Genomic DNA, 57671 nt, shown 5'->3' with positions numbered 1-57671 from the left:
AAGATCGGCCGCGTGAACCACGCCGCCATCGCCATCGCGAACCCGGTGGACGGCGACCAGGTGCGCATGACCAATCACGACTGGACCTTCTCGATCGAAGCCACGCGCCGCGCGCTCGGTTTCGACACGCTGCTGGTCGTGAACGACTTCACCGCGCTCGCGATGGCCTTGCCGGGCCTGACCGACGCGCAGCGCACCCAGGTAGGCGGCGGCCAGCGCCGCCAGAACAGCGTGATCGGCCTGCTCGGACCGGGCACGGGCCTCGGCGTCTCGGGCCTGATTCCCGCCGACGACCGCTGGATCGCGCTCGGCAGCGAAGGCGGCCATGCCAGCTTCGCGCCGCAGGACGAGCGCGAAGATCTCGTGCTCCAGCACGTGCGCAAGAAGTGGCCGCACGTGTCGTTCGAGCGCGTCTGCGCGGGCCCCGGCATCGAGCTGATCTATGGGGCGCTTGCCGCACGCGACAAGAAGAAGGTGGGCGCGGACATCAACACGGCCGAGATCGTCAAGCGCGCGCACGACGGCGACGCGCTCGCGGCGGAAACCGTCGAATGCTTCTGCGGCATTCTTGGCAGCTTCGCGGGCAACATCGCGATGACGCTCGGCTCGCTCGGCGGCATCTATATCGGCGGCGGCGTGGTGCCGCGTCTGGGCGAGCTTTTCATGCGCTCGTCGTTTCGCCAGCGCTTCGAGGCCAAAGGCCGCTTCGACGCCTATCTCGCGAACGTCCCCACCTACGTCATCACCGCCGAATATCCGGCGTTTCTCGGCGTCTCGGCCATCCTCGCGGAGCAGCTTTCGAACCGCGCGGGCGGCGGATCGTCGGCGGTGTTCGAGCGCATCCGCCAGATGCGCGACGCGCTCACGCCCGCCGAGCGGCGCGTGGCCGACCTCGCGCTCAACCATCCGCGCTCGATCATCAACGACCCCATCGTCGATATCGCGCGCAAGGCCGATGTGAGCCAGCCCACGGTGATCCGCTTTTGCCGCTCGCTCGGCTGCCAGGGGCTCTCGGACTTCAAGCTCAAGCTCGCCACGGGCTTGACCGGCACGATTCCCGTGAGCCACAGCCAGGTGCATCTGGGCGACACCGCGACCGACTTTGGCGCGAAGGTGCTCGACAACACCGTCTCGGCCATCCTGCAACTGCGCGAGCATCTGAACTTCGAGCAGGTCGAGCAGGCCATCACGCTGCTCAACGGTGCGCGACGCATCGAGTTCTATGGCCTAGGCAACTCGCATATCGTCGCGCAGGACGCGCACTACAAGTTCTTTCGCTTCGGCATCCCGACTATTGCTTACGGCGACCTGTACATGCAGGCGGCGTCCGCCGCGCTGCTCGGCAAGGGCGACGTGATCGTGGCCGTGTCGAAGTCGGGCCGCGCGCCCGAACTCTTGCGCGTGCTCGACGTGGCGATGCAGGCCGGCGCGAAGGTGATCGCGATCACGTCGAGCAATACGCCGCTCGCCAAGCGCGCGACCGTGGCGCTCGAAACCGATCACATCGAGATGCGCGAGTCGCAGCTTTCGATGATCTCGCGCATCCTGCATCTGCTGATGATCGACGTCCTCGCGGTAGGCGTCGCGATCCGCCGCGCCTCGCCCGAAGGCGATCTGAGCAACGCCGTCGAAAAGGTCCGCGAGCAGGCCGACGACGACGCCTCCGCCGTGCTCGACTGGCTGAGCCACGGCGCGTCATCGTCGGCGCGCGCGAGTGATTGACGCAACTGCGTGAAGCAAACGCGTGAAGCAAACGTGCGATGAAATGAACAGCGGGACGCCAAGGCGTCCCGCTGTTCATTGTGCGTGAGCGCTGCGCTTACGCGTCCGATGCCGCCTGATTCACACCCGGCGCGGGGCGGCCATGCCACTTCACGACGATGCGGCGGCCGACCCAGGTGAGCGCGCCGCACGCGCCGATCGTGCAGCCCATGCCGACCGGCGAAACGCCCGGGAACCAGCCGACCACGACGCTCGCGAATGCGCCCAGCGCGAGCTGCGTCGCGCCGAACACGGCCGCCGCCGCGCCGGCGTTCTTCGGGTAGCGGTACATCAGATCGGTCGCACAGTTCGCGCCCAGCAGCCCCACCACGCCCACCACGAAGAACAGGCCCGCCACGATCGACCACAGGCCGCCCCACCCCGTCACGCACACGAGCGCGACGAAGAACGACGCGGCGATGCTCACCGTGGAAGCCATCGACACCATGCGCAGCGTGCCCATGCGCCCGATAAAGCGCGTGTTGAGAAAGTTGCCGAGCATGATGCCGAACACGTTCACGCCGAAGAACAGCCCGTAGTGCTGCGGCGACACATGAAAGTACTCGATATAGACGAACGGCGTGGCCGAGATATAGGTGAACATCGCGGCGAACGCCATGCCGCCGCACAGCATGTGACCCCAGACGAGCGGGTCGCGCAGCAGCCGCTCGTACGCCATGAACGAGCGCAGCACGGCGCCGCTCTCGCGCTTCTCGGCGGGCCAGGTCTCGGGCACGCGCAGCCAGGCGGCGGCGGCGCACGCGAGGCCGAACAGCGTGAGCGCGACGAACACCACGCGCCAGCCGCCGAGCAGCAGCAACTGCCCGCCGATGAGCGGCGCGAGCAGCGGACCAATCGACGTGACGATGGCGACCATCGAGAGCACCTTGGCGGCGTCGGACGGTTCGTGCGCGTCGCGCGCGATCGCCCGCGCGAGCACCGAGGCCGCGCCCGCGCCGAGCGCCTGCAAAAAGCGCACGACCGTGAGTTCGCCGATTGAATACGAGAACCAGCAGGCGATGCTCGCGAGCGTGAAGAGCGCGATGCCGCCCAGCAGCACGGGGCGGCGGCCGTAGGCATCGGAGAGCGGGCCGTAGAGCAGCATGCCGATCGAGAAGCCCGCCATGAAGCTCGTGAGCGTCCTCGCGGCCGCGGCCGCGCTCACGCCGAACGACTGGGCGATGGCGGGCAGGCTCGGCAAGTACATGTCGGTGGCGAGCGGGCCGCAGGCGGCGAGCGCACCGAGCAACAGAATCAGCCGGCCATCGGGCCGGCGTCGCGGGGAATGGGGCATGGGATCGACCAGGAGCGGACCGTCGCCGAAGGCGCGGTCCCGGTGTTCTGGGCCGCTTCAGCATGGACCGGCTGGGTCTCATTCGCGATGCAAGTACGACGCGAATGACGCGAAAAGCGGCTACATAGCCGAAGCATTGTACCCGACGCTTAAATTCCGCTTTATCCCACTTTGTGCCTGGTTCAAGGCCTGGTTCAAGGCCTGGTTCAAGGCCTGGCGAGGCGCCGCGCGCGCTTTACGCTAAGCTGCGCCCTTCCCCGTTCTTCAATGCGCCGCAAGGCGCGAGCTTCGTTCATGAGCGCTTACCTGCTGATCTGGAGCCCCAAGAAGTGGCCCTGGCCTGAGCTGTCCGATTTCGCGCGCCGCGTGCAGGAAGGCGCTGCCGTCGCCGACACCTGGGGCTGCGGCTTCGCGCGCGGCATCCTGCCCGGCGACCGTGTATTTCTGCATCGCGTCGCCTCCGAGCCGCGCGGCCTGTTCGGCTCCGGCTACGTGACGCGCGCGCCCTACGAGGTGCCCGATCCGGCGTACAAGCGTGGCTACCGGCTGTGCATCGACTTCGTCTATGACTGGCTCGTCGATGCCAACGACAATGTCGTCATCGCGCGCGACGCGTTGCGCATTCATCCGTTTTCGGTGCAGACATGGGACGCACAAAGCTCGGGCACCGTCATCAAGCCGATTGCCGAGGGCGCGCTGGAGAAGCGCTGGGCCGAGCTGACCGGCAAACGGCCCATGCCGGCCGCCGCGGTTGCGGCGGTTGCAGCGTTTGACCAGGCCACGCGCCGTCCGTAGCGGCCCTCGGCCCATTCGGCGCGAGTCCGGTACAATTTCGGCATTGCCGCCCCATCGCTGGCGCCCGGCCCGGCACCTCATCTGGCCGGCCCCAGGCCGCATGGGTCCGAGCGTCGGCGCGCCAAGGCCCCGCCTGCCGCGCGCCTGATCACGCCACTGCAGTCACCGCACAAACCACTCTCGCAGGTCCAGCACCCATGTCCAACACCTCGTCCACGAACCAGGCCCTCTTCGAACGCGCCCAGCGCACCATTCCGGGCGGCGTCAATTCGCCTGTGCGCGCGTTCCGCTCGGTCGGCGGCACGCCGCGCTTCATCGAGCGCGCGCAAGGTGCGTACTTCTGGGACGCCGAAGGCAAGCGCTACATCGACTACATCGGCTCGTGGGGCCCGATGATCGTCGGCCACGTCCACCCCGAGGTGCTCGAAGCCGTGCAGCGCGTGCTCGTCAACGGTTTCTCGTTCGGCGCGCCTACCGAAGCCGAAATCGAAATCGCCGAGGAAATCTGCAAGATCGTGCCGTCGATGGAGCAGGTGCGCATGGTGTCGAGCGGCACCGAAGCCACCATGAGCGCGCTGCGGCTCGCGCGCGGCTTCACGAAGCGCGACCGCATCGTGAAGTTCGAAGGCTGCTACCACGGCCACGCCGACAGCCTGCTCGTGAAGGCCGGCTCGGGCCTGCTCACGTTCGGCAACCCCACGTCGGCGGGCGTGCCGGTGGACATCGCCAAGCACACCACGGTGCTCGAGTACAACAACGTCGCGGCGCTCGAAGAAGCGTTCAAGGCGTTCGGCGACGAGATCGCCGCCGTGATCATCGAGCCGGTCGCCGGCAACATGAATCTCGTGAAGGCCACGCCCGAGTTTATCGGCACGCTGCGCAGCCTCACGGCGAAGCACGGCAGCGTGCTGATCTTCGACGAAGTGATGTGCGGCTTCCGCGTGGGCCTGCGCGGCGCGCAGGCGCTCTACGGCGTGCAGGCCGACCTCGTGTGTCTGGGCAAGGTAATCGGCGGCGGCATGCCGGCGGCGGCGTTCGGCGGCCGCCGCGAGATCATGGACCATCTCGCCCCCAACGGCGGCGTGTATCAGGCAGGCACGCTCTCGGGCAACCCGATCGCCGTGGCCGCGGGCCTGAAAACGCTGCAACTGATTCAGGCACCGGGCTTCTACGACCGGCTCACGGCGCAGACCGCGCGTCTCGCGCAAGGCCTCTCGCAGGCCGCGCGCGAAGCGAACGTGCCGTTCGTCGCGGATTCGGTGGGCGGCATGTTCGGCCTCTATTTCGCCGACAAGGTGCCGGGCAGTTTCGCCGAAGTCACCAAGAGCGACGTGACGCGCTTTAACCGCTTCTTCCATCAGATGCTGGACGCGGGCGTGTACTTCGCGCCGTCGGCCTACGAGGCAGGCTTCGTGTCGAGCGCGCACGACGACGCGCTCATCGACGAAACGATCGCCGCCGCGCGCCGCGCCTTCGCCGAACCCGCCGCGCAGTAAAGCACGCAATAAGGCGCACCCACCGTCAGCCGAATGCGGGGCACACGCCCCGCTGCCCACCCGAAACGCCCCGGAGCCCGCACGACATGTTTTCGCAAGCCGATTTCACCTACATGGAGCGCGCGCTCGCCCTCGCGGTGCGCGGCCTGTACACGACCGATCCGAATCCGCGCGTCGGCTGCGTGCTGGTGAAGGACGGCGTGGTGATCGGCGAAGGCTTTACCCAGCCCGCCGGCCACGACCACGCCGAAATCCAGGCGATGAAGGATGCGCGCGCGCGCGGCCACGAAGTGCGCGGCGCCACCGCCTATGTGACGCTCGAGCCGTGCAGCCATTTCGGCCGCACGCCGCCCTGCGCGAATGCGCTGATCGAAGCGAAGGTCGCGCGCGTGATCGCGGCGATGGAAGACCCGAACCCGCTCGTTTCGGGGCGCGGCCTTTCGATCCTGCGCGGCGCGGGCATCGAAGTGCGCTGCGGTCTGCTCGCCAACGAAGCACGCGAACTCAATATCGGCTTCGTCTCGCGCATGACCAGAAAGCGCCCGTGGGTGCGCATGAAAGTGGCGGCCACACTCGACGGCCGCACCGGCCTGCCCTCGGGCGAAAGCCAGTGGATCACGGGCGAAGCCGCGCGCGCCGACGGCCATGCCTGGCGCGCACGCGCCTCGGCCATCCTCACGGGCATCGGCACCGTGAAGGAAGACGACCCGCGCATGACCGTGCGCGCGATCGACACGCCGCGCCAGCCCAAACGCATTCTCATCGACAGCCGCCTCGACGCCTCGCCGCTCTCGCAGATCTTCGTGGGCGCGCCCACGCTGGTGTTCTGCGCCACACTCGACGACAGCAACGCCGAGCGCGCCGAGGCGCTGCGCGCGCGCGGCGCGGAAATCGTCGCGATCGGCAACGCCAGCGGCAAGGTGGACCTGCCCGCGATGCTCACGGAGCTGGCCAAGCGCGGCGTGAACGAACTGCACGTGGAAGCCGGCTACAAGCTCAATGGATCGCTGCTGCGCGAAGGCTGCGTGGACGAACTGCTCGTCTATCTCGCGCCCTCGCTGCTCGGCACGGACGCGCTCGGCATGTTCAATCTTGCCGCGCCCACAAAGCTCGATGCGCGCACGCGCCTCGTGTTCCACTCGGTCGAACGCCTCGCCGAGGATCTGCGCATCCTCGCGCGCCTCGTGCCCGATGACTCGAATGCGCCCCACAACGCGGACGCAGATGCGCACGCGCATGGAGACGCATCATGATTGTTTCTGACGAACTGAACGCACTGAACACAAAGGACAGCCAGATGTTTACCGGAATCGTCGCGGCCGTGGGCCGCATCGAATCGATCAAGCCGCTCGGCAGCGACGCCGACGCGGGCGTGCGACTCACCGTCAACGCAGGCGGCCTCGACCTCGAGGACGTGCAGCTCGGCGACAGCATCGCCATTCAGGGCGCGTGCATGACCGTCATCGAAAAGTCGGCAACCGGCTTCGACGTGGATGTCTCGCGCGAAAGCCTGAACCGCACCGTGGGCCTCGCCGACACCGGCGAAGTGAACCTCGAAAAGGCGCTGCGCGCGCACGACCGCCTCGGCGGCCATATCGTCTCGGGCCACGTGGACGGCCTCGGCACCGTCACGCGCTTCGCGCCCGTGGGCGAATCACACGAATTGCGCGTGCTCGCACCGGCGGAGATCGGCCGCTATCTGGCCTACAAGGGCTCGGTCACCGTCAACGGCGTGAGCCTGACCGTGAACTCGGTGGACGACCGCGCGGACGGCTGCGAATTCTCGATCAACCTGATTCCGCACACTGTTGAAGTGACCACGCTCAAGCACCTCGTGGCGGGCGCAAAGGTGAATCTCGAGATCGATTTGATTGCGCGGTATGTGGAGCGGATGCTCAGCGCGTCTCAGGACACCCATAAGTCGTTTAAATAATTCTGTTTTACTAAAATTCACTGTCTCCCCCGGCCTCGCTAAACGCTCGATTTGGCGGCTGCATTCCTGACGGTATACGGCTGTTTTCCGCGGTTCTTATACCGTCAGGCCTCCAAAATTCCGGCTTTTTGGCCCATTCAACGGTGTCGGAAATTTTCAGCTCAAACCGACCCTGATTCCAGGTCAGCCTCAGCTTCTCAACTCCAGTCCAACTATGCGATCCACAGGGTGCGCTGGAGAACACTGATTCCGCGCATTTAGGCATGAAATAGAGCCCTAATCCTGCAATATTGGGGGCATAAAGAATATGCGCAACGGGGACAGCAAGCCACATTTCATTGTGCTGGATGGGCTACGCGGTATCGCCGCTATCGCGGTGGTCTGCCTTCATGCCATTCAGCTACTCGCCGATGGACATCCCGCTATTCAGGCCCCGGCTTTGGCGGTCGATTTTTTCTTCTGTCTGAGCGGATTCGTCGTTGCCTATGTCTACGGAAGCCGACTCGATGCCGGCATGTCATTGGGCGAGTTTGTGGCCAAACGCGCACTTCGGCTCTGTCCAATGATCTTCCTGGGCGCCACGCTTGGAGCGGGCGTGCTCGTCATGGGCGCACTGCATCGAGGTGGCCTTGGCCTTGACGTTCTTGTCGAGGTGACGAGTGCCTTCCTGCTCATCCCGGCTGGGCTGTTCTTCGGACTGCAGGCTTACCCAGTAAGCAATCCTATGTGGTCCCTGTTCTTCGAATGCTTCGCCAACATCGTCTACGCAATGTTTCCGCGCCGCAGTCTCGCGTTTCTTTACGTCGTTCTGGCCATCTCGGCTTTGGCGCTCGTACAAGTCTCGTACACCTACAATGGCCTGGACGCGGTTGGCTTCAACGACTGGAACGCCTTCGTGTCCGGTTTCGTGCGAGTCTGCTACCCCTTCCTGGCAGGCACCTTGATCTGCCGACTTCAGGTCTATAAAAAACTGCCTTCGATCCCTGCTGCCGTGGTAATTGCAATGCTGATCGCAACACTGTCGATTGACATGCATCCCACCTGGGTCTACCAGGCAGCGTGCTCTCTCCTCGTCTTCCCGGTCATCGTTGCCATCGCAGCCAACTCGCAGCCCGTAGCGTTGCACGGCGTGTTGACGTGGCTTGGCAATATCTCCTATCCGCTGTATCTAATACATCATCCACTGCTGCGTATAGTCAGGAATGTCGCCGTGCTGTCCGCCATGAGCCGGAATCATCCGCTCGCGATGATAGTCGTCTGCGTCGTCGCATCCTGCGCACTGGCGACGCTGGTATTGCACGCTTACGACGAGAAAGTCAGGCGTTGGGCAACGGCCGTGTTGGGTCGCCGCCTTGGATTTGCTCCCGCTCCCCCTAACACGGCGCGAGCGCAACTTCAGCATCACTGATAAAATCCGCCCTATTCTCTCGCGCTCGCCTTTTGACGCGCCGCGCGTTCCCCACCCGAACACCATGAAGGAGGCAAAGATGGCAGTAATCGAGATGGCCGCCGTCATGCCACCGGTTCGGGTGATGCCACACTTCACGCACGCCCCGCTTCCGGCACGCTGACTGCGTCCGCCGCACCGCGCGGCGCGTCATGGGCGGCGATCTAGCCGCCGCGCCGCTTTCCAGCGATTTCGAGGATTGACGTTCGGCATCAAGTGCCTGAACGCGCGAACCCCGTTTTCCGTTCATCACATTCCTGAAAAGTCTTCAGGCCTCGCGCCCGAAGCCTCTGTCCATGGCAGACCAAGACAAACAATCCGTTTCCGGCGGACAAACGTTCCGCAACGTTCTCGGCTTCACGTTCCGGCAGTGGTCGCGCCAGCCGCGCCGCGTAGGCGCGGTGGCCCTTGCCGCGCTGCTGGGCGCGCTCGCCGACGTGCTCACGCCGCACTACGCGGGCCAGCTCGTCGACGCGCTCGCGCACGACGCCTCGAGCGGCAATGCCGCCGCCTGGCATGCCGCCGTCACGGCGTTCTGGGCGCTGACGGCGCTCGGGCTCGCCGGCACGCTGATGCGCCAGGCCGCGTTCCAGAACATCATCGTGCTCACGCTCAGGATGATGAGCGAGATCGCCACACACGCGTTTCACCGCGTGCAGCGCTTCTCCACCGACTGGCACGCAAACAGCTTCGCCGGCTCGACCGTGCGCAAGATCACGCGCGGCATGTGGGCGCTCGATCTGCTCAACGACACGCTGCTCGTCGCGCTGTTTCCGTCGCTCGTGATGCTGGTGGGCTCGACCGCCCTGCTCGCGCTGCAGTGGCACGTCATGGGACTCGTGGTCGGGATCGGCTCGGCGCTTTATCTCGCCATCACCGTGTCGCTGTCGCTGTTCTACGTCGCGCCGTCCGCGCGCCTCGCGAACCAGTGGGACACGAAAATGGGCGGCGCGCTCGCCGACGCCGTCTCGTGCAACGCCGTCGTCAAGGCCTTCGGCGCGGAAACGCGCGAAGAGGCGCGGCTCGCGCGCGTGATCGACAAATGGGACAGCCGCACGCGCCGCACCTGGCGGCGCGGCACCTTCAACGGCGGCGTGCAGGGCGCGCTGCTGGTGGCCATGCAGGCGGCCATACTCGGCGCGGCGCTCCTGCTGTGGGCCCGCGGGCTCGCGAGCGTGGGCGACATCACCTTCGCGCTCACGCTGTTTTTCCTCCTCAAGGGTTATCTGCGCGACGTGGGCATGCACGTGCGCAACCTGCAACGCTCGGTCAACGACATGGAAGAGCTGGTGATGCTCGAAGCCCAGCCGCTCGGCATCGAAGATGAAACGGGCGCGCCGCCGATCGTGATCGATCGGGGTGACATCCGCTTCGAGAACATGACGTTCCGCTACGGCGCGCACGAGCGGCCGCTCTACGCGAATCTTTCGCTGCGCATCGCGCCGGGCGAGCGCGTGGGTCTGGTCGGCCATTCGGGCTCCGGCAAAACCACGCTCATCAAGCTGATCCAGCGCCTCTACGACGTTTCAGACGGCCGTATCACGATCGACGACCAGGACCTCGCGCAGGTGCAGCAGGCGTCGCTGCGCTCGCAAATCGCCATCGTGCAGCAGGAGCCGGTGCTGTTCCACCGCTCGCTTGCCGAGAACATTGCCTATGCGCGGCCCGGCGCGACTCACGACGAGGTCGTGCGGGCGGCGAAGCTCGCGAGCGCGCACGACTTCATCATGGCGCTGCCGCGCGGCTACGAAACGCTCGTGGGCGAGCGCGGCGTGAAGCTCTCGGGTGGCGAGCGCCAGCGCGTGGCGATCGCGCGCGCGTTCCTTGCAAACGCACCGATTCTGATCTTCGACGAAGCGACCTCCAGCCTCGACAGCGAAAGCGAAGTGCTGATCCAGCAGGCGATGGAGCGGCTGATGGAGGGGCGCACGACGGTCGTGGTCGCGCACCGGCTTTCGACCGTGCGCGCGCTCGACCGCCTGCTGGTGCTCGAGCGCGGGCGTGTTGCGGAGGAAGGCACACACGATGAACTCGTGCGCCGCGAGAACGGGCTGTACCGGCGCCTGTTCGAGCGCCAGGCGCTGGAGCTCACGAAGGGACTCGCCGACGATGTCGTGCTGCGCTGAACAGCGACGGAACAGCGTCTGAAAATCGACATTGTCGCGAAAGCGCCACTCAGAGGCCTGCTGGCCGTTCGGCCAACCCTCGCGTGCACTCGACCCGCGCCCGGCCAGGCGCACGTCCGGCGCCGGCGAGCCCGCCCAGGTGCGCGCCAGCCCCAAAACTCTCCGCCCACCCTCCGTTCTGAGCGACGCGCCCGCCCGCGTGGCGTAAAATGTGCGCTTTCCAGCCAAAATCCCACCATGACGCTCGCCTCCACCCTTGAAATCATCGCCGAGCTCAAAGCCGGCAAGATGGTGATCCTCGTCGACGAAGAAGACCGGGAAAACGAGGGCGACCTCGTCATCGCAGCGGAGTTCGTTACGCCCGAAGCCATCAACTTCATGGCGAAGTACGGCCGCGGCCTGGTCTGCCTCACGCTCACACAGGAGCGCTGCAAGCTGCTCAACCTGCCGCTCATGACTTACCGCAACGGCACGCAGTACGGCACGGCGTTCACGGTCAGCATCGAGGCGGCCGAAGGCGTCACCACCGGCATCTCCGCCGCCGACCGCGCGCGCACGATCCAGACGGCCGTGGCGCACGATGCGCGCGCCGAGCACATCGTGCAGCCGGGCCACGTGTTCCCGATCATGGCGCAGCCCGGCGGCGTGCTCGTTCGCGCGGGCCACACCGAGGCCGGTTGCGACTTCACCGCGCTTGCTGGCCTCACGCCGGCGGCGGTGATCTGCGAGATCATCAAGGACGACGGCACGATGGCGCGCCTGCCCGATCTCATCGAGTTCGCCAAGGAGCACAACATCAAGATCGGCACCATCGCCGACCTGATCCACTATCGCAGCCGCACCGAGTCGATCGTCGAGCGCGTGGCCGAACGCACCATGCACACCGCCCACGGCACGTTCCGCGCGATCATGTACGTCGACCAGCCCACCCGCACGCCGCACATCGCTCTCGTACGCGGCACGCCCAAGCCCGAAGAGGACACGCCAGTGCGCGTGCACGAGCCGCTCTCGGTGCTGGACCTGCTGGAAACGGGCTCCTCCACGCACTCGTGGACGCTCGACGCCGCCATGCGCGAAATCGCCGAGCGCGATCTCGGCGTGATCGTCATGCTCAACTGTGGCGACACCAAGGAACATCTGATCGACGTCTTCAAGGCGTTCGACCAGAAGGAGCGCGCAGAGGCGCTCGCGCGCCGGCCCGTGGACTTCAAGACCTACGGCATCGGCGCGCAGATCCTGCGCGAACTCGGCGTGGGCCGCATGCAGGTGCTCTCCAAGCCGCGCCGCCTCGGCAGCATGTCGGGCTACGGCCTCGAAGTCACCGGCTTCGTGCCGATGCCGGGCAGCGAAGCCGAAGCGCCCTGCCCGCCGGAAGCCGACCGCCCGGCACATTAAGCCGCAGGCCCCACTTCACGCGTCACCACGCTCAACCGAACCTACGGATACCACATGGAAATCGGACAATACCAACCGAATCTCGACGGCGACGGACTGCGCATCGGCATCGTCCAATCGCGCTTTAACGAACCCGTCTGCAACGGCCTCGTCGACGCCTGCATCGAAGAACTCGAACGCCTCGGCGTCACGGGCGAAGACGTGCTGCTCGTCACCGTGCCGGGCGCGCTGGAAATTCCGCTCGCACTGCAAAAGCTCGCCGAAAGCGGCCAGTTCGACGCCCTGATCGCGCTCGGCGCGGTCGTGCGCGGCGAGACGTACCACTTCGAACTCGTTTCGAACGAAAGCGGCGCGGGCATCTCGCGCATCGCGCTCGACTTCGGCGTGCCGGTCGCGAACGCCGTCCTCACGACCGAGAACGACGAGCAGGCCATCGCACGCATGACCGAGAAGGGTCGTGACGCCGCGCGCGTCGCTGTCGAAATGGCGAACCTCACGGTCGCGCTGGAACAGCTCGACGGTGGCGACGACGACGAAGACGAGGAAGACGAAGAGGAACAGCAATGAAGAGTGCGCGCCGCCGCTCCCGCGAACTGGCCACGCAGGGCTTGTATCAGTGGCTGCTGTCGGGTGTGCCCGCCGGCGAGATCGACGCGCAACTGCGCGGTTCGCAGGGCTACGACAAGGCCGACCACGAGCATCTGGACGCGCTCCTGCACGGCGTGATCCGCGAATCGGAGGAACTCTCCGCCGCCATCGTGCCGTGCCTGGACCGCCCGATCGAGCAGCTCTCGCCCGTCGAACGCGCGGTGCTGCTCGTGGCGACCTACGAGTTCAAGCATCACGTCGACATTCCGTATCGCGTCGTCATCAACGAGGCGGTCGAGCTCACGAAAACTTTCGGCGGCTCGGACGGCTACAAGTACGTGAACGGCGTGCTCGACAAGCTCGCGGCGCAACTACGCGCCACCGAAGCCCAAGCCGCCCGCCGGTCGTAACGGCGGTATTGGTTGTAACGGCATGAAGCGCGCGGGGCCGGGGCATTGAGCCCCCGGCTTCTCGCGCGCCGCATCGCCCGCAAGGAAACACCCGCATGAACACCGTTGCCGAACCGCTGCTGCGGCTTGCCGCGCGCGTCGACGAGATCCAGCCCTTCTACGTCATGGAACTGGCGAAAGAGGCCGCGAAGCTCGAACGCGCCGGACGCGACATCATCCACATGGGCATCGGCGAGCCGGACTTCACGGCGCCCGAACCCGTCGTCGAGGCCGCCGCCGCGGCGCTGCGCCGTGGCGTCACGCAATACACGAGCGCGCTCGGCCTCCACACGCTGCGCGAGGCAATCGCCGCGCATTACGAGCACGCCTACGGCCTGAAGGTCGATCCGGCGCGCATCGTCGTGACGGCCGGCGCCTCGGCCGCACTGCTGCTCGCCTGCACGGCGCTGGTCGACCGCGACGACGAAGTGCTCATGCCCGACCCCTGCTATCCGTGCAACCGGCACTTCGTGGCCGCTGCGGAAGGCAAGCCGGTGCTAGTGCCGAGCGGCCCCGAGGCGCGCTTCCAGCTTACCGCCAGCGACGTCGAACGCCTGTGGACGGAACGCACGCGCGGCGTGCTGCTCGCCTCGCCGTCGAACCCCACCGGCACGTCGATCGAGCCCGACGAGCTTGGGCGCATCGTGAAGGCCGTGCGCGCACGCGGCGGCTTCACGATCGTCGACGAGATCTATCAAGGCTTGAGCTACGACGCGCATCCGGTCTCCGCCCTCTCCTTCGGCGACGACGTGGTGACCGTCAACAGCTTCTCGAAGTACTTCAACATGACCGGTTGGCGGCTGGGCTGGCTCGTGGTGCCGCCGGCGCTGGTCGGCGCTTTCGAAAAGCTCGCGCAGAACCTGTTCATCTGCGCGTCGACGCTCGCGCAACATGCCGCGCTCGCGTGTTTCGAGCCGCAGACGTTGGGCATCTACGAAGCACGCCGGCTGGAGTTCAAGCGCCGCCGCGACTTTATCGCGCCCGCGCTCGAGTCGCTCGGCTTCACGGTGCCGGTGATGCCCGACGGCGCGTTCTACGTCTACGCGGACTGCACGAACGTCAATCACCCGACGGCCGGCGACAGCGACGCGCTCACGCGCGCCATGCTGCACGATGCAGGCACGGTGATGGTTCCGGGCATGGACTTCGGCGTGGCCGCGCCGCGCAAATACGTGCGGCTTTCGTATGCCACGGCTTACGAACGGCTCGAAGAAGCGGTCGGACGGCTGCGAACCTTGTTCAATCGCTGATCCCAGCGGTCCCGTTGCTGCCGCCAGGCTGGCACACATGAAAAAAGGCACCCTCGGGTGCCTTTTTCGTATTCTCCGGCTGGTCGTACTGGCCGGAGTCTGAACCGCAATGTCTTACGCGCCGAATTCGGATGGGCTGTGCTTCTGGACCGCCGTGTTCGCGCCGTTGTTGGCGTCGTCCTGATCGGGTGCCGTCTTCTCGGCCGAAGGCTTCTCCACCAAGGCATGCGCGTTGTCGAGCGTCACGTGCACACGCTTCTCGCCGCTGGTGCTCGCCACTTTCTGCACCGACGTGCTGGCCGTGGTCGTCACAGGCGCCTGAGGCGCGTTGATCGGCACGTTGCGGCCGCGAGCCACGTCGCGCAGACGCCCGCGCTCGGCCATGACCTTGGCGCCGTAGCCGCCGTCGTCAGGCGAAGTCGAGCCCACGTACAGGCGCAGACCGCCCGGCAGCGAGCCGCCGCGCGCGATGCAATCCTTCAGGACCAGCGCGCCGACCTTGATGTTCGCGAGCGGATCGAGCGCCGCGCTCTGGCCGCCGAAGTACCGGAACTTGTCCGAGTGGACCTTCGACATGACCTGCATGAGACCTTGCGCGCCCACGCCGCTCTCGGCGTACGGGTTGAAGCCCGACTCGATTGCCATGACCGCGAGCAGCAGCAACGGATCGAGCCCCACTTCACGGCCGGTGTCGAACGCAGCCTTCACGAGTTCGCCGACCGGCTCCTGCGCCACGCGATAGCGGCGCGCGATATAGGTCGCAACCATCGCCTGTTCGCGCACCGAAACCAGCACGCGGTCGTCGCGGGCATCGGGCGTGATGCGCTGCGACGGGATCATGCGGGCCATCGTGCCGACGCTCGGCAGCGAACGTGGATCGAGACCATTGAGCGTGACCGCGTCGAGCGTGGCCATGCCGCCTTTGGAGACGCTGGTCGCGACGCGATCCACCACGCCGCTGGAACCGGCAGGCGTTACGTTTGCAGCAGGTGCACCGGCATCAGGCAGAAACGCCGCAACGCCGGCCTTGCTGTCTTCGTTCGCCATCAGGCTGGGCGGAGGCATGACCGCAGGCAGCGGATTGCCCTGCAACAGACGCGCGGGACCCGCCTGCACGGCAGCAGAAACAAAGGGCATCATGCGCGCGGCCACCGTGCCGCGCCACGAAGGCAGCAACCAGATAGCGAGCGCAACCAGGACGGCGCAGCCGCCCACAATGCTGAACAAATGGTGGCTCAAACGCGTGCCACGTCGCAGTAGCGCACGCAGCCCCGAAGCGAAACGCTCGTCGGCGCGCCACCACGATAACCAGGTATTCATCTAACGGATCTCCCATGTTGCATGATCCGGCGACCGAAGCTGACGGGAGGCCAAATGCCAATCGCAGGATCAAGACACCGTGCGCCCTGGCTGGTGCGGCAACGGTGTCGGGAAAACGGCAGGAACGCCGTAAGTGGAACCCCTTCCTGACTACTGGGCGCGCCTTGGGCGCGCATGGGGAGTTCTCACGCAAACAGCCGGCGCAAAGAGGCGCCGGCGAAGACAACCAATCTAGACCGTGGAAAGCCGTGCAGGGAGTCGGCTAAACGGCGACGCGTTGCGTCTGAAGGACCGGTATGGTGGTTAGAAATTGCAAGCCCTGCAACCAGTGTGGACGGATTCTAGCAGGCTTTAATAGATGGTCAACACTATAGAATGTCAAATCTATAACTAATTGTAATAATGAACAGTGTTCAATCCGGGCAAGCCCCCGTTCTGTGAGCGTCTCCGGCCGGTTACCCAATATGGCTGACAGCGTGCGTCAAGTAACACAGGTAAAATCGACAATCGTTTCGCCTCTGCCCTCGCCGCGCGCTGCGGCTCTGCTCCTATCCTGATGAAATACAAAGACTTGCGCGACTTCGTCGGTCGCCTGGAGACGCTCGGCGAGTTGCGCCGCGTCCCACAAGCCGTCTCTCCGGTGCTGGAAATGACCGAGCTCTGCGACCGCGTACTGCGCGCCGCCGGTCCCGCCCTGTTATTCGAGAGCCGCGCGACCCATGCGTTCCCCGTGCTGGGCAATCTCTTTGGTACGCCGCGGCGCGTCGCGCTCGGCATGGGCATCGATGCACCCGAGAGCGCCGGCGATGGCGCGGCGCTCGAGTCGCTGCGCGACGTGGGGCGCCTGCTCTCCGCGCTGAAGGAACCCGAGCCTCCGCGCGGCCTGAAGGACGCGGGCAAGCTGCTCACACTGGCCAAGGCGGTCTGGGACATGGCGCCCAAGACCGTGAGCGCCCCGCCCTGCCAGGAGATCGTCTGGGAAGGCAACGACGTCGATCTCGCGAAGCTGCCCATTCAGACCTGCTGGCCCGGCGACGCCGGCCCGCTCATCACCTGGGGCCTCACGGTCACGCGAGGGCCCAACAAGACGCGCCAGAACCTGGGCATCTACCGCCAGCAGCTCATCGGGCGCAACAAACTCATCATGCGCTGGCTCGCGCATCGCGGCGGCGCGCTCGATTTCCGCGAATTCGCGCTGCAGAACCCTGGCAAACCTTATCCGGTTGCAGTTGTGCTCGGTGCCGACCCGGCCACCATCCTCGGCGCCGTCACGCCGGTGCCCGACACGCTCTCCGAATACCAGTTCGCGGGTCTCTTGCGCGGCGGGCGCACCGAGCTCGCGAAGTGCATCACGCCCGGCGTCGACACCCTCCAGGTGCCCGCACGCGCGGAAATCGTGCTCGAAGGGTTCATCTACCCCAATGATCACGCGCATGGCGGCGCGAACGGCGGTGCCCAGCCACCGGCTCCAGCGGGCGCACCGCCGCGGCCCACGAAGGGCGCGAGCGCCGCATACGAGCACGCGCTAGAGGGTCCCTACGGCGACCACACCGGTTACTACAACGAGCAGGAGTGGTTCCCCGTCTTCACGGTCGAGCGCATCACCATGCGGCGCGACGCCATCTATCACTCTACGTATACAGGCAAGCCGCCCGACGAGCCGGCGGTGCTCGGCGTCGCACTGAACGAAGTGTTCGTGCCGCTCTTGCAGAAGCAATTCCCGGAAATCACCGACTTCTATCTGCCGCCCGAGGGCTGCAGCTACCGCATGGCCATCGTGCAGATGAAGAAGAGTTACCCCGGGCACGCAAAACGCGTCATGTTCGGCGTGTGGAGTTTCCTGCGACAGTTCATGTATACGAAGTTCATCGTCGTAGTCGACGATGATGTGAATATTCGCGACTGGAAGGAGGTGATCTGGGCAATCACCACGCGCATCGATCCCGCTCGCGACACCGTGCTCGTCGAAAATACGCCGATCGACTATCTCGATTTTGCTTCCCCGGTTGCGGGCCTCGGATCGAAGATGGGCCTCGACGCCACCAACAAGTGGCCCGGCGAAACGGACCGCGAATGGGGCCGCGCCATCGAGATGACTCAGGACGTGAAGGTGCGTGTCGACCGCCTTTACGAAGAACTCGGGCTCGGGCGCGCTTGAGGCTTGTGGGCGCTGGCCTGCAGCCTGAACGTCGAGCCGTAGCCCGGGCGCTGCATATTCGCTGCATATTCGTTGCATACCCGCGACGCCTTCGCGACGCCGCGCTCGCTCACCGCGACACGGCCTGCTTCAGGCCACGCCGCACCCGCATCGAGGAGACACGAAGATGAGCTTGTCCACATCGGAACGCCTGACGCAGCTGCAGGATCCCGCACTCTTCAAGACACGCGCCTGGATCGACGGTGAGTGGAGCGGAGGCGCCTCAACCTTCGCCGTGCTCGACCCCGCCGACAACACGGAGATCGCCCGCGTGCCCGACTTCGGCGCGGCCGAGGCGCACCGCGCCATTGCCGCCGCGCATGCGGCACTGCCCGCCTGGCGCGCAAAGACCGGCAAGGAGCGCGCCGTCATACTGCGCCGCTGGTACGACCTCGTAATTGAGCACGCCGACGACCTCGCGGCAATCATGACCGCCGAACAAGGCAAACCGCTCGCGGAGGCGCGCGGCGAAGTGGTCTACGGCGCATCGTTCCTCGAATGGTTCGCCGAAGAAGCGAAGCGCGTGAATGGCGACGTGCTCGCAAGCCCCGCGAGCGACCGCAAGCTAGTCGTGCTCAAGCAGCCGATTGGTGTGTGCGCATCAATCACGCCCTGGAATTTCCCGATTGCGATGATCACCCGCAAGGTCGCGCCCGCCATCGCAGCGGGTTGCACGATCGTCGTGAAGCCCGCCGAGCAGACGCCGCTGTGCGCTCTCGCGCTCGCCGAACTCGCACAGCGCGCGGGCGTGCCCAAGGGCGTGTTCAACGTCATCACCGCCGACTCGGCCAATTCGATCGAGGTGGGCAAGGCGCTCTGCGAGAGCGATATCGTGCGCCATCTCTCGTTCACGGGATCGACGCCGGTGGGCCGCATCCTCATGCAGCAATGCGCGCCGACGGTCAAGAAAATCGCACTGGAGTTGGGCGGCCACGCGCCCTTCATCGTGTTCGACGACGCCGATATCGATGCCGCCGTGGAAGGCGCCGTGATCTCGAAATACCGCAACGCGGGCCAAACTTGCGTGTGCACCAATCGCTTCTACGTGCACGACAAAGTCTACGACGCGTTCGTGGAAAAGCTCGCCGCTGCCACGCGCAAGATCAAGGTCGGCAACGGCTTCGAGACCGGCATCAACCAGGGACCGCTAATCGACGACGCAGCGGTAGCCAAGGTGACGCAGCACATCGGGGACGCGACGTCGAAGGGCGCGAAGCTCGTCACCGGCGGCCAGGTGCTGGAAGGCCGCTATGTCGAGCCCACCGTGCTCGCCGAAGTCACGCGCGAGATGCTGATCGCGCGCGAGGAAACCTTCGGGCCGGTCGCCGCCGTGTTCCGCTTCCGCGACGAAGCCGAAGTCATCGGTCTCGCGAACGACACCGAGTTCGGCCTCGCCTCCTATTTCTATAGCCGCGACATCGGCCGCGTGTGGCGCGTGGCCGAGGCGCTCGAGTACGGCATGGTCGGCATCAACACCGGGCTCATTTCGAACGAGGTTGCGCCGTTTGGCGGCGTCAAACAGTCGGGGCTCGGGCGCGAAGGCTCGAAATACGGCATCGACGAATATGTCGAACTGAAGTACCTCTGCATGGGCGTCTGATCGCACAAGGCGCGCACGCCTCACAAGCGGCGCCTGAAATGCAAACGGCGCAACGCGGCATGAGCCGGCGTTGCGCCGTTACGGAAAACTTCAGGCGAGTGGCGTCATGCCACCCGGCGTCATCCGTCGAGCTTAGTGGCGGTACCAGCCACCGTGGTAACCACGATAGCCGCGATAGTAGCCATGGTGATAGTACGGACGGCCATAGTAGCCGTAGCCACCATACCCCCCCACGATAACCGCGGGCGGCGGGGCATAGACCACCGGCGGCGGCGGTGCATAAACGACAGGCGGCGGTGCATAGACCGGCGCGGCGTAGACCGGATACGCCGGTGCAACAGGAATGCCAATACCGATACCCACCGAAACGTGCGCCTCGGCCGCGCTGACGAACCCCACACCCAGCGCAGCGGCAACGATAAACGAAACGGTCTTTTTCACTTCTCTTCTCCTGGCGACCGACGACGGCGTCGCTCCACATGACGGGCAAAGCCCACACATGGACTCTATCGAAAACGACAGCCGTCAAAGGTAGCCATTTGTTGCAAATTGCAATCGCAAATACGGGCTTCCAGACGTTGAATCAAGGCGATGCAACAAACATATGACGACGAAAGGCCCAAACCGCGATGTATCGCGCCCTGCAAACGCCCCTCACCGACTGACCAGTCATTTTTACCGAAAATATCGGGGCCACTGCCAAACGAGCAGGTAATGTTTCATTACAAATTGACCAACGTGGACCATTCGGGCAGGCCTGAAACGACGATGCCCGGTTCATGAACCGGGCATCGTCAAAGCCAAATTGCAGGGAAGCAGAGAACGAACGAGAGCGGCGCTATCCGACCTTCACATAGGTGAACTCGCGCGTGACGCTGGGCGGGACATAGGCGCCGCTAATCCGCACGCGTGGCGTGAGACGCTTCTTCTGATCCCACCAGCGGCGGCGCTGATGGGGCGTGAGAAACCGCAGATGCTTTCGGTAAGCGAAGATGCTCATCGTGACCTCCCAAATCGGACAACCGACAGGTAACAGCCCAATTGCACACAGCAACAACGAAACCGGAGCCATGGAATCATTGTGCGCAGGTTTGCGAACGGACAAACGTAGTGTTGCGAGATAGCCGCAGATGCGTGACAGATCGCCCGTGACCTGTTAGTCACGCCCCCCCGTGCTGCGCGGAGGCGAACTTGCATACAGGCATCGTCATCGTCGCCGCTCCTTGAATGCTTTTTAATTGGAGCCCGCCCATTGCATCGGTACGACAGCGAACAGTTCGCGGCGTGGGACCTTGCGCAAGCGCCTTGGCTCACTTTAGCCATTCGCTGGAAACTCATCCGAAATCCCCTACGCGGCCCCTCCGCATCCGACGTTTCGCGCCATCACTGGCAAGGCATAAGCCGTGGTAATGTGGCAACGGCGCGCGCAGGCCGGCAGTGCGCGCGCGCATCGGGATTCATCGACAGGAACGCCCAATGATCAAAATCAGCATTCTTTATCCTTACCGCGAAAACGGTCGATTCGACACCGAGTACTACGCCACGCGGCATATGCCGCTCGCGGCGCAGCTTTTCGGCGACAAGCTCAAGGGCTGGTCGATCGACATCGGCATCAACGCGGGGCCGCCGGGCACGCCGCCGCCATACGTCGCGGCGGGGCATTTCCTGTTCGACACGCTGGATGATTTTTACACCGTGTTCAAGCCGCATCAGAAGACGCTCGTCGACGACATTCCCAACTACACCGACGGCGGCAATGGCACGATCCTGGTCAGCGAGGTCAAGGTGTCCGTCTGATCCACCGTTTGATCCGCATGGCAGGCCACACGCCCGATACCTGCCGCCACGCACCGTTACTCACTACAAGAAGGAAACAACACCGATGTTCGGCGATATCGCCCGCTTTCTGCTCAACACGATCTTCACGTTGTTCGGCGCCGCCCTGCTGCTGCGCGTCTGGCTGCAGTTCGTCCGTGTTCCGCCGTACAACCCGGTGACGCATGCCATCCAGCAGGCGACCAACTGGCTCGTACTGCCGCTGCGCCGTGTGATTCCGGGCCTGCGCGGCATCGACCTCGCTAGCGTCGTGGCGGCGGTGATCGCCGCCGTGGCTTACGTGCTGCTGATGGTATGGCTCGCAGGCGTCGACCCGCTCGGGTTCTTGCCCGCGCTTTTGATCGTTGCGGTACTGACGGTCGTGAAATGGGCGCTCAACCTGCTCCTTTGGCTGACGATCCTGATGGCGCTGCTCTCGTGGCTGAACCCGCACTCGGCGGCGATGCCCGTGCTGCTCCAGCTTACGGCGCCGTTCCTGAATCCCATTCGGCGCATTCTGCCGAACTTCGGCGGGCTCGATCTCTCGCCCATTTTGCTGTTCGTGGTGGTTCAGGTGCTACTGATGGTGGTCACGCGTGCAGCGGTCTCGCTCACGCTGTTTGGAATTTGATGCCGCGCCGCGTCGCGAGGGGCGCGGCGCGATTGCGCAACCTGGTGAGTTCCGCGTAAAATAGCGTGCTCTGCGGGCGTCGTATAATGGCCATTACCCCAGCTTCCCAAGCTGGAGACGTGGGTTCGATTCCCATCGCCCGCTCCACGAATTCACCTCGCTGTCTCCAGTCCCCCCGAAAGTCCCGAACAACCGCACTGCTATAATGCGCGGCGGCTTCGCAGCGTGCTTGCCCGCTCCGGCTCCGAGTGGCTTCGATCTGCGGTAATGCGCCTGGCAACGCGCCAGCATCCATGCGCGGGCTTTCTCCCGACTCAACATGGAAGCCCCAAACGGCGCCATCCGGCGACACGGCTCGCCCAGCAGATAGTGCCGCGAAGCTCGCTGCTCTCACCTCCCATCCTCGAAGATGAACCACGATCCGAACGACGCAGCCCGTACTGACTGCACGCCGCCCGCTACAGCGGACAACCCCGCCGCGAACCCCGCGCAGGAAACGGCAGCACCCGATGCCTCGGCCGAAACCGCGCAGGCAAGCGCCGATGAAGGCCTGCATCACCGCCGCATCCGCAGCTTCGTGACGCGCGCCGGGCGCGTCTCGACCGGCCAGCGCCGTGCGCTCGACGAACTCGGCCCGCGCTTCGTGCTGCCTTATGCGCCCCACGCACCCGAAGCCGCCGATCAGGACGCCAGTTGGGACGCCGTGTTCGGCCGACGCGCACCGCGCGTGCTGGAAATCGGCTTCGGCATGGGCGCGAGCACTGCGGAGATCGCCGCGCTGCGCCCCGAAGACGACTTTCTCGGCGTCGAGGTCCATGAGCCTGGCGTGGGCGCGCTGCTCAAGCTGATCAGCGAGCAGAACCTCACGAACATCCGCATCATTCAGCACGACGCAGTCGAAGTGCTCGAGCAGATGATCGCACCCGCGAGCCTCGACGGCGTGCACATCTTCTTTCCCGACCCGTGGCACAAGGCTCGCCACCACAAGCGCCGGCTGATCCAGCCGAAGTTCGTCCAGTTGCTCGTCTCGCGCATGAAGCCGGGCGCCTACCTGCACTGCGCCACCGATTGGCAGAACTACGCGGAACAAATGCTCGAGGTGCTCGGCGCCGAGCCCACGCTCGAGAACACGGCCGCAGACTACGCGCCACGCCCCGCCTATCGTCCGGTGACCAAGTTCGAGCGCCGCGGTCTGCGGCTCGGGCACGGCGTGTGGGATCTGGTGTTCAAGCGCCGCGCGGGCTAACACGCGTCACCAGCAAAGACAAACGGGCGCCGCGGCGCCCGTTTTGCATTCCGACGCCTTCAGTTGCGACGTCGATTCGTGGCCCATCACTGAAAGTCGAGCCAGTCGCCAAAGCCGAACAGCAGGATCACGAGGCCGAACGCGATGCGATACCACGCGAATGCCGTGAAATCGTGCGAGGCGATATAGCGCAGCAGCCAGCGCACGCAAGCGAACGCGCTGACGAACGCAGCGATGAAGCCCACGCCGAACAGCCCGAGCCAATCGACCGAGAGCGTCTGCCACGTTTTGTGCATTTCATAGACCGTCGCGCCGAAGATGATCGGAATCGCGAGAAAAAACGAAAACTCGGTGGCGACGCGCCGCTCGACACCGAACAGCATCGCGCCGATGATGGTCGAGCCCGAGCGCGACATGCCGGGAATCAGCGCGCAGCATTGCGCCAGGCCCACCTTGAAGGCGTCGAGCAGCGAGATGTCGTCGAGCGAATTTACGCGTGCGGGCGGCGGCGCCTTGTCGGCCTCCGTGCCCGGGCCAGCGCGCCGGCGCCCTTCCACCCACAAGATGATCAGGCCACCTGCGACAAGCGCGAACGCAACCGGAACCGGCGAGAACAACACCGACTTGATCGCCTTCTCAAACAGCAGTCCCAGCACCACGGCAGGAATCGTCGCAATGACGATGTTGAGCGCAAAGCGCCGCGCCTCGGGCCGCGTAGGCAGCCCCGCGACCACGGTGCCGATCTTGCGGCGGAACTCCCAGCACACGGCAAGGATGGCGCCCAACTGGATCACTACGTCGAAGGTTTTTTCGAACTCGCCGTCGAAACCGAGCACGCTGCCCGCCACGATCAGGTGCCCGGTGCTCGAAACCGGCAGAAATTCCGTCAGCCCCTCGACAATGCCCAGAATCAGGGCCTTGCACGCCACAATCCATTCCATCCCCACTCCCTTGTGGAAAATATGCGCCGGAGGGACCGTGCGTCGCTTGCGTGCTGGCCCGCCGACGGCCGCACGCGGCGAGCTTCCCGTCGCTTATTTCTCGACGATCTGCACACGTATGCCGTTTGTAAGGATGGTGATTGTACCGGGTTCGTAATTCACCCCGGCAAACTGAAGCTGATCCGGCTTGAACGTGTAAATGGGATAGTTGGCCAGCAACTGGGTAGCAGCCATCGCGGCAACGGCGTTCACCTGCTGTGCGTAGACGGCGGCGCTGCCCGCCATATCGACGCTGTCCACCGTGGGCGATTTCAGAATGACCGAGCGGCTCGGTGCATCGTAGGCGAGCTCGCTCGAAAGCGTGAACGCGCCGCTCACCGGTTCCTGCATCAGCGGACTTTCGAGATGCGCGTCGACGCGCACAGCCACGCGATTGCGATCCGGCAGCAAGGTGACAACCGGGTTCGTGAGCGTGACGTCGAAAAGCTGCTGCACCGAGCGGTGATACGGGAACTTGCGCTGCACCGCGTCCTGCACCTGCTGCCGCGAAAAGGTGTAGTGATCGGGGATAAAAGGAAAGATGCCGGACGCGCAAGCGCCCAGCGACATGGCCGCGCAGGCCGCCGCACAGGCGGAGAGCACGAAAGCCCTTCGGGTGGCGCGAGGCTTGCCCGGGTTGCGCGAAGGGGAAAAGGCGCGCGGCGCGCGTCGGATCATGCGAAACCTCCTTAATGATCAACTTCGGAACAACGGCGGAACAACAGCGGGATCGGGTTACAGCGGGTTCCAGCGCGCGCCTACGGTCTGGTGGCGGCTTCGAGGCGCTCGATCCAGACGAGTGCCTGCTCTCGCGACTCGCCGCACATTTCGGCCTGCGGCTGGAGACCCGAGCAGCACGCGGGGCGCAGCGGCGAACCGAATATTTTGCACTGCAAGTCCTCGTCGAGCTGCACACAGCGCACGCCCGCGGGCTTGCCATGCGGCATTCCGGGAATCGGACTGGAAATGGACGGCGCGGTACAGCACGCACCGCAACCGGGGCGGCATGCATGGTCAGACGCGGAAAGAAGGAAACCTGCACTCACAACGACTTCCTGAAGCAAAACTGTTACGGATTCAAAAAAACCATCGCCAGACCGGCCCAAATGCGGGCACGGCAAAAGACTGTTCGCATTGTGCCATCGCACGCTGCGACCTTTTTACACAAACAACTCGGCCAATCGACTCTTACACTCAGTTAGTCAGGCGCTGTAGACGCCCCGCTCCGGATGCCATCTAGCGCATCGCGGGTGCCGCGCCGCCCACCTGAGAGCCCGCATGAGCGACACCGACTTACTCTTTCGCCCCGATCTGCTTGCCAAATACGGCACGAACGGCCCCCGCTATACGTCTTACCCCACCGCGCTGCAGTTCCGCGAAGATTTCGACCTCGATCACTACCGGCGCGCAGCATCCGACCCCGGCGCAGCGGAAACCGACCTCTCGCTGTACTTCCACATCCCCTTCTGCGACACCGTCTGCTTTTATTGCGGTTGCAACAAGGTCGCGACAAAAAACCGCAAGCGCTCGAAACCGTACGTGCAACAACTCGTGCGCGAAATCGAACTGCAGGCGGCGCTTTTCGATACAAAGCGGCCCGTCTCGCAGCTGCATTGGGGCGGCGGCACGCCCACTTTTCTCTCGCTGGAGGAAATGAGCACGCTGATGGCCGCCACGCGCGAGCACTTCGCGCTGCGTCCCGACAGCGAAGGCGAATACTCGATCGAGATCGATCCGCGCGAGGCATCGGCGGAAACCATCGCACATCTGCGCACGCTCGGCTTTAACCGGCTGAGCCTCGGCGTGCAGGACTTCGATCCCGTCGTGCAGCGCGCGATCAACCGCGTCCAGCCGCTCGAACTCACGGTCGACGTCATGAGCACGGCGCGTGCGAACGGCTTCGAGTCGATCAGCGTCGATCTGATTTACGGTCTGCCGCACCAGAGCGTCAGCAGCTTCAAGCGCACGCTCTACACGATGCTGCTGCTCGCGCCCGAGCGCATTTCGGTATTCGGCTACGCGCACATGCCGCAGCTCTTCAAGATGCAGCGGCAGATGGACCCCGCCACGCTGCCCTCGCCAGCCACGCGGCTCGCGCTGCTGCAGCTCGTGGTCGAGCAGCTCACCGAGGCCGGCTACGTCTATATCGGCATGGATCACTTCGCGCTGCCCACCGACGAGCTTGCGCGCGCCCAGGCGCAGCGCACGTTGCATCGCAACTTCCAGGGGTACAGCACGCGTGCCGAGTGTGACCTGATCGGCTTCGGCGCCTCGTCGATCGGCAAGGTCGGCGATGTCTACGCGCAGAACGCCAAGGACCTGGCGAGCTACGGCGCCGCCATCGACGCCGGGCAACTCGCCGTGACGCGCGGCGTGCGCCTCACGGCTGACGACCGTCTGCGCCGCGATATCATCACTGAGCTGATGTGCAATCTGGAGCTGCGCTTCGATGAGTTCGAAGCCGCCTATGGCGTGCGCTTCCCGGCCGAATTCGCGCCAGAGCTGGAGCGCCTGCGCGCCTTCGAAGCCGACGGGCTCGTGACGTGCCGTTCCGACCGCATCAAAGTGCTGCCCGCCGGGCGCATGTTCGTGCGCAATATTGCGATGGTGTTCGACAGCTACCTCGGGGCCCAAAAGATGGAGCGCTTTTCTCGCACGGTCTGAGCGCGGCTGCCGTTGTTCGCAGGTGTCCGTTGGCACCGGTAGTTGCCGCATCCCGGAATTTGCGCCATAATATCCGGCTACTTCGAGCGTCTGTTACAAAGGCAGACGGCGAAACTGCCTCGGTGGTGAAATTGGTAGACGCGCCGGACTCAAAATCCGGTTCCGAAAGGAGTGCCGGTTCGATTCCGGCCCGAGGCACCAAAGAATATTCCGGCAAGTTCCGGTGCAGTACGGAAACCCGCGACAGCGCAAAGCTTCGCGGGTTTTTTGCATCTAGCGTGCCGGATCCGCCAATCGGCACTAACAGCGCGCACGGTCAACGCAAATTCGTCTGCGCGAGTTCAACCACTTCGTCGCCTCGCCCGCTCAACACCGCGCGCAGCATATAAAGGCTGAACCCCTTCGCCTGCGCCCACTGGAGTTTCGGCGGCATGGCCAGTTCGTGCTTGGTCGTCACCACATCAACGAGCGCCGGGCCGTCATGAGCGAACGCTTCGCGCAACGCATCATCGAGCGCTTCCGACGTCTCCACGCGCACGCTGAAGAGCCCCGCGCCTTTCGCGATATCGGCGAAATTGGTCGCCACGAGATCGGTGCCGGTCTCGACGTAGCCGCCCGCCTTCATCTCCATCGCAACAAAACCCAGCGACCCATTGTTCAGGACGACTATCTTGATCGGCAGATCGAGCTGGCGCGCCGTGAGAATGTCACCGAGCAGCATCGAAAGGCCGCCATCGCCGGAAAGCGAAATCACCTGACGCCCAACATGCGCGGCCTGAGCACCAAGCGCCTGCGGCATCGCGTTCGCCATCGAACCGTGGTTGAACGAGCCGTGCAGGCGGCGGCGCCCATTCATCGTCAGGTAGCGCGCGGCCCAGAGCGTGGGCGTGCCTACGTCGACCGCGAAAATGGCGTCATCGGCCGCAAGCGCGTCAATACGCGAGGTCACATACTGCGGATGCAGCGGTTTGCCCGCGGCCGCCGGGCGCGCAAGGTCGTCCAGTCCCTTGCGCGCATTCGCGTAGTGCTCGCGCGCGCGTTTGATGAACTGGCGCTCGGTTTTGCGTGTGAGTCGCGGCGTGAGCGCGCGCAAGGTCTCGCGCACGTCGCCGATCAGCCCGAGCGTGAGCGGCGCGCGCTTGCCCAGTGCCGCCGCATTGCGGTCAATCTGCACGATGTTCGCGTGTTCCGGATAGAAGTTGCGGTAAGGAAAATCAGTGCCGAGCATCACGAGCGTGTCGCACGACATCATGGCGTGATAGCCGGAGCTGAAGCCGATCAGCCCCGTCATGCCCACGTCGTATGGGTTATCCCATTCGACATATTGCTTGCCCCGCAGCGCGTGCACGGTCGGTGCGCCAAGAGCGTCGGCGAGCGCCACCACTTCGTCATGCGCGCCCTTGCAGCCGCTGCCGCACAGCAGCGTGACGGCCTCCGAGCGGTTGAGCAGGTCCGCCAGCCGGTCGATGTCCGCCGAAGCCGGCAGCGTCGCGGGCCGCGCGTGCTGCGCCCAGACGGGATCTTCCTCCGGCCCGTCGAGCAGCGCCACGTCGCCTGGCAAGACGATCACGGCGACGCCCTTCTGGTCGATGGCAGTGCGCAGCGCCGTGGCGAGGACGCGCGGAAACTGCTCTGCATTGGTCACGAGTTCCACGTAATGGGCGCACTCGCGAAAGATCTCGGTTGGGTGAGTTTCCTGAAAGTAGCCGAGGCCGATCTCCGTCGACGGAATGTGCGCGGCGATGGCCAGCACCGGTACGTGATTGCGATGGCAGTCGTACAGGCCATTGATGAGATGCAAATTGCCGGGGCCGCAGCTACCGGCGCATACGGCGAGCCGGCCCGTCGCGGCGGCTTCGGCACCGGCTGCGAAAGCGGCGACTTCCTCGTGCCGCGTGTGCATCCAGCGGATCGTGCCGAGCTTGCGCAGACTCGAGGAAAGTCCATTCAGACTGTCTCCCGTCACACCCCAGATACGCTCGACGCCCACCGCTTCGAGTGTCTTGGCCAGAAAGTCCGCGATCGTCTTCGCCATGCTGTTCTCCTTGCCTTGGATAGCGGCCAGGCACTGCGCGCGATGCACGCGGCGGCCGGTGAGTCGCATTACGTTACGCCATCCTCACCAGACGCGCTGTGAAGTACCACAATCCGAACGCATATAGGGGCACGCCCCCTCATCAGACATCGCGGTCGCCGGCCTCGAAAAACGCGTTCGCTCCGAGCGTACACATAGGCGGCACGCCGGCGTTCGCTAAAATGCTGCGGTTATAGCCGTCGGCGTCCCGCCATGAATCTCGAAAGCATTCTCTTCTCTCAAGGCTTCGGCACGCGCCGCCAGTGCCGCGGCCTGATTCTCGAAGCGCGGGTAGCCGTCGCTGGCGCACCCTGCGCGGATCCGCTCGCCACCTTCGATACCGACGGCCTCGTGTTCAGCGTCGACGGGACACCGTGGCCGTTTCATGCGCACGCCTATCTCGCGCTGAACAAACCCGCGGGCTACGAGTGCTCGCGCGATCCGCAGCATCATCTGAGCGTGTTTCATCTGCTGCCGCCGCAGTTCGCCGCGCGCAATGTGCAATGCGTAGGCCGTCTCGATCAGGACACGACCGGCCTGCTGCTGCTCTCCGACGACGGCCAGTTCGTGCACGCCTTCACCTCGCCCAAGCGCAAGGTCCCCAAGGTCTACCTGGCCACCACGCGCCATGCGCTCGACGAAGCGCAACTGCGCTCGCTGCGCGAAGGCGTCCTGCTGCACGGCGAGCGCGAACCTAGCGCCGCCGTGGCCGCGCATGCGCGTGGCGAGCGCGAGCTCGAACTGAGCGTGCTCGAAGGCAAGTACCACCAGGTCAAGCGCATGGTGGCCGCCGTGGGCAACCGCGTGGAGGCGCTGCATCGCGAGCGCATCGGTGGCTTCGCGCTGCCCGCGGACCTCGCGCCGGGCGCATGGAAATGGCTCGACGCGGCCGCGCTCGACGCGCTGCGCAACACGGGGTAAACCACGGCGAGCGCGGCGCATGGCCGGTCCTGTGTGCGCTCGCACACCCACATGCGCCCAATTGCCCCTAGTTGCGCCGCGCCGCAGCATGCCCTTCCCGATCTTCCGCCCTATACTCGACTAAACAACGATTACAAGTTGCAAGGAGGGGCATCATGATCATCAACGGGACATTCGAAATCTCATTCGTGTTGATGGCATTCATGGCGCTGGGGGCGATTCTGATCGGCGGCTTGCTGGCGTCGATGCATTTCCGGCATCAATACCATCCCAATCTGATCGGGGCGCTCATCGGAGCCCTGTTCTGCTTCCTCTTGCTCGAAGCGCTGCCGGCAATCACGTGAACGGCACGCTTGCGCCATGCCGCCGGCCCGGGATCACGGGTGCGGCGGCAGCGTGCGCAAAAAGGCATCCACATCGGGATAGCGCAGGCGCACGCACAGTTCGCGCTTGAGCCGCGTGTTCGCGAGCCTGCGCGATTCCCGCATGAACGAAAGCAGCGTCGGATCGAGTTCCCGCTCGGCCTGCGCGCGCTCGATGCGCGGGGGGCGCGCGAGACCAAACGCGTCCGCCACGCGGTCGAAATAGGCACCCATCTTCAACGCGCTGTCGTCGCTGGCGTGAATGACTCGCGCCGGGCGCCCGTGCGTGGTCAGCCTCAGCAGAATGGTGGCGAGGTCGTCGGCGTGAATGTGGCTCGTGTAGACGTCGTCCGGTTCGACCAGTGCCGGCGTGCCCTTTTCCAGCCGCGCGAGCGGCAGCCGGTTCGCGGCGTAGATGCCGGGAATCCGCGCGATGCTCGCCTTGAGCGCACCGCGCGCCGTCGCGCGCCGCAATTGCCGCTCGGCCGCCACGCGCCTTATCGCGCGAGCGTTGGCGGGCCGCACCGGGCGGGTTTCGTCGATGCGCGCGCCGCCGCAGTCTCCATAGACGCCCGTGGTGCTCGCGTAGATAAGCGTGGGATGAGCCGGATCAGCCAGGTGGGCGCGGGCGGCGAGGCGGGTACGCTCGGGTACAATGGCGGATGCTTTCGGACGCGATGTATGCGTCGATGCCGCCTGTAATGCGGGCCTTGGCGCATAGGCGCGCGCGCCTGCGGCCAGGCGGCCCGACGCCCCGCTTTGAGCCGATCGCGCCACGGAGCGCCGACGCGCCTTGAGCGCCGCAATCAGCCTGCGGGTGCGCAGGTCGTCGTCGCAGTCCCTGGCGGGCGGCGCGAGGTGCAGCACGATGCTCGCGAGCCCGGCGAGGCGCGCAAGACGCGCGCGCACGTCGAGGTCGCCGGCAACCGGCACCGCGCCCGCGGCGCGCAGCGTCCCGGCCTGCTCCGGGCGGCGTGTGAGCGCGAAGATGCGCGGTCGGCCGCGCCGCGCCTGCAACTGGGCGACGCAACGCAGGCCAACATCGCCGCAACCGACAATCAGGATGCGCGCGCGGCGCAAGGTTCGTGTAGCAAACATAGTGGACCCATTTTAGCCGCCGGCGACGGCCCAAGCAGTACCGGGCATCGGCCAAACGAGGCAAACCCGGCTCAATCCCTCGGATTTCAGACTCACGCTTTCTCGAATATGGTCTTCAACGTAACGCTCAAGCAAAGTGGCCGGCAGTTCCAGGTCGAACCCGACGAACCCATCCTCAACGCGGCGTTGCGCCAGGGCATCGGCCTGCCGTACGGCTGCAAGAACGGTGCGTGCGGTTCGTGCAAGGGCACGGTCTGCAGCGGCGAGGTCGAGCAGCGCGCACACGCCGCTTCGGCGCTCTCGAACGACGAGAAGACGCGCGGCATGGCCCTCTTCTGCTGTGCGACGGCGCAAACCGACCTCGAAATCGACGTCCGCGAAGTAGCGGGCGTGGGCGACATGCAGGTGCGCAAGCTGCCCACGCGCATCGCCGCAATCGAGCGCAAGGCCGACGACGTCATCGTCCTGAAGCTCCAATTGCCCGCCAACGAGCGCCTGCAGTATCTCGCCGGCCAGTACCTCGAATTCATTCTCAAGGACGGCACGCGCCGCAGTTACTCGATGGCCACCGCGCCGCATGCGGAAGGCCCGCTCGAGCTGCACATCCGCCACATGCCGGGCGGCAAGTTCACCGACCACGTGTTCACGCAAATGAAAGAGCGCGACATCCTGCGCTTCGAGGCGCCGCTCGGCACCTTCTTCCTGCGCGAGGACTCGGACAAACCCATCGTGCTGCTCGCTTCGGGTACGGGCTTCGCGCCGCTCAAGGCGATCGTCGAGCATGCGGTCCACCAGAACCTGGACCGCCCGATGACACTCTATTGGGGCGCGCGCCAGAAGAAGGACCTGTACCTGCTGGACCTCGCCGAGCAATGGGCGAAGGACATCCCGAACTTCCGCTTCGTGCCGGTGCTCTCCGAGCCCTCTGCCGACGACAACTGGACCGGCCGCACGGGCTTCGTGCACCGCGCTGTGATCGAGGACCTGCCCGACCTCTCCGGCTACCAGGTCTACGCATGCGGCGCGCCGGTAATGGTGGAGTCGGCGCAGCGCGACTTCTCGCAACATCACGGCCTGCCCGAAGACGAGTTCTTTGCGGACTCGTTCACGAGCGCCGCGGACCTCGCGAACCCCGTCTGAGCAGCGTCCCCGGGCGAATGGGCTGGCCGGCCGTCACAAAAATTTCTTCGGCCGGCCGGAGTTATTCAAAGCCATTCGCCACATTGACGGTTTACAGCGCCGCCGCCCTTGTCGTATTCTTGCGCCCATGAACTCCATCCTGTCCGCCCTTCGACGTCGCCGCTCGCCCCTTCCCCAGGGTCTGGCTTAGTCAGTTCGAGGACGCGCGTTGCACACGGATTGAACCCGCAACGCACAGGTAGTTCGAATCACGAAAGCCACGGCCAGTCCGTGGCTTTTTGTTTGTCTGCCGGTTTTGACAGCTTCTTTCCAACCCTCATTGCAGTCCCAGCGTGGAGCCCGTTGCCATGAATTTTTCCGAGTACCCGATCGAGTCGCTGATGTACATCACCAACCGGCCCGAAATCGTTTTCACGCATGGCAAGGGGTCGTGGCTGTACGACAACGAAGGCAAGCGATATCTGGACTTCATCCAGGGCTGGGCCGTGAACAGCCTCGGACACTGCAACGAAGGCATGATCGAGGCCGTGGAAAAGCAGGCGCGCGTGCTCATCAACCCGTCGCCGGCGTTCTATAACGAGCCGATGGCGAAGCTCGCGGGCCTCCTCACGGAGCACAGCTGCTTCGACAAGGTGTTCTTCGCCAACAGCGGCGCGGAAGCCAACGAAGGCGCGATCAAGCTCGCGCGCAAGTGGGGCAAGAAGTACCGCGACGGCGCCTACGAGATCATCACGTTCGACCACAGCTTCCACGGCCGCACGCTCGCGACCATGTCGGCAAGCGGCAAGCCGGGCTGGGACACAATCTACGCGCCGCAAGTGCCGGGCTTCCCGAAGGCCGACTTGAACGACATCGCCTCGGTCGAAAAGCTCATCACGGGCAAGACCGTCGCTGTGATGCTCGAGCCGATCCAGGGCGAAGGCGGCGTGATTCCCGCCACGCGCGAATTCATGCAGGAATTGCGCGCGCTCACGAAGAAGCACGGCATTCTGCTGATCGTCGATGAAGTACAGAGCGGCTGCGGCCGTGCGGGCACCCTCTTCGCCTACGAGCTCTCGGGCGTCGAGCCGGACATCATGACGCTCGGTAAGGGCATCGGCGGCGGCGTGCCGCTCGCGGCGCTGCTCGCGAAGCAGGAAATCACCGTGTTCGAAGCCGGCGACCAGGGCGGCACGTACAACGGCAACCCGCTGATGACGGCCGTGGGCTATTCGGTGATCTCGCAACTGGTTGCGCCGGGCTTTCTCGAGGGCGTGCGTGCGCGCGGTCAGTATCTGCGCGAGAAGCTGCTCGAACTGTCCGCGGAGCGCGGCTTCGAGGGCGAGCGCGGCGAAGGTCTGCTGCGCGCACTGCTGCTCGGCAAGGACATCGGTCCGGAAATCGTCGAGAAGGCGCGCCTCATGCAACCGGACGGTCTGCTACTCAATGCGGCGCGCCCGAACCTGCTGCGCTTCATGCCCGCTCTCAACGTGACGAACGAAGAGATCGACCAGATGATGGCGATGCTGCGCACGGTGCTCGATTCGCTGTAAGTACACGACCAGCACGCAAAAAAAGCGCCCCGTGTCCATTTCGATCCGCACCTTCGCCGTGGCCGATACCGAAGCCGTGCTCGCGTTGTGGCTGGACGCGTTCCCCGAGTACAGGGACGCGAGCCGGCCGCATCGCGATCCGCGCCTGTCGATCGCGAACAAGCTTGGTACGCAGCCCGAACTATTCTTCGTAGCCGTGCGCGACGAGGATGGCGAAGGCAGCGCGGTCATCGGCACGGTGATGGCGGGTTACGACGGCCATCGCGGCTGGCTCTATTCGCTCGCCGTGGCGCACGATGCACGGCGCCTTGGCATCGGCACGCGCCTCGTGCGGCATGCGGAACAGGCGCTGGCCTCGATGGGATGTCCGAAGCTCAATCTCCAGGTACTCAGCAGCAAGCCCGACGTGCTCGCGTTCTACGACGCGCTCGGCTTTCGCGCCGACGCGGTGGTGAGCCTCGGCAAGCGGCTCGACATGCCGGAATCGGAAACAAACGCGTAACAACCGGCGCTCTAATCGTCACGCCATAAAAAAGCCGCATGGACTTCGAAGTCCATGCGGCTTTCGTTTTTTCGCGGCCACGTGGACCGCTGAAACTCATTCACCCAGATACGCCGCGCGCACCTTCGGATCGTCGAGCATCTGCTTCGCGTCGCCTTCCATCGTCACGAGACCCGAGTCCATCACGTAGCCGCGATTCGCCGCCTGCAGCGCGAGCCGCGCGTTCTGCTCCACCAGCAGTACCGTGATGCCTTCGCCCGAAATCGTGCGCACCACTTCGAAGATCTTCTCGACCATGATCGGCGAGAGACCCATCGACGGCTCGTCGAGCAACAAAAGCTTCGGCTTGCTGATGATTGCGCGCGCCATCGCCAGCATCTGCTGTTCGCCGCCCGAAAGCGTGCCCGCGAGTTGCGACGCGCGCTCCTTCAAGCGCGGGAAGAAGCCGAACATGCGGTCGACGTCCTTCTGGATGCCGTCCTTGTCGTTGCGCAGGTACGCGCCCATCTGCATGTTCTCGATGATCGACATGCGCGCGAAGATGCCCCGCCCTTCCGGCACCATCGCCAGGCCGCGCTTCAGAAGCTCGTGTGCCGGCACGCCCTTGATCGACTGGCCCATGTATTCGATGTCGCCCGCCGAGTACGGTTTCAGGCCCGTGATCGCCTTCATGGTGGTGGTCTTGCCGGCGCCGTTCGCGCCGATCAGCGTGACGAGCTCGCCCTGCTGGACCTCCATGTCCACGCCCTTGACCGCCTGAATGCCGCCGTAATTGACCTGCAGGCCCTTGATTTTCAGAACCGGTGTAGCCATCAGTGAACTCCTGCGCCCAGATATGCCTCGATCACCTTCGGGTTCTTCTGCACGTCGTGCGGCAGGCCCTCGGCAATCACCTTCCCATAGTCGAGCACTGTCATGCGGTTGCACAGGCCCATCACCAGTTTCACGTCGTGCTCGATCAGCAGGATGGTCTTGCCATCGGCGCGGATCTTGTCGAGCAGGCGCGTGAGTTCGACCTTCTCGGTCGCGTTCATGCCGGCAGCCGGCTCGTCGAGCGCGAGCAGCTTCGGATCGGTCGCGAGCGCGCGCGCAATTTCCAGGCGGCGCTGGTGGCCGTACGAGAGATTGCGCGAGGTGTAGTCGGCGTACTGCGCAATGCCCACGTATTCGAGCAGTTCCAGCGCACGTTCCTTGATCTCGCGTTCTTCCTTGCGCTCGGCCGGCGTCTGGAACACCGCGCCCAGCAGGCCGTGCTTCGTGCGCACGTGACGCCCCACCATCACGTTTTCCAGTGCGGTCATGCCGCCGAACAGGCGGATGTTCTGGAACGTGCGCGCGATGCCGGCCTTCGCCACCTGATACACAGCGGTCGGCGTGTAGGTGTCGCCGTCGAGCCGGAATTCTCCCGAGTCCGGCGTGTAGAGGCCCGTGATCACGTTGAAGAACGTGGTCTTGCCCGCGCCGTTCGGGCCGATCAGGCCGTAGATGGTGCCCGACTCGATTTGCAGGCCCACGTCGGAGAGTGCCTGCAGGCCGCCGAAGCGTTTGTTCACGCCCTTCACCGACAGGCGGATTGGTTTGTCGCTCATATTCAGTTCTCCCGTCCTGTCGTTTAGGCGCGCACCGGCTTCTTGCTGGTGCGCTTCGCGATCTTCGCAATCTTGTCTTCATGCTTCGCGGCAGGCCACAAGCCTTCCGAGCGGTAGAGCATGATGACGACCATCGCTAGGCCGTAGAGCAGCTGACGAATGACTTCGGTATCGACGATCTGATGGCCGAACAGCATGTGCTGCAACGGGCCCATGGTCGAGCGCAGGAACTCGGGGAAGATCGACAGCAGGACCGCGCCCAGAATCACGCCCGGAATGTGGCCCATGCCGCCGAGCACCACGCAGGCGAGCACCACGACCGACTCCCAGAACGTAAACGATTCCGGCGAGACGAAGCCCTGGAACGCGCCAAACATCGCGCCCGAGAGACCACCGAACGACGCACCCATCGCGAACGCGAGCAGCTTCACGTTACGGGTGTTGATGCCCATAGCCTTGGCGGCGATTTCGTCTTCGCGAATCGCGGCCCATGCGCGGCCGATGCGCGAGTGTTGCAGACGCGTACACACCCAGATCACGAACAGCGCGCAGATCACGAACACGTAGTAGTAGCAGTACACCGACGTGAACGTGAAGCCAAAGACCGTATGCGGCTGCGAAAGATCCATGCCTGCGACGTGCAGCGGTGCCACGCCCGTAATGCCCTGCGGCCCGTTAGTGATGTTCACCGGACGGTCGAGGTTGTTCATGAAGATACGAACGATTTCCCCGAAGCCGAGGGTCACGATCGCGAGATAGTCGCCACGCAGACGCAGCGTCGGCGCGCCGAGCAGGACGCCCGCAAGCGCCGCAACCCCCATCGCGATTGGCACGACGATCCAGTACGGCGTATGCATGCCGTTCGGCAGCATGTGCGCGATCCACTCGAACTGGTTCGTGAGGTGCGGCGAGGTCAGCAGCGCGGCAACGTAGGCGCCCACTGCGTAGAACGCGATGTAGCCCAAGTCCAGCAGGCCGGCGAAGCCCACCACCACGTTCAGGCCTAGCGCGAGCATCACATAGAGCATCGCGAAGTCCAGCACGCGCACCCAGTAGTTGCCGCCCGCGGCGCCCACTACGAACGGAAGCGAGGCCACGACGATGGCGGTCACGATGCCCACCGTGAGCGTTTTCGCCGTGTTCTTTTCGGGGATGAGCGTCGTCGACGGCTCGATCGGTTGAATGGAAGTCATGTTGTGCTACCCCCTGTTATGCGCGGTCCGCGACACGTTCGCCCAGCAGCCCCGACGGACGGAACACGAGCACGACGATCAGCACGATGAATGCAAACACGTCCTGATAGTTACTGCCGAACACCCCTCCCGTCAGGCCGCCGATGTAGCCCGCGCCGAGCTGCTCGATGAGCCCGAGCACCACGCCGCCGACCATCGCGCCCCCAAGGTTGCCGATACCGCCGAGCACCGCCGCGGTGAACGCCTTCATGCCGGGGATGAAGCCCATGTAGAAGTGCGCATTGCCGTATTCGGAGGCGATCATCACGCCGGCCAGCGCAGCCAGCGCCGAGCCGATCATGAAGGTGGCCGAGATCACGAAGTTCGGGTTCACGCCCATCAGGCTCGCGTTGTTCGGATTTTCGGCGATCGCACGCATCGCGCGGCCGAGCTTGGTCTTGTGCACGAGGAGCAGCAGACCCGCCATCACGATGAACGCGACGGCGATGATGACGATTTCGGTCGGCGAGATCACCGCGCCGACGCCCGTGTCGGTCGCCTTGATCACGTTGATCGGGTCGGTCGAGATCAGTTGCGGGAAGGCCAACGGGTTGCGCGACCAGATCATCATCGCGAGCGTTTCCAGCAGGATCGACACGCCAATGGCGGTGATCAGCGGGGCGAGACGCGGTGCGCGCCGCAGCGGCCGGTAAGCGATTTTTTCGATCGTGTACCCGACCAAAGCGCAAACAATCGCGGCAACCACGAGCGCAATGCACAGTGTGGGGATATTCCCGAGGCCCGGGAAGTGGTTATGCAGCACGTTGATCGCGGAAAGCGCAACCATCGCGCCGACCATGAGCACGTCGCCATGCGCGAAATTGATGATGCCCAGAATCCCGTACACCATCGTATAGCCCAGCGCGATGATGGCGTAGATGCTGCCAAGCACCAGCCCGTTCAGGATCTGCTGGATGAAAATATCCATTTAATGCTCCTTTGCCCGTGCGACCGGATTCGCGCTCGTCATCGGCCGGTGGGCGATGTTTTACGGAACCGCAACGACACTCTCGGGTACTGAAGTAAAAGACCGGTAAAGGTTGGCCACACCCAGTTCGCTTTGCTGCTGTGTTGCAGCGGCAGGCTCGCCGGAAGCGGATGCAAAAACGGCACCGTCGGATGGTTCGGTGCCGTCGGGTTCAACAACTGCCTGTCACATTCGCAGCAACGCCTGCGCTGCGGACCTTGCGGCCAGCCTTGCGTGCGTTGTACGTCATGACCCCCTGCTTCGGCGCAAGGATCGATATTGCGCTCGTGCCCGCTTCGACACTGCGGACGAACCACGTCTGGTGCGTTGCAACCGCAGCCGCCGAAGGCGCGGCAAAAGCAAACTCGACTTCCATTAATCAGGTCTCCTGCGCCTTCCGAAATGCTTGCCTGGAGGGCCTCACAAGGACATTCGGCCCCCAGAACGCGCGCATTGTAACGCCAATTATGCGGCAGGCAATATTGTTGAACCGACAGGGTTTTCCTGCATTGCAACCTCTTTTTGAAATAGGAAGGTGACATAGGTTGCACCCATGGTTGCGCCATATTTCAGTGCATCAGTTGCACCAAAAACCTGCCCCGCGTGCATCAAGTGTTGTTTCAGCCTGGCGCGACGCCTTACCAGGTGGGCATTGCCTTAATCGTCGTCTGGATTTAAGTAGTTATTGAGATTTCGCATCGAATCGGTGCGCAGAGAATTGTGAGAGGCCAAACTACCCGAAAACAGGGGTCACACCATGAAATTCGGCCCGGCCCTTTAGCGAAAACACTAATACGGCCAGGCCGAAACAACGAGGTTTACCTCACACTTCGCGAGATGCATCCCTATTTAATCATTTCGCGGCCATAAAAAAAGCGCACCATCAGTGCGCTTTCTTCTGGAACCGGAGACAAGGTCCGGTATCAGGCCGACTGCCCAAGCCCTCTTGGCAGCGGAAATGCAATGCTTTCTTCGATACCCTCGAGCGCGCGCACATTGCGCACGCCCAGTTCACGCAAACGCTCGATGATTTGCTGCGCGAGCGCCTCGGGCGCCGACGCGCCCGCTGTCAGGCCGATGCGGCGCTTGCCCTCGAGCCAGCGCGGATCGATCTGGTCCGGCGCATCCACCATATAGGCGGGAATGCCGCGCTTTTCGGCCACTTCGCGCAGACGGTTCGAATTGGAGCTGTTCGGGCTGCCCACCACGATCACGACGTCGCACTGCGGCGCCATGAACTTGACCGCGTCCTGACGGTTCTGCGTGGCGTAGCAGATGTCCTGCTTCTTGGGCTCGCGAATATCGGGGAAACGTTGCTTGAGCGCGGCGATGATATCGGCCGCATCGTCCACTGAGAGTGTGGTCTGCGTGACGAACGCCACGCGCTGCGGGTCGCGCAGGGTGAGCGCGGCCACGTCGGAGATATCCTCGACCAGATACATGCCCTCGCGCACCTGGCCCATCGTGCCTTCAACTTCCGGATGTCCCTTGTGGCCGATCATCACGATGTCGAGGCCTTCGTCGCGCATCTTCGCCACTTCGACGTGCACCTTGGTCACAAGCGGGCAAGTCGCGTCGTAGACGCGCAGGCCGCGCGCCTCGGCGTCGGCGCGCACGGCCTTGGACACGCCGTGGGCGCTGAAGATGACGGTGTTGCCGGCCGGCACTTCGTCGAGCTGCTCGATGAAGATCGCGCCTTTCTTGCGCAGGTCTTCAACCACGTAGGCGTTATGGACGATCTCGTGGCGCACGTAAATGGGCGCGCCATGCAGTTGAATGGCCCGCTCGACGATCTCGATGGCGCGGTCGACACCGGCGCAAAACCCGCGCGGCTGGGCGAGCAGGATTTCTGCATCGGAGAGTTGGGACGTGTCCGTGGTCATGGGCTTTAAAGGATTCCGATGATTTGCACTTCGAACGCAACCGCCTGGCCTGCGAGCGGGTGGTTGAAATCGAACAGCGCTGAGCTGTCGTTCACCTCCTTGAGCACGCCGGCGTAGCGGCCGCCGTCGGGGGCGTTGAACTCGATGAGGTCGCCGGGGTTGAACGACTCGCCGATCACCGCATTGTCGCGCAACGTCTTGAGCGAGATACGCTGGATCAGGTCGGGGTTGCGCTGGCCGAAAGCGACGCCGGGTTCTAGCTGAAAGGTGGAGTGGTGCCCCACTTTCAGACCGATCAGAATGTTCTCCAGCGGCGGCGAAAGCTGCCCGACGCCCAGCAGCAGCGTGGCGGGGCGGTCGGCAAACGTATTGACGATCTCGGTGCCGTCGGCAAGCGAAAGCCGGTAGTTCAGGGTGACGTGGGAACCGGGTTTCACCTCGGAGATGTCGATGATGCTCATGCGGTACTCATTTTCGTCTGGTCGCGAGCGCAACGCGTGCGCACGGAAGGCGCCCTCAAGGGGCCGGTCCGGCCGCCTTCCTGCGGTCGGAAAACCCGTATTGTAAGCCACATGGTTGCTGGACGGCGGTCATACGCCCCGCCCGGCGCGAGGAGATCCTATGTTCGAAATCGCCTGTAACAAGCCGCTTTGGCGCGACGGCGCCGCTTCCGGCGCGGGCGGCGCTCCGCCCGCTTTTGCGTGCGACGCGGTGCGAACACCCCCGACCGCTTTGGTCACGGGCAGCGAGCACACTGCGGCGCAGCGCCGCGCAATGCCGCGCGAACGCCTGCGCGAATCCGGTCCGTCCGCGCTCTCCGACCTCGAACTGGTCGTGCTCGTGCTTGGCTCGGGGCTGCGGGGCCACAACGTATTCGACGTTGCCAGATCGCTGCTTGCGCATTTCGGATCGCTGCGCGCCATGCTCGACGCCCAGCGCGAGGAATTCGAAGGTTTGCGCGGCATCGGGCCGGCCAAAGCCTCGAAGCTCGTGGCGGTGCTAGAACTCGCCCGCCGCGCACTTGCCGAGCAACTGGAAGACAAACCGTTGATCGATTCCCCCGGCGCGGTCGAAGACTATCTACGCCTGCTGATCGGCGGGCGCGGCTACGAAGTGTTCGTGTGCCTATTTCTCGACGTGCGGCACCGGCTGATCCGCACCGAGGAAAGCACGCGCGGCTCGCTCACGCGCATGGCGGTGTACCCGCGCGAAATCGTGCGACGCGCCTTGATGCTCAATGCGGCAAGCCTGATCGTCGCGCATAATCATCCGTCGGGCGCGGTCCAGCCGAGCGCGAGCGACCGGCGCCTCACGCGGGTGCTGCGCGAAACCCTCGCGCTCGTGGAAGTGCAGCTCGTGGACCACCTGATCATCGGCACGCAGGAGACGTTTTCGTTTGCCCAGCACGGTCTCGATTGACGCCACGGCGTCCCCACCCATTTTCCTGTGCCGGGTGTCGTACGGCACCACCACGTCATCCGTAAATCGCGTTTGATTTTCCAGGCATTTTCCTGCTAGAATTCCGGTTTGCCTATTTCCAACCCTGTTCCGAAGCCCGTCGCGGCGTTCCAGGGGAAATACGGCCTGGGTTCGAGGTTGTCTCTCATCCATACGTGAGCGCGCTCTTATTCCGGCCATTTCTCGCCTGGGAAACTTAAGCGGCTCTCGAACTCAGAATTTCCGTAGGAGTGTCTCATGGCACGTGTATGCCAAGTCACTGGGAAAGCGCCGATGAGCGGCAACAACGTTTCCCACGCAAACAACAAAACCAAGCGCCGTTTCCTCCCGAATCTGCAAAATCGCCGTTTCTGGGTTGAAAGCGAAAACCGTTGGGTGCGTCTGCGCATCTCGAACGCAGGCCTGCGCCTGATCGACAAGAACGGCATCGATTCCGTGCTCGCAGACCTGCGCGCACGCGGCGAACTGTAAGGAGTAAATCATGGCCAAGGGTATCCGCGACAAGATCAAGCTCGAGTCGACCGCAGGCACGGGTCACTTCTACACGACCACGAAGAACAAGCGCAACATGCCGGAAAAAATGTCGATCAAGAAGTTCGACCCGGTTGTTCGCAAGCACGTCGAGTACAAGGAAACCAAGATCAAGTAATTGATCGGGTTTCGAGCCTGACGAAGACAGAAAAACCCCGCCTTTTGGCGGGGTTTTTCTTTTTGCGCCACAAGTGCGGCTTTTCGTTCGCTCCCCTCTCGGAGTATGCTTCCCGCTTCACCAGGTAGAACAAGAGAGACGGAGAGGCAGGACCATGAATTTCGATGTAGCGATCGTCGGCAGCGGACTGGCGGGACTGAGTGTTGCGCTGAACCTCGCGGATTCGCGCCGCGTGGTATTGATCGCCAAGCGCGCAATGACCGAAGGCGCAAGCGACCGCGCGCAAGGCGGCATAGCCGCAGTGCTCGATTCGGCCGATAGCGTGGAAAACCACGTGGACGACACGCTCGTCGCCGGCGGCGGCCTGTGCGAGGAAGCCGCCACACGCTATATCGTCGAGCATGGCCGCGAGGCCATCGAATGGCTGATCGGCCAGGAGGTGCCGTTCACGAAGGACGCCGCCGCCGAACTCGGCTTCCATCTCACGCGCGAGGGCGGCCACAGCCACCGGCGCATCATCCACGCCGCCGACGCGACCGGCCATGCAGTCGTGCAAACGCTGCTCGAACGCGCGCGACAGCACCCGAACATCACGATCCTCGAAGATCACCAGGCGATCGACGTCATCACGTCCGACCGTCTCGGCCTGCCGGGCCGCCGTTGCCACGGACTCTACGCGCTCGATCTGAAGAACGACCGCACGGTAACGATCCAGGCGCCGCACACGGTGCTGGCCACGGGCGGCGCGGGCAAGGTGTACCTCTACACGACCAACCCCGACACGGCCACCGGAGACGGCATCGCCATGGCCTGGCGCGCGGGTTGCCGGGTCGCGAACATGGAGTTCATCCAGTTCCACCCCACTTGCTTGTTCCACCCGCACGCCAAGTCCTTCCTGATTTCCGAAGCCGTGCGCGGCGAAGGCGGCCTGCTGCGCCTGCCCGACGGCACGCGCTTCATGCCCGCGCACGACGCGCGCGAGGAGCTTGCGCCGCGCGACATCGTCGCGCGCGCGATCGACTTCGAGATCAAGAAGCACGGCATCGACTGCGTGCATCTGGACATCAGCCATCAACCGCTGGCGTTCCTCGAAGAGCACTTCCCGACGATCCTCGCGCGCTGCCGCGAGTTCGGCATCGACATCGCGAAAGAGCCCATCCCTGTCGTGCCCGCCGCGCACTATACCTGCGGCGGCGTCGTGACCGACCTGGCCGGGCGCACCGACCTCGCGGGGCTCTACGCCGTCGGCGAAACGTCGTACACGGGCCTGCACGGCGCCAACCGGCTTGCCAGCAACTCGCTGCTCGAATGCCTCGTGATCGGCCGTTCGGCTGCCGAGGCGATCGAAGCCGAGGGCTTCGGCGCGGGCGCGCACGCCCCGCTGCCCGACTGGGACGAAAGCCGGGTCTCCGATTCCGATGAAGAAGTGGTGGTCGCCCACAACTGGGACGAACTGCGCCGCCTCATGTGGAACTACGTGGGCATCGTGCGCACCGACAAGCGCCTCGAACGCGCGCAGCATCGCATCGCGCTCCTGCGCGACGAGATTCTCGAGTACTACGCGAACTTCCGCGTGACACGCGATCTACTGGAGTTGCGCAACCTGGTCGACGTGGCGTCGCTGATCGTCGAAAGCGCGCGCTCGCGCCGCGAGAGCCGCGGCCTGCACTACAGCCGCGACTGGCCGAACACGCTGCCCAAGGCGCTGCCGACCGTGCTCTCGCCGGAACGCGTGCGCAATCGCACCGTGTCGTAAAGCCGTGAAGACCTGAAGGCTCCGCGCCGGCCCAGCAAAAAGGCCGCCTCTCGCGAGGCGGCCTTTTTCGTTCTGCACCTGTGAAACGCAGCGTGCTCAGACGATCCGCATCGAATAGTCCGTGGCCCGCACGTCCTTGGTCAGGGCACCGATCGAGACGCGATCCACGCCCGTTTCCGCAATCGTGCGCACCGTATCGAAGTTCACGCCGCCCGAGACTTCGAGCACCGCGCCCCCCGCCGTACGCTTGACGGCCTCGCGCATCATCTCGAACGAGAAGTTGTCGAGCAGCACCGACTTCGCGCCGTGCGCGAGCGCCGCATCGAGCTGTTCGAGCGTCTCGACTTCGATCTGGATCGGCACGCCGGCATTCAGGGCGATCGCCGCGTCCATCGCCGCGCCGACACCGCCGGCCGCCGCGATATGGTTTTCCTTGATCAGGATGCCGTCGTAAAGCGCGAGGCGCTGGTTCGCGCCGCCGCCCACGCGCACCGCGTACTTCTGCGCGAGACGCAGGCCCGGCAGCGTCTTGCGCGTGTCGAGAATGCGCGTGTGCGTGTGCGCGATCATGTCGACATAGCGGCGCGTCACGCTCGCCACGCCCGAGAGCAGTTGCAGAAAATTCATCGCGTTGCGCTCGGCCGTGAGAAGCGAGCGCGCCGGGCCGCGCAGCGAGCAGACGATGGTGTCCGCGGTCATGCGCTCGCCTTCGCGATAGTGCCAGCGCACTTCGATGCGCGCATCGACCTGCTTCACCACGCCATCGAACCACAGCACGCCGCACAGCACCGCGTCCTCGCGCACGATAATGCGCGCATCGCGCACTTCGTCCGCGGGCACGAGACGGCCCGTCTGGTCGACCGGTCCGACGTCTTCCGCGAGCGCATCCGCCACATTACGCGCGATCGCGGCGTCGAACGCCGCGCCGTACTGCGCGCGCACTTCGTCGAGCACAGACGCAACGGCGTCCGCTGCGCGCAACTCGCGCGCGCCTTCCTTCAAATTCGTCATTACGCCGCCCCTACCTGCGAGAACAGCGCGGTATCGCGCGCGAGGTCGCCGCTCGCCTGCACGCGGCGCTTGTGCTCGGCCGCGAACGCAAGCATGCGGTCGATCGGCAAGCGCGCGCGCTCGCCTAGCGACGCATCGACGAAAATTTCGTTGTGACCGCGCTCGAGCACGTCGGCGAGATTCGAGAGACCATTCATGGCCATCCACGGGCAATGCGCGCAGCTCTTGCAGGTCGCGCTGTTGCCGGCGGTCGGTGCCTCGATGAAGGTCTTGCCCGGCGCCGCGAGCTGCATCTTGTGCAGAATGCCTAGATCGGTCGCGACGATGAAACGCTGTGCATCGAGCTTCACCGCTGCGTCGATCAACTGCGTGGTCGACCCAACCACGTCCGCCAGCGCAACGACGGCTTCAGGCGACTCGGGGTGCACGAGCACCTTGGCATCGGGATATTCGGCGCGCAGCAGATCGAGCTCGACGCCCTTGAACTCGTCGTGCACGAGGCACGAGCCCTGCCACAGCAGCATGTCGGCACCGGTCTTCTTCTGGATGTAATTACCCAGATGGCGGTCCGGCGCCCAGAGGATCTTCTCGCCCTTCGCGTGCAGATGAGCCACGATCTCGAGACCGATCGAGGAAGTCACCATCCAGTCCGCGCGGGCCTTCACAGCAGCGCTGGTGTTCGCATAAACCACCACGGTGCGATCGGGATGCTCGTCGCAAAACGCGGAAAATTCGTCGACGGGGCAGCCGAGGTCGAGCGAGCAAGTCGCGTCGAGATCCGGCATCAGGATGCGCTTGTTGGGGCTCAGAATCTTGGCGGTCTCGCCCATGAAGCGCACACCCGCCACTACGAGCGTCTGCGCCTCGTGATCGCGGCCGAAGCGCGCCATCTCGAGCGAATCGGCCACGCAGCCGCCGGTTTCATCCGCCAGCTCCTGCAATTCAGGATCGACATAATAGTGCGCGACGAGCACCGCCTTTTCCCGCTTGAGCAATGCGCGAATGCGCTCCTTCAATGCAACGCGCTCCGCTGCGCCGGGTGCGTCGGGCACCTTCGCCCACGCCTGTCCGACGCTGCAGACGGCACCCTGCGGCCGGTCGTACTCGACCTTCCTGATTGCCTGACTCATGATCTCCTCTGTCGGCCAGAGTGGACGCAAAGCGCTTACTCCGGCCCCATGCCTTGTTACGGTCCTGCCGATCGCCGCAGCTCCAGACCGGTGCAAGACACCGTCTTTTTCCGCAGCCCCAAAAGAAAAACCCCGCCAGCGCGGGGTTTTGTGACGTACCTGAATTCTAATGGATTTTTTCGAGACTCACGCAGAGCGCATTGGCCGAAAAAACAACGAAGAATCAGGCGTAGCGGCGCAGACGCGACGCGAACTCCTGGAGCGCCTTGATACCGCTTTGCTCGGCGCGGTGGCACCAATCCTGGAGCTGCGTAAGCAGTTGTTCGCGCGAGGCGCTTGAACGCTCCCAGATTGCCGAGAGCTCGGTGCGCAGCTCGATGTACGTGCGCAGCTTCTGGCTGTTCGCAAAAATTTGCGGCAACTGACGCTTCTGCGGCTCGTTCAGGCTGGATTCTTCCTTGTCGAACCACTTGCGCGCGCCGCGCATGACCTTGTACTTCTCGCGCTCACCCACTTCCTTCAGATGCGAGAGTTCCTGGCGATACGCCTGCTTCACGGCCTTCGCGTAACTCGCCATCACTTCATAGCGGTTCGAGAGCACGGCCTGAAGCGTCTCGTGGTCGGCCACGAGCTTGCCCTTGGTGAGGCGCGGCGTGGGCGCAACCTTCTTGACCTTGGCAAGACCCACGGCCTGCATCATGCGGATATACATCCAGCCGATGTCGAACTCGTACCACTTGTTCGAGAGCTTCGCGGAGGTCGCAAAGGTGTGATGGTTGTTATGCAGTTCTTCACCGCCGATGATGATGCCGATCGGCAGCAGGTTCGTGCTCGCATCCGACGAATTGAAATTGCGATAGCCCCAGAAGTGACCGAGACCGTTCACGACGCCGGCGGCCCAGAACGGGATCCAGGCCATCTGCACGGCCCACACCGTAAAACCGACCACGCCGAACAGCGCAACGTCGATCACCATCATGATGCTCACGCCGAGGATCGGAAAGCGCGTGTAGACGTTGCGCTCCATCCAGTCGTTAGGCGTGCCGTGGCTGAAGCGGCGCAGCGTTTCTTCGTTCTTCGCTTCGGCGCGATAGAGTTCGGCGCCTTCGAGCAGCACCTTCCACAGGCCGCGCGTTTGCGGGCTGTGCGGATCTTCTTCGGTCTCGCACTTGGCGTGGTGCTTGCGATGGATGGCCGCCCACTGCCCCGTGAGCATGCCCGTGGTCATCCACAGCCAGAAACGGAAGAAGTGGCTGGCGATGGGGTGCAGGTCGAGCGCGCGGTGCGCCTGGCAGCGGTGCAGGTACACCGTCACGCCAATGATCGTGATGTGGGTGACCACAGCCACGAAAAGCAGGATCTGCCACCACGAGAAATGCAGTATCCCGTGGGCAAGGAAATCAAGCAGGGAATTCAACAAGGTTTTTACCCGTGAAACGAAGCGACCGGCCTTTCAGGCCTGCGCCGATGTCAAGAAAATGAAAGCGACCAGGAGGGGTTGGACGGCATTCTACTAGAACCGTTCCAAGTGTTTGTAACAAATAGAGATTTTTTTCCCAAATGGCCGCGACGTCAATCTCTGGATACACATTTGAGGCTGTTTGCCACACCTGCCCGAGACTTTCCCGAGTCTTCGATCCCCATTTCACCATCACGACCTCATCTGGCAACAACAGGATCGCAGCTCCGCCTTAACGTGACCTTAAGTGGCCAAGGCGACGCTCCTCGGCGCGGGCATCGGCTGACCGGCAGGCCGCACGTCGCGCTGTGCCGGTGGGATGGCGATCCCGTGTTCCCCGAAAAGCCGCCACACGTTGCGATTCACGTCCGAACGCACGCCAGTTCCAGGTTCGATGTGTACGCCACCCGAACGGACAATTTCGCAGAACCCCGAGTCAAATAGGACGAGTGATTCTGCACCACGTCGGTAATCGGCTTTTCATTGGGAATCAGGGTCTCGATACCATCAAGACTGCGCACGACCGTGTAGCAGCGGTGAATCCGTATGATTAGACCCTTCATTTACCTCACGCTGATGGTGTCGCCAATACGCAACGAGCGGGCCGCCAGCACAATGAAGCCCGACACATAGTTACTGGCGATTTTCTAAATGACGCGGGGCCGTCCAGCTCCACCGGACGGCCCCGCGCGATCTACCACCAACCGCTCACTTACTCCAGCGCCGCGTCCGGCTCGTCGGCCTCGGACTGCTGCGCCTTCGCGATAGCGTCGGCGGCTTCGGTCACAACCGCAGCCTCGTCCGGCGTCGTGGCGGCGCCGGCCTTCTTCGTCTTCGGCTGCGCTTCGCCGCGACGCTCCAGTACGGCGGCAAAGAAGCCGTCCGTCGCGTGGCGGTGCGGCCACATCGAGAGATATTCGCCGGTGTCGAGGCCCACGCGCTGGTCCGCCAGCACGTCGCGCGCGTTCACCAGCGCGAAGTCGGGATGGGCTTCGAGGAACTGCTTCACGACCGCTTCGTTCTCGGCTTCGAGAATGCTGCAGGTCGCGTAGACGAGACGGCCGCCGCGCTTGAGCAGGCGCGCCGCGCTCGTGAGAATCGAAAGCTGCTTGGGGGCGAGCTCCGCAATCGACTCGGGCGACTGGCGCCACTTGAGGTCGGGGTTACGGCGCAAGGTGCCGAGGCCCGAGCACGGCGCATCCACGAGCACGCGGTCGATCTTGCCGATGAGACGCTTGATCTTGGCGTCGTGCTCGCTGTCGATCAGCACCGGATTCACGTTCGACAGGCCGCTGCGCGCAAGGCGCGGCTTGAGCTTCGCGAGGCGCCGCTCGGATATGTCGAACGCATAGAGACGGCCCGTCGAGCGCATCATCGCGCCCAGCGCCAGCGTCTTGCCGCCCGCGCCCGCGCAGAAGTCCACCACCATCTCGCCACGGCGGGGCGCAACGAGCGAGCACAGCAGCTGGCTGCCCTCGTCCTGCACCTCGAACCAGCCATCCTTGAACGCGTCGAGCTTCGCGAGCGCGGGCTTGCCCGTCAAACGCACGCCGAACGGCGCGAACGGCGTCTCGCCGGCTTCGATGCCGGCCGCGGCCAGCGCGCGCAGCAGCTCGTCGCGGTTCGCCTTGATGGGGTTCGCGCGCAGATCGAGCGGCGCCGGGTAATTCAACGCGGCCGCCAGTTGCGCGAGCTCGGCCGCCTCGAAGCGCGTTTCCAGCGCCTTCATGATCCACTCAGGCAAATTGAGCTGCACACGCAGCGGCAGGCTCGCCGGATCAATCTTCGCGACGTGCTCGAGCCAGCTTGCCTCGGCGTCTGAAACGAACGGACGAATCGCCGAGCGCCCGGCCGTCGCCATCAGGCCAAGCAGCGTGAGGCGCCGCGTCGGGCTGCCCGTGCCGCTCTCGGCCAGATGCGCGAACTCCATGCGCCGGCGCAGCACGGCGAACACCGCTTCGGCGATCACGCCGCGCTCGGCATGGCCGAGCTTCGGGTGCTCGCGGAAAAAGCGGCTCGTCACCGCATCAGCGGGACCCGTAAACTTGAGGACGTCGGCCAGCAACGTCTCGGTCTGTCCGATCAGGAAACCATGCAATCTCATGCGCCCTCTCCGGCGTGTGTTTGGGCGCCTGCTTTGGCGCCAATTTTTGCGTTTTCTTCCACGCTGGTCTCGTCAAGGAAGAGCCACTGCGCCTCGGGCGGCGTGAGCGTCACGCGCTCGCCGTCGAGCGCGAGGCGCCCTTCGACGAACCAGCGCACCGCGCGCGGATAAATCACGTGTTCGGTCTTGAGCGCGCGCGCGGCGAGCGCCGCGGCGTCGTCGCCCGTGCGCACGGGCACCACCGATTGCATCACGATCGGGCCATGATCCAGTGTGGGCGTGACGAAATGGACCGTGGCGCCATGCACGCGACAGCCCGCGTCGATCACCTTCTCGTGCGTCTTCAAGCCCGGAAAGCTCGGCAGCAGCGAGGGGTGAATATTAAGCATGCGACCCGAATAATGCTGGACGAAGCCCACGGTCAGCACGCGCATGAAGCCTGCGAGCACGACGAGGTCCGGCGTATGACTGTCGATGACCTGGGCAAGCGCCGAGTCAAACGAGGCGCGGTCCGGATACTGGCGGTGGTCGACGACCGCCGTGGCAATGCCATGCGACGCCGCGAACGCAAGTCCGGCGGCGTCGGGGCGGTTGGCAATCACGGCGGCGATGCGCGCCGGCCAGGCTTCGTTTGCGCACGCGCGCACGATAGCCTCCATGTTGCTGCCCCGCCCGGAAATCAGAATGACGAGATTTTTCATCCGCGGATTTTATCATCGGGGCAGGCATCCGACGCTCGCGCGGCGGCGATCGTCGCCCCGTGCGTTTATAATCTCCTGTTTAGTCGCGGCCATGGCCGCATCACCGGTCTTGATCGGCGCGCATGGCCCGCGCGCACTTTTCCAGGTTCCATCAGGTTCCTCCAGGTTCCGCTATCGTGAGAGTCTTCCGCGGTCTTCCCAACGCCGAAAGTCGCGCGCCCTGCGCGCTTACCATCGGCAACTTCGACGGTGTCCACCGCGGACATCAGGCGTTGCTCGCGCGCGTGCGCGAAGCCGCCAACGCGCGCGGCCTGCCCGTCTGCGTGATGACATTCGAGCCGCATCCGCGCGAGTTCTTCAATCCGGCCAGCGCCCCGCCGCGCATCGCCATGCTGCGCGACAAGCTCGAAGCGCTGCGCGAGAACGGCGTGGATCGCGTCGTGGTCGAGCATTTCAACCAGACATTCGCGAGCCAGTCGCCCGAAACGTTCGTCGAGCGCATCATCGTGAGCGGCCTGCACGCGCGCTGGATGATGATCGGCGACGACTTCCGCTACGGCGCGAAACGCGCCGGCGACTTCGCCTCGCTCCAGGCGGCGGGCGCGCAGCACGGCTTCGAAGTCGAGCAGATGGCCACCGTAGCCGACCCCTCGGGCGTGCGCATCTCCAGCTCCGCCGTGCGCGCCCAGCTCGCGGCGGGCGATCTGGACGCCGCACGCGCTTCGCTCGGCCGCGGCTACGCGATCAGCGGGCACGTTACACACGGCCTGAAGCTCGGCCGCGATCTCGGCTTTCCCACGCTGAATCTGCCGATCGGCCACAAGCGCCCGGCGCTCAAGGGCATTTTCGTCGTGCAGGTGCATGGCATCGCCGACGATCCGCTGCCTGGCGTCGCGAGCCTCGGCGTGCGCCCGACGGTCGACGACTCGGGCCGCGTGCTGCTCGAAGTCCATCTGCTCGACTGGCACGGCGACGCCTACGGCAAGCTCGTGCGCGTCGAGTTCCTCAAGAAGTTGCGCGACGAGGAGAAGTTCGCCGACCTCGAAACGCTCACCGCCGCGATTGCGCGCGACGTGGCGAACACTCGCGCGTGGTTCGCCGCCGCGGGCACTGACGTAACCGGCAGCCGTTCCACCGGCTTCGCCACCTCGGCCACCGACCGAATTAGGTAAGCCGCGGCCCGCGCGCGCGTCTCGTCCTTTTCATCCGGCAAGGCGAGACCACGGCGCGCGGGCCGCTCCGCCCCACGGCGCCGCCACTTCAGAGGTATGCGGCGCCCGAGGCGACGGTTGCGCGGCATCGCCGCAATGCTGACGCCGAGCCTCCCCCGAATTCCACGTGATCTCACCATGAGCGACAAGAAAGCATCCTCCGGCAAAGCCGCGCAGAAGTCCGAATCCAAGTACCCCGTCAATCTTCTGGACACCCCGTTCCCGATGCGCGGCGACCTGCCCAAGCGCGAGCCGCAATGGGTCAAGGAGTGGGAAGAAAAAGGCATCTACAAGCAGATCCGCGAGGCCTCGAAGGGCCGCAAGAAGTTCATCCTGCACGACGGCCCGCCGTATGCGAACGGCGACATCCACCTCGGGCACGCGGTCAACAAGATCCTCAAGGACATGATCGTCAAGGCGCGCAATCTAGCCGGCTACGACGCGGTCTACGTGCCGGGCTGGGACTGCCACGGCATGCCGATCGAAATCCAGATCGAGAAGCAGTTCGGCAAGTCGCTGCCCGCCCAGGAAGTGATGAAGAAGGCGCGCGAGTACGCGGCCGGCCAGATCGAGACGCAGAAGGCCGGCTTCAAGCGCCTTGGCGTGCTCGGCGACTGGGACAACCCGTACAAGACCATGAACTTCGTGAACGAGGCGGGCGAGATCCGTGCGCTCGCGAAGATCATCGAGAAGGGCTACGTGTTCCGGGGCCTGAAGCCCGTGAACTGGTGCTTCGACTGCGGCTCGGCGCTCGCCGAGGCCGAGGTCGAGTACAAGGACAAGACCGATCCGACCATCGACGTGCTGTTCCCGTTCGCGCAACCCGAGCAGACGGCGGCCGCGTTCGGCCTCGCCGCCCTGCCGCGCGAAGAAGGCGGCATCGTGATCTGGACCACCACGCCGTGGACCATTCCGTCGAACCAGGCGCTCAACGCGCATCCGGAGATCGACTACGCGCTCGTCGACACTGAACGCGGCCTGCTGATCCTGGCTGTCGAGCGCGTCGAAGCCTGCATGAAGGACTTCGGCCTGACCGGCAAGATCGTCGCCACCACGAAGGGCGAGAAGCTCTCGCTCCTGCGTTTCAACCACCCGCTCGCCTCGGCGCACCCGGGCTACAAGCGCACTTCGCCCATCTATCTCGGCGACTACGTCACGACCGACACCGGCACGGGCATCGTGCACTCGGCGCCCGCCTATGGCGTGGAAGACTTCGTGTCGTGCAAGGCGCACAACATGGCCGACTCGGACATCATCAGCCCGGTGATGGGCGATGGCCGCTACATCGAATCGCTGCCGCTGTTCGGCGGCCTCACGATCTGGGCGGCGAACCCGAAGATCGTCGACGCGCTCGACGCCGCCGGCACCCTGCTGCGCAGCGAAAAGTACCTGCACAGCTACATGCACTGCTGGCGCCACAAGACGCCCATCATCTACCGTGCCACCTCGCAGTGGTTCGCGGGCATGGACGTCACGCCGAAGGACGGCGGCAAGACGCTGCGCGAGACGGCGCTCGAAGGCATCGAGGCGACCGCGTTCTACCCGTCATGGGGCAAGCAGCGCCTCTATTCGATGATCGCGAACCGCCCGGACTGGACGCTCTCGCGCCAGCGCCAATGGGGCGTGCCGATGGCGTTCTTCGTGCACAAGGAAACCGGCGAGCTGCATCCGCGCACGCTGGAGCTGCTTGAAGAAGTCGCGAAGCGCGTGGAGAAGGAAGGCATCGAAGCCTGGCAAACGCTCGACGCCCGCGAACTGCTCGGCGACGACGCCAACCTGTACGAAAAGAACCGCGACACGCTCGACGTGTGGTTCGATTCGGGCACGACGCACTGGCACGTGCTGCGCGGCTCGCACAAGGACGACCTGCAGTTCCCGGCCGACCTGTACCTCGAAGGCTCGGACCAGCACCGCGGCTGGTTCCATTCGTCGCTGCTGACGGCTTCGATGCTCGACGGCCGCCCGCCCTACAACGCGCTGCTCACGCACGGCTTCACCGTCGACGGCGAAGGCCGCAAGATGTCGAAGTCGCTCGGCAACGGCGTCGATCCGCATGAGGTCGCGAACCGTCTGGGCGCGGAAATCATCCGCCTGTGGATCGCTTCGACCGACTACTCGGGCGAGCTGGCAATCTCGGAAGAGATTCTCAAGCGCGTGACCGAAGGTTATCGCCGCATCCGCAACACGCTGCGCTTCCTGCTTTCGAACCTGTCGGACTTCGACTTCGAAAAGCACGCGCTGCCCGCCAGCGAGTGGCTCGAAATCGACCGCTACGCCGTCGCGCTCACGCACACGCTGCAAAGCGACGTGCTGTCCCACTACGACCGCTACGAGTTCCATCCGGTCGTGGCGAAGCTGCAGACGTTCTGCTCGGAAGACATGGGCGGCTTCTATCTGGACGTGCTCAAGGACCGCCTGTACACGAGCGCGCCGGATTCGGCCGCGCGCCGCGCCGCGCAAACCGCGCTGCACCACATCACGCACAGCCTGCTGCGCATCCTCGCGCCGTTCCTCTCGTTCACGGCCGAAGAGGCCTGGAAGGTGTTCAAGCCGAACAGCACGACCATCTTCACCGAGACGTTCCACGCGTTCCCGGACATCGCCCAGGCACCCGAACTGATCGCCAAGTGGACGCTCCTGCGCGAAGTGCGCGGCAACGTGACGAAGGCGCTCGAAGAGGCGCGCGTGGCGAACCAGATCGGCTCGTCGCTGCAGGCCGAGGTGCGCATTCTGGCGAGCGGCGCGCGCTACGACGCACTCACCTCGCTGGGCGAAGATCTAAAGTTCGTGCTGATCACCTCCGCGGCCGAAGTGGTGAAGGTCGAGAGCGAGGCCGACGAAGGCGTCGAAGTCGTCACCTCGAAGTACCTGAAGTGCGAGCGCTGCTGGCACTACCGCGATGACGTTGGCGCGAACGCCGAACACCCGGGCCTGTGCGGCCGCTGCGTGGTCAATCTGTTCGGCAACGGCGAAGCGCGGAGCGCGGCATAATGGCCAAAACGACCCTGCCGAAACAGTCGAAGTCGAGCGGCGTGCGCGGCACGCTCGCGCCGTGGCTTGGCATCGCGGTGATCGTGATCCTCGCGGACCAGCTCACGAAGATCGCCATCTCGAGGATGTTCAGCTACGGCGAAGGCCGCGTGGTCACGCCGTTCTTCAATCTCGTGCTGGTCTACAACAAGGGCGCCGCGTTCAGCTTCCTTGCGGCGGCGGGCGGCTGGCAGCGCTGGGCATTCACGGCGCTCGGCGTGGTCGCGGCCATCGTGATCGGCTACCTGCTCAAGCGCCACGCGGGGCAGCGCCTCTTTTGCACCGCACTGGCGCTGATACTCGGCGGCGCGCTCGGCAATGTGATCGACCGCCTGATGTACGGCCATGTGATCGACTTCCTCGACTTCCACCTGAGCTCGTCGCACTGGCCGGCGTTCAACGTTGCCGACAGCGCCATTACTGTGGGCGCCATCCTGCTGGTGCTCGACGAATTGCGGCGCGTGCGCGGCTCGCGCTGATAAAGGCAGAACAGAGTGCGCACTTCGTGCATGGGACCAGAGTAAGAGCTTTGCATGGGGCCGGAGTAAGTGCTAAAGCACTAACTCCGGCCGACAGCTAAAGCGCCAACTCTGGTCGACAGGAGATCCGACTTGAACACCTCCGCTGCAACCCCGGGCGAACTGACCGGCCGCCACCTGGTGCTCGGCATGACAGGCGGCATCGCCTGTTACAAGATCGCCGAGCTTACGCGTCTCCTGACCAAGGCCGGCGCGACTGTGCAAATCGTGATGACAGAGGCGGCCACCCAGTTCATCACGCCGGTCACGATGCAGGCGCTCTCGGGCCGCCCCGTCTACACGAGCCAGTGGGACGGCCGCGTGCCCAACAACATGGCGCACATCGACCTCTCGCGCGAAGCGGACGCCATCGTCATCGCGCCCGCCTCCACCGACTTTCTCGCGAAGCTCGCCAACGGTTTCGCCGACGACCTGCTCGCCACGCTGTGCGTCGCGCGCGACTGCCCGCTGCTGGTCGTGCCGGCCATGAACCGGCAGATGTGGCAAAACCCGGCCACGCAGCGCAACGTCGCGCAACTGCGCGCCGACGGCATCGAGACGCTCGGCCCCGACTCCGGCCCGCAGGCTTGCGGCGAGGTCGGCGACGGGCGCATGCTGGAGCCGGAAGCCATTTACGAGGCCATCGTCGCGTTCTTTGCGCCCAAGGTGCTGGCCGGCCGCAAGCTGCTGATCACGGCAGGACCGACCTTCGAGCCGCTCGACCCGGTGCGCGGCATCACGAACCGCTCGAGCGGCAAGATGGGCTTCGCGCTCGCGCGCGCGGCGCAGCAGGCCGGCGCCGAGGTGCATCTGATCGCGGGCCCCGTCGCGCTGCCCACGCCGTGGGGCGTCTGGCGCGAAGACGTGCAGACCGCGCAGCAGATGTACGACGCGGTGATGCGCGAAGCGAGCGATGCCGATGTCTTCATCGGCGTGGCCGCGGTGGCCGACTGGCGCGTCGATCACGTTGCCGAGCACAAGATCAAGAAGACGGCCGAGCGCCGCATGCCGACGTTCAGTTTCGTCGAAAACCCCGACATTCTGGCGTCGGTCGCGGCCATGCCGAATCCGCCGTATTGCGTGGGCTTCGCGGCCGAAAGCGGCGACCTCGAGGTACACGGCGAAGAAAAGCGCGCGCGCAAAAACGTGCCGCTCTTGATCGGCAATCTCGGCCCGCTCACCTTCGGCCAGGACGACAACGAAGTCGTATTGTTCGAGGCCAGCGGCCGCAAGGCACTGCCGCGCGCGGCCAAGCAGGCGCTCGCGCAGACGCTGATCGCCGAAATCGCGCGGCGTCTGCCGGACCCGAGCATCATCTCGTGACGCGCGCGCCGGCGCCCTCGGGCGCTGACGCGCCGCGCTGCGAACGAAGTGAAGGAGCAGTACTGCCATGACACTGCTTTCCGTGCTGGACCAGTCGCCCGTGATCGCCGGGCACACTGCGGCGGATGCCATCGCCGCCACCATCGAACTCGCTCAGCTTGCCGACGACCTCGGCTACACGCGCTACTGGTGCGCCGAGCACCACGGCCTCTTGGGCGTGTGCAACCCCGCCCCCGAAGTCATGCTCGCGCGCCTCGGCAGCGTGACCAAACGCATCCGCATCGGCTCGGGTGGCATCATGCTGCCCTACTACAGCCCGTTCAAGGTCGCCGAGCAGTTCATGATGCTCGAAGCGCTGTTCCCCGGACGCGTCGATCTGGGCGTGGGCCGCGCGCCCGGCGGCGACATGCGCACCGCGCAGGCCGTCGCGGCGGGTGCCTACAATCGCGGCGATCAGTTCACGCAACAGGTGCAGGATCTCGTCGGCCTGATGGACGGCACGCTCGCCTCCGACCATCTCGCGCACGGCGTCGCGCTGCAGCCGCAAATCGCCACGCGACCGCAGCTCTGGGTGCTGGGCTCGAGCGACTTCGGCGGCGCGCTGGCCGCGCAGCTCGGGCTGCGCTTCTCGTTCGCGCAGTTCATCAACGCGCATTTCGGGCATCTGGTGGCCAACGCCTACCGCGACAGCTTCCAGCCCGGCCACGAGCAAAAGCCGTATCTCGCGTGCGCAGTATTCGCAATCTGCGCCGACACCGAAGCCGAAGCCGCCGACCTCGAAAAAGCCGTCGACCTGCGCCGCGTGCAGATGGCCTATGGCCTGAACGCCCCCATTCCGAGCCTCGAACAGGGCCGCGCGCAGGAATACGGCGAGCGCGAGCAGATCGTGATCGATCGCGAAAAACCGCGCAGCATCATCGGCACGCCCGAGAGCGTCACCGAGCGCCTGCACGCGCTCAAGGACAGCTTTCGCGCCGACGAGCTCGTCGTGCTCACTGTTGCAGGCAGCTACACGGCGCGCCTGCGCTCCTACG

At 64.7% G+C, this 57671-nt stretch carries 52 protein-coding genes, 2 tRNA genes and 1 pseudogene (2 of these 55 only partly in view); 33 read left to right on the top strand and 22 right to left on the bottom strand.

From position 1 onward, the window contains the following. Positions 1-1722: the 3' portion of a bifunctional transcriptional regulator/glucokinase gene (locus HV773_RS11490; protein WP_129562616.1), read on the top strand. 201 nt of this gene lie to the left of the window's left edge; the window shows 1722 of its 1923 coding nt (coding positions 202-1923); its start codon lies off the left edge, out of view; it ends in the stop codon at positions 1720-1722. Positions 1723-1819: 97 nt separating this feature from the next. Here HV773_RS11490 and HV773_RS11485 read toward each other — a convergent pair whose 3' ends face one another. Next, positions 1820-3055 (bottom strand): Bcr/CflA family multidrug efflux MFS transporter, encoded by a 1236-nt coding sequence (locus tag HV773_RS11485; protein ID WP_129562617.1) that lies wholly within the window; start codon positions 3053-3055, stop codon positions 1820-1822. 294 nt (positions 3056-3349) lie between these two features. On the opposite strand from HV773_RS11485, the gene HV773_RS11480 reads away from it, so the two are divergent. The 10 genes from HV773_RS11480 (at position 3350) to HV773_RS11435 (ending at position 14534) form a co-directional block, all read left to right on the top strand. Continuing rightward, positions 3350-3850 carry a hypothetical protein gene (locus HV773_RS11480; protein ID WP_129562618.1) on the top strand — a complete coding sequence of 167 codons (501 nt, stop codon included), beginning with the start codon at positions 3350-3352 and terminating at the stop codon, positions 3848-3850. Positions 3851-4047: 197 nt separating this feature from the next. After that, complete coding sequence (gene hemL / locus HV773_RS11475; RefSeq protein ID WP_129562619.1) at positions 4048-5346, top strand: glutamate-1-semialdehyde 2,1-aminomutase; 1299 nt, start codon at positions 4048-4050, stop codon at positions 5344-5346. 86 nt (positions 5347-5432) lie between these two features. Next, complete coding sequence (ribD, locus tag HV773_RS11470; protein ID WP_129562620.1) at positions 5433-6599, top strand: bifunctional diaminohydroxyphosphoribosylaminopyrimidine deaminase/5-amino-6-(5-phosphoribosylamino)uracil reductase RibD; 1167 nt, start codon at positions 5433-5435, stop codon at positions 6597-6599. Between the two features lie 44 nt (positions 6600-6643). Beyond that, on the top strand, positions 6644-7279 hold the full coding sequence (locus tag HV773_RS11465; RefSeq protein ID WP_129563381.1) for a riboflavin synthase: 636 nt from the start codon (positions 6644-6646) through the stop codon (positions 7277-7279). 307 nt (positions 7280-7586) lie between these two features. Further along, complete coding sequence (locus HV773_RS11460) at positions 7587-8687, top strand: acyltransferase family protein (protein ID WP_129562621.1); 1101 nt, start codon at positions 7587-7589, stop codon at positions 8685-8687. Between the two features lie 335 nt (positions 8688-9022). After that, positions 9023-10852: an ABC transporter ATP-binding protein gene (locus HV773_RS11455; RefSeq protein WP_129562622.1), complete on the top strand. Its 1830-nt coding sequence runs from the start codon at positions 9023-9025 to the stop codon at positions 10850-10852. 237 nt (positions 10853-11089) lie between these two features. Continuing rightward, positions 11090-12247 (top strand): bifunctional 3,4-dihydroxy-2-butanone-4-phosphate synthase/GTP cyclohydrolase II, encoded by a 1158-nt coding sequence (ribBA, locus tag HV773_RS11450; protein ID WP_129562623.1) that lies wholly within the window; start codon positions 11090-11092, stop codon positions 12245-12247. A gap of 54 nt (positions 12248-12301) precedes the next feature. Next, positions 12302-12814: a 6,7-dimethyl-8-ribityllumazine synthase gene (gene ribH, locus HV773_RS11445; protein WP_129562624.1), complete on the top strand. Its 513-nt coding sequence runs from the start codon at positions 12302-12304 to the stop codon at positions 12812-12814. Then, a complete protein-coding gene (nusB, locus tag HV773_RS11440; RefSeq protein WP_035522241.1) occupies positions 12811-13245 on the top strand; it encodes a transcription antitermination factor NusB in 435 nt (144 codons plus the stop codon). The genes ribH and nusB overlap by 4 nt, the downstream gene beginning before the upstream one ends. Before the next feature lie 95 nt (positions 13246-13340). Next, positions 13341-14534 (top strand): pyridoxal phosphate-dependent aminotransferase, encoded by a 1194-nt coding sequence (locus HV773_RS11435; protein WP_129562625.1) that lies wholly within the window; start codon positions 13341-13343, stop codon positions 14532-14534. Positions 14535-14648: 114 nt separating this feature from the next. Here the strand turns inward: HV773_RS11435 and HV773_RS11430 are convergent, their stop codons facing one another. Next, positions 14649-15854, bottom strand: coding sequence for a transglycosylase SLT domain-containing protein (locus tag HV773_RS11430; RefSeq protein ID WP_129562626.1), 1206 nt, complete (start codon positions 15852-15854; stop codon positions 14649-14651). A 556-nt stretch (positions 15855-16410) separates the two neighbouring features. Here HV773_RS11430 and HV773_RS11425 point away from each other — a divergent pair. Continuing rightward, positions 16411-18012, top strand: a complete 1602-nt coding sequence (locus HV773_RS11425; protein ID WP_129562627.1) for a UbiD family decarboxylase — start codon at positions 16411-16413, stop codon at positions 18010-18012. Between the two features lie 166 nt (positions 18013-18178). After that, a complete protein-coding gene (locus HV773_RS11420; RefSeq protein WP_129562628.1) occupies positions 18179-19651 on the top strand; it encodes an NAD-dependent succinate-semialdehyde dehydrogenase in 1473 nt (490 codons plus the stop codon). Positions 19652-19783: 132 nt separating this feature from the next. Here the strand turns inward: HV773_RS11420 and HV773_RS11415 are convergent, their stop codons facing one another. Further along, the gene (locus HV773_RS11415; RefSeq protein WP_129562629.1) at positions 19784-20092 is read right to left on the bottom strand and encodes a hypothetical protein; all 309 of its coding nucleotides are present in this window, start codon (positions 20090-20092) and stop codon (positions 19784-19786) included. Between the two features lie 397 nt (positions 20093-20489). Then, a complete protein-coding gene (locus tag HV773_RS11410; protein WP_174220060.1) occupies positions 20490-20651 on the bottom strand; it encodes a hypothetical protein in 162 nt (53 codons plus the stop codon). Between the two features lie 476 nt (positions 20652-21127). Here HV773_RS11410 and HV773_RS11405 point away from each other — a divergent pair, with 476 nt between their 5' ends. The 4 genes from HV773_RS11405 (at position 21128) to trmB (ending at position 23343) form a co-directional block, all read left to right on the top strand. Continuing rightward, positions 21128-21448, top strand: a complete 321-nt coding sequence (locus HV773_RS11405) for an EthD family reductase (RefSeq protein ID WP_129562630.1) — start codon at positions 21128-21130, stop codon at positions 21446-21448. An 85-nt stretch (positions 21449-21533) separates the two neighbouring features. Next, positions 21534-22097: a YggT family protein gene (locus tag HV773_RS11400; protein WP_129562631.1), complete on the top strand. Its 564-nt coding sequence runs from the start codon at positions 21534-21536 to the stop codon at positions 22095-22097. Between the two features lie 72 nt (positions 22098-22169). Then, positions 22170-22244 (top strand) — tRNA-Gly (locus tag HV773_RS11395). Positions 22245-22506: 262 nt separating this feature from the next. Continuing rightward, the gene (gene trmB, locus HV773_RS11390; protein WP_129562632.1) at positions 22507-23343 is read left to right on the top strand and encodes a tRNA (guanosine(46)-N7)-methyltransferase TrmB; all 837 of its coding nucleotides are present in this window, start codon (positions 22507-22509) and stop codon (positions 23341-23343) included. 86 nt (positions 23344-23429) lie between these two features. On the opposite strand, the gene HV773_RS11385 is transcribed toward trmB, so the two are convergent. The 3 genes from HV773_RS11385 to HV773_RS11375 all read right to left on the bottom strand — a co-directional run bounded on the left by HV773_RS11385 (position 23430) and on the right by HV773_RS11375 (position 25369). Then, positions 23430-24284: an undecaprenyl-diphosphate phosphatase gene (locus HV773_RS11385; RefSeq protein ID WP_129562633.1), complete on the bottom strand. Its 855-nt coding sequence runs from the start codon at positions 24282-24284 to the stop codon at positions 23430-23432. A 93-nt stretch (positions 24285-24377) separates the two neighbouring features. Further along, on the bottom strand, positions 24378-25001 hold the full coding sequence (locus HV773_RS11380) for a DUF1439 domain-containing protein (protein WP_129562634.1): 624 nt from the start codon (positions 24999-25001) through the stop codon (positions 24378-24380). An 80-nt stretch (positions 25002-25081) separates the two neighbouring features. Next, positions 25082-25369, bottom strand: a complete 288-nt coding sequence (locus tag HV773_RS11375) for a YkgJ family cysteine cluster protein (RefSeq protein WP_129562635.1) — start codon at positions 25367-25369, stop codon at positions 25082-25084. A gap of 232 nt (positions 25370-25601) precedes the next feature. On the opposite strand from HV773_RS11375, the gene hemN reads away from it, so the two are divergent. Both hemN and HV773_RS11365 read left to right on the top strand, forming a co-directional pair. Beyond that, positions 25602-26987, top strand: coding sequence for an oxygen-independent coproporphyrinogen III oxidase (gene hemN / locus HV773_RS11370; protein WP_129562636.1), 1386 nt, complete (start codon positions 25602-25604; stop codon positions 26985-26987). A 116-nt stretch (positions 26988-27103) separates the two neighbouring features. Further along, positions 27104-27188 (top strand) — tRNA-Leu (locus tag HV773_RS11365). Between the two features lie 115 nt (positions 27189-27303). On the opposite strand, the gene poxB is transcribed toward HV773_RS11365, so the two are convergent. After that, a complete protein-coding gene (gene poxB, locus HV773_RS11360) occupies positions 27304-29022 on the bottom strand; it encodes a ubiquinone-dependent pyruvate dehydrogenase (RefSeq protein ID WP_129562637.1) in 1719 nt (572 codons plus the stop codon). A gap of 252 nt (positions 29023-29274) precedes the next feature. Here poxB and HV773_RS11355 point away from each other — a divergent pair, with 252 nt between their 5' ends. Together HV773_RS11355 and HV773_RS11350 are read left to right on the top strand one after the other, a co-directional pair. Then, positions 29275-29982 (top strand): pseudouridine synthase, encoded by a 708-nt coding sequence (locus tag HV773_RS11355; RefSeq protein ID WP_129562638.1) that lies wholly within the window; start codon positions 29275-29277, stop codon positions 29980-29982. Between the two features lie 155 nt (positions 29983-30137). Further along, positions 30138-30326 carry a hypothetical protein gene (locus tag HV773_RS11350; RefSeq protein WP_035522202.1) on the top strand — a complete coding sequence of 63 codons (189 nt, stop codon included), beginning with the start codon at positions 30138-30140 and terminating at the stop codon, positions 30324-30326. Positions 30327-30359: 33 nt separating this feature from the next. Here HV773_RS11350 and HV773_RS11345 read toward each other — a convergent pair whose 3' ends face one another. Beyond that, entirely contained in the window at positions 30360-31442 is a 1083-nt protein-coding gene (locus HV773_RS11345) for an NAD-dependent epimerase/dehydratase family protein (RefSeq protein ID WP_129562639.1), read from the bottom strand. A 108-nt stretch (positions 31443-31550) separates the two neighbouring features. Between HV773_RS11345 and HV773_RS11340 the strand changes: the two genes are divergently transcribed. The 3 genes from HV773_RS11340 to HV773_RS11330 all read left to right on the top strand — a co-directional run bounded on the left by HV773_RS11340 (position 31551) and on the right by HV773_RS11330 (position 34616). After that, positions 31551-32582: a CDP-6-deoxy-delta-3,4-glucoseen reductase gene (locus tag HV773_RS11340; protein WP_129562640.1), complete on the top strand. Its 1032-nt coding sequence runs from the start codon at positions 31551-31553 to the stop codon at positions 32580-32582. Positions 32583-32929: 347 nt separating this feature from the next. Beyond that, complete coding sequence (locus tag HV773_RS11335; RefSeq protein ID WP_129562641.1) at positions 32930-34114, top strand: acetylornithine transaminase; 1185 nt, start codon at positions 32930-32932, stop codon at positions 34112-34114. A 31-nt stretch (positions 34115-34145) separates the two neighbouring features. Continuing rightward, positions 34146-34616, top strand: a complete 471-nt coding sequence (locus HV773_RS11330; RefSeq protein ID WP_129562642.1) for a GNAT family acetyltransferase — start codon at positions 34146-34148, stop codon at positions 34614-34616. A gap of 96 nt (positions 34617-34712) precedes the next feature. On the opposite strand, the gene HV773_RS11325 is transcribed toward HV773_RS11330, so the two are convergent. The 7 genes from HV773_RS11325 to HV773_RS11295 form a co-directional block, all read right to left on the bottom strand. Then, the gene (locus HV773_RS11325; protein WP_129562643.1) at positions 34713-35429 is read right to left on the bottom strand and encodes an ABC transporter ATP-binding protein; all 717 of its coding nucleotides are present in this window, start codon (positions 35427-35429) and stop codon (positions 34713-34715) included. Beyond that, the gene (locus HV773_RS11320; protein ID WP_129562644.1) at positions 35429-36205 is read right to left on the bottom strand and encodes an ABC transporter ATP-binding protein; all 777 of its coding nucleotides are present in this window, start codon (positions 36203-36205) and stop codon (positions 35429-35431) included. Before HV773_RS11320 ends, HV773_RS11325 begins: the two co-directional genes overlap by 1 nt. A gap of 23 nt (positions 36206-36228) precedes the next feature. Further along, a complete protein-coding gene (locus HV773_RS11315; RefSeq protein WP_129562645.1) occupies positions 36229-37398 on the bottom strand; it encodes an ABC transporter permease subunit in 1170 nt (389 codons plus the stop codon). Positions 37399-37414: 16 nt separating this feature from the next. Then, positions 37415-38365 (bottom strand): branched-chain amino acid ABC transporter permease, encoded by a 951-nt coding sequence (locus HV773_RS11310; RefSeq protein WP_129562646.1) that lies wholly within the window; start codon positions 38363-38365, stop codon positions 37415-37417. Positions 38366-38576: 211 nt separating this feature from the next. Beyond that, positions 38577-38780 carry a hypothetical protein gene (locus tag HV773_RS11305; RefSeq protein ID WP_129562647.1) on the bottom strand — a complete coding sequence of 68 codons (204 nt, stop codon included), beginning with the start codon at positions 38778-38780 and terminating at the stop codon, positions 38577-38579. 547 nt (positions 38781-39327) lie between these two features. Then, positions 39328-40287 carry a 4-hydroxy-3-methylbut-2-enyl diphosphate reductase gene (ispH, locus tag HV773_RS11300; RefSeq protein ID WP_129562648.1) on the bottom strand — a complete coding sequence of 320 codons (960 nt, stop codon included), beginning with the start codon at positions 40285-40287 and terminating at the stop codon, positions 39328-39330. A gap of 5 nt (positions 40288-40292) precedes the next feature. Further along, positions 40293-40748 carry an FKBP-type peptidyl-prolyl cis-trans isomerase gene (locus tag HV773_RS11295; RefSeq protein WP_129562649.1) on the bottom strand — a complete coding sequence of 152 codons (456 nt, stop codon included), beginning with the start codon at positions 40746-40748 and terminating at the stop codon, positions 40293-40295. 313 nt (positions 40749-41061) lie between these two features. On the opposite strand from HV773_RS11295, the gene radC reads away from it, so the two are divergent. The 4 genes from radC (at position 41062) to nadB (ending at position 44150) form a co-directional block, all read left to right on the top strand. After that, positions 41062-41706, top strand: coding sequence for a RadC family protein (radC, locus tag HV773_RS11290; RefSeq protein WP_227875414.1), 645 nt, complete (start codon positions 41062-41064; stop codon positions 41704-41706). Between the two features lie 276 nt (positions 41707-41982). After that, a complete protein-coding gene (gene rpmB, locus HV773_RS11285) occupies positions 41983-42216 on the top strand; it encodes a 50S ribosomal protein L28 (protein WP_027794135.1) in 234 nt (77 codons plus the stop codon). A 10-nt stretch (positions 42217-42226) separates the two neighbouring features. Further along, the gene (gene rpmG / locus HV773_RS11280) at positions 42227-42394 is read left to right on the top strand and encodes a 50S ribosomal protein L33 (RefSeq protein WP_027817504.1); all 168 of its coding nucleotides are present in this window, start codon (positions 42227-42229) and stop codon (positions 42392-42394) included. A 154-nt stretch (positions 42395-42548) separates the two neighbouring features. Beyond that, positions 42549-44150, top strand: coding sequence for an L-aspartate oxidase (gene nadB, locus HV773_RS11275; RefSeq protein WP_129562651.1), 1602 nt, complete (start codon positions 42549-42551; stop codon positions 44148-44150). Positions 44151-44246: 96 nt separating this feature from the next. Here nadB and nadC read toward each other — a convergent pair whose 3' ends face one another. From nadC to purN, 6 genes and pseudogenes are all read right to left on the bottom strand, one after another. After that, entirely contained in the window at positions 44247-45161 is a 915-nt protein-coding gene (gene nadC / locus HV773_RS11270; protein WP_129562652.1) for a carboxylating nicotinate-nucleotide diphosphorylase, read from the bottom strand. Then, positions 45161-46291 carry a quinolinate synthase NadA gene (gene nadA / locus HV773_RS11265; protein WP_129562653.1) on the bottom strand — a complete coding sequence of 377 codons (1131 nt, stop codon included), beginning with the start codon at positions 46289-46291 and terminating at the stop codon, positions 45161-45163. The genes nadC and nadA overlap by 1 nt, the downstream gene beginning before the upstream one ends. A gap of 223 nt (positions 46292-46514) precedes the next feature. Further along, positions 46515-47711 (bottom strand): DesA family fatty acid desaturase, encoded by a 1197-nt coding sequence (locus HV773_RS11260; RefSeq protein ID WP_129562654.1) that lies wholly within the window; start codon positions 47709-47711, stop codon positions 46515-46517. A 282-nt stretch (positions 47712-47993) separates the two neighbouring features. Then, positions 47994-48397, bottom strand: a pseudogene (locus HV773_RS11255) (mechanosensitive ion channel domain-containing protein); the annotation flags it as partial. A 65-nt stretch (positions 48398-48462) separates the two neighbouring features. Beyond that, positions 48463-49854, bottom strand: coding sequence for an RsmB/NOP family class I SAM-dependent RNA methyltransferase (locus HV773_RS11250; RefSeq protein ID WP_129562655.1), 1392 nt, complete (start codon positions 49852-49854; stop codon positions 48463-48465). Next, entirely contained in the window at positions 49851-50555 is a 705-nt protein-coding gene (purN, locus tag HV773_RS11245; RefSeq protein WP_129562656.1) for a phosphoribosylglycinamide formyltransferase, read from the bottom strand. Before purN ends, HV773_RS11250 begins: the two co-directional genes overlap by 4 nt. 176 nt (positions 50556-50731) lie before the next feature. Here purN and HV773_RS11240 point away from each other — a divergent pair, with 176 nt between their 5' ends. The 5 genes from HV773_RS11240 to HV773_RS11220 form a co-directional block, all read left to right on the top strand. Continuing rightward, on the top strand, positions 50732-51727 hold the full coding sequence (locus tag HV773_RS11240) for a bifunctional riboflavin kinase/FAD synthetase (protein ID WP_129562657.1): 996 nt from the start codon (positions 50732-50734) through the stop codon (positions 51725-51727). A gap of 177 nt (positions 51728-51904) precedes the next feature. After that, positions 51905-54757: an isoleucine--tRNA ligase gene (gene ileS, locus HV773_RS11235; RefSeq protein WP_129562658.1), complete on the top strand. Its 2853-nt coding sequence runs from the start codon at positions 51905-51907 to the stop codon at positions 54755-54757. Beyond that, positions 54757-55275, top strand: a complete 519-nt coding sequence (gene lspA / locus HV773_RS11230; RefSeq protein WP_129562659.1) for a signal peptidase II — start codon at positions 54757-54759, stop codon at positions 55273-55275. Before ileS ends, lspA begins: the two co-directional genes overlap by 1 nt. Positions 55276-55407: 132 nt before the next feature. Further along, a complete protein-coding gene (coaBC, locus tag HV773_RS11225; protein WP_281365269.1) occupies positions 55408-56637 on the top strand; it encodes a bifunctional phosphopantothenoylcysteine decarboxylase/phosphopantothenate--cysteine ligase CoaBC in 1230 nt (409 codons plus the stop codon). A gap of 67 nt (positions 56638-56704) precedes the next feature. Beyond that, a protein-coding gene (locus HV773_RS11220) for an LLM class flavin-dependent oxidoreductase (RefSeq protein WP_129562661.1) crosses the window boundary here: on the top strand, positions 56705-57671 show its 5' portion. Its footprint extends 41 nt past the window's final position; the window shows 967 of its 1008 coding nt (coding positions 1-967); the start codon lies at positions 56705-56707; the stop codon falls past the right edge of the window.

This window comes from Paraburkholderia caffeinitolerans (assembly GCF_902859945.1).
Classification (GTDB): Bacteria; Pseudomonadota; Gammaproteobacteria; order Burkholderiales; family Burkholderiaceae; genus Paraburkholderia; species Paraburkholderia caffeinitolerans.
This window is presented reverse-complemented; position numbering and strand designations above follow the sequence as displayed.

Coding starts and splice junctions, on each gene's coding strand:
- trmB (WP_129562632.1), top strand. CDS start 22,507: ATGAACCACGATCCGAACGACGCAGCCCGTACTGACTGCACGCCGCCC.
- HV773_RS11485 (WP_129562617.1), bottom strand. CDS start 3,055: ATGCCCCATTCCCCGCGACGCCGGCCCGATGGCCGGCTGATTCTGTTG.
- HV773_RS11320 (WP_129562644.1), bottom strand. CDS start 36,205: ATGAGCGACAAACCAATCCGCCTGTCGGTGAAGGGCGTGAACAAACGC.
- HV773_RS11455 (WP_129562622.1), top strand. CDS start 9,023: ATGGCAGACCAAGACAAACAATCCGTTTCCGGCGGACAAACGTTCCGC.
- rpmG (WP_027817504.1), top strand. CDS start 42,227: ATGGCCAAGGGTATCCGCGACAAGATCAAGCTCGAGTCGACCGCAGGC.
- HV773_RS11380 (WP_129562634.1), bottom strand. CDS start 25,001: ATGATCCGACGCGCGCCGCGCGCCTTTTCCCCTTCGCGCAACCCGGGC.
- HV773_RS11345 (WP_129562639.1), bottom strand. CDS start 31,442: ATGTTTGCTACACGAACCTTGCGCCGCGCGCGCATCCTGATTGTCGGT.
- HV773_RS11420 (WP_129562628.1), top strand. CDS start 18,179: ATGAGCTTGTCCACATCGGAACGCCTGACGCAGCTGCAGGATCCCGCA.
- HV773_RS11335 (WP_129562641.1), top strand. CDS start 32,930: ATGAATTTTTCCGAGTACCCGATCGAGTCGCTGATGTACATCACCAAC.
- HV773_RS11295 (WP_129562649.1), bottom strand. CDS start 40,748: ATGAGCATCATCGACATCTCCGAGGTGAAACCCGGTTCCCACGTCACC.
- HV773_RS11400 (WP_129562631.1), top strand. CDS start 21,534: ATGTTCGGCGATATCGCCCGCTTTCTGCTCAACACGATCTTCACGTTG.
- HV773_RS11325 (WP_129562643.1), bottom strand. CDS start 35,429: ATGGCTACACCGGTTCTGAAAATCAAGGGCCTGCAGGTCAATTACGGC.
- ispH (WP_129562648.1), bottom strand. CDS start 40,287: ATGACCACGGACACGTCCCAACTCTCCGATGCAGAAATCCTGCTCGCC.
- HV773_RS11340 (WP_129562640.1), top strand. CDS start 31,551: ATGGTCTTCAACGTAACGCTCAAGCAAAGTGGCCGGCAGTTCCAGGTC.
- rpmB (WP_027794135.1), top strand. CDS start 41,983: ATGGCACGTGTATGCCAAGTCACTGGGAAAGCGCCGATGAGCGGCAAC.
- ribBA (WP_129562623.1), top strand. CDS start 11,090: ATGACGCTCGCCTCCACCCTTGAAATCATCGCCGAGCTCAAAGCCGGC.
- HV773_RS11465 (WP_129563381.1), top strand. CDS start 6,644: ATGTTTACCGGAATCGTCGCGGCCGTGGGCCGCATCGAATCGATCAAG.
- ileS (WP_129562658.1), top strand. CDS start 51,905: ATGAGCGACAAGAAAGCATCCTCCGGCAAAGCCGCGCAGAAGTCCGAA.
- HV773_RS11430 (WP_129562626.1), bottom strand. CDS start 15,854: ATGAATACCTGGTTATCGTGGTGGCGCGCCGACGAGCGTTTCGCTTCG.
- HV773_RS11355 (WP_129562638.1), top strand. CDS start 29,275: ATGAATCTCGAAAGCATTCTCTTCTCTCAAGGCTTCGGCACGCGCCGC.
- HV773_RS11435 (WP_129562625.1), top strand. CDS start 13,341: ATGAACACCGTTGCCGAACCGCTGCTGCGGCTTGCCGCGCGCGTCGAC.
- HV773_RS11425 (WP_129562627.1), top strand. CDS start 16,411: ATGAAATACAAAGACTTGCGCGACTTCGTCGGTCGCCTGGAGACGCTC.
- HV773_RS11405 (WP_129562630.1), top strand. CDS start 21,128: ATGATCAAAATCAGCATTCTTTATCCTTACCGCGAAAACGGTCGATTC.
- HV773_RS11480 (WP_129562618.1), top strand. CDS start 3,350: ATGAGCGCTTACCTGCTGATCTGGAGCCCCAAGAAGTGGCCCTGGCCT.
- purN (WP_129562656.1), bottom strand. CDS start 50,555: ATGAAAAATCTCGTCATTCTGATTTCCGGGCGGGGCAGCAACATGGAG.
- HV773_RS11460 (WP_129562621.1), top strand. CDS start 7,587: ATGCGCAACGGGGACAGCAAGCCACATTTCATTGTGCTGGATGGGCTA.
- HV773_RS11305 (WP_129562647.1), bottom strand. CDS start 38,780: ATGGAAGTCGAGTTTGCTTTTGCCGCGCCTTCGGCGGCTGCGGTTGCA.
- hemN (WP_129562636.1), top strand. CDS start 25,602: ATGAGCGACACCGACTTACTCTTTCGCCCCGATCTGCTTGCCAAATAC.
- hemL (WP_129562619.1), top strand. CDS start 4,048: ATGTCCAACACCTCGTCCACGAACCAGGCCCTCTTCGAACGCGCCCAG.
- lspA (WP_129562659.1), top strand. CDS start 54,757: ATGGCCAAAACGACCCTGCCGAAACAGTCGAAGTCGAGCGGCGTGCGC.
- nadB (WP_129562651.1), top strand. CDS start 42,549: ATGAATTTCGATGTAGCGATCGTCGGCAGCGGACTGGCGGGACTGAGT.
- HV773_RS11350 (WP_035522202.1), top strand. CDS start 30,138: ATGATCATCAACGGGACATTCGAAATCTCATTCGTGTTGATGGCATTC.
- nadC (WP_129562652.1), bottom strand. CDS start 45,161: ATGACGAATTTGAAGGAAGGCGCGCGCGAGTTGCGCGCAGCGGACGCC.
- HV773_RS11315 (WP_129562645.1), bottom strand. CDS start 37,398: ATGACTTCCATTCAACCGATCGAGCCGTCGACGACGCTCATCCCCGAA.
- HV773_RS11250 (WP_129562655.1), bottom strand. CDS start 49,854: ATGAGATTGCATGGTTTCCTGATCGGACAGACCGAGACGTTGCTGGCC.
- nadA (WP_129562653.1), bottom strand. CDS start 46,291: ATGAGTCAGGCAATCAGGAAGGTCGAGTACGACCGGCCGCAGGGTGCC.
- HV773_RS11410 (WP_174220060.1), bottom strand. CDS start 20,651: ATGAGCATCTTCGCTTACCGAAAGCATCTGCGGTTTCTCACGCCCCAT.
- ribH (WP_129562624.1), top strand. CDS start 12,302: ATGGAAATCGGACAATACCAACCGAATCTCGACGGCGACGGACTGCGC.
- radC (WP_227875414.1), top strand. CDS start 41,062: ATGCCGCGCGAACGCCTGCGCGAATCCGGTCCGTCCGCGCTCTCCGAC.
- HV773_RS11385 (WP_129562633.1), bottom strand. CDS start 24,284: ATGGAATGGATTGTGGCGTGCAAGGCCCTGATTCTGGGCATTGTCGAG.
- ribD (WP_129562620.1), top strand. CDS start 5,433: ATGTTTTCGCAAGCCGATTTCACCTACATGGAGCGCGCGCTCGCCCTC.
- nusB (WP_035522241.1), top strand. CDS start 12,811: ATGAAGAGTGCGCGCCGCCGCTCCCGCGAACTGGCCACGCAGGGCTTG.
- HV773_RS11310 (WP_129562646.1), bottom strand. CDS start 38,365: ATGGATATTTTCATCCAGCAGATCCTGAACGGGCTGGTGCTTGGCAGC.
- poxB (WP_129562637.1), bottom strand. CDS start 29,022: ATGGCGAAGACGATCGCGGACTTTCTGGCCAAGACACTCGAAGCGGTG.